Origin of the sequence: Acinetobacter sp. YH12235 (genome assembly GCF_013417705.1) — a bacterium.
In the GTDB taxonomy this organism is placed as follows: domain Bacteria; phylum Pseudomonadota; class Gammaproteobacteria; order Pseudomonadales; family Moraxellaceae; genus Acinetobacter.
The window spans coordinates 1-57,671 of record NZ_VPDL01000018.1; the positions used below are offsets into that span (position 1 = coordinate 1).

General features: G+C 42.7%; 44 protein-coding genes and 8 tRNA genes (1 of these 52 running past the window's edge). 20 read left to right on the top strand and 32 right to left on the bottom strand.

Annotation, left to right across the window (positions count from 1 at the left end):
* Nucleotides 1-229: 229 nt before the first annotated feature.
* Both FTV13_RS10305 and FTV13_RS10310 read right to left on the bottom strand, forming a co-directional pair.
* On the bottom strand, nucleotides 230-406 hold the full coding sequence (locus FTV13_RS10305; protein ID WP_162835329.1) for a hypothetical protein: 177 nt from the start codon (nucleotides 404-406) through the stop codon (nucleotides 230-232).
* A gap of 333 nt (nucleotides 407-739) precedes the next feature.
* On the bottom strand, nucleotides 740-1,735 hold the full coding sequence (locus FTV13_RS10310) for a patatin-like phospholipase family protein (protein WP_159123384.1): 996 nt from the start codon (nucleotides 1,733-1,735) through the stop codon (nucleotides 740-742).
* A 121-nt stretch (nucleotides 1,736-1,856) separates the two neighbouring features.
* Between FTV13_RS10310 and chrA the strand changes: the two genes are divergently transcribed.
* Nucleotides 1,857-3,071, top strand: coding sequence for a chromate efflux transporter (gene chrA / locus FTV13_RS10315; protein WP_180011974.1), 1,215 nt, complete (start codon nucleotides 1,857-1,859; stop codon nucleotides 3,069-3,071).
* A 52-nt stretch (nucleotides 3,072-3,123) separates the two neighbouring features.
* On the opposite strand, the gene FTV13_RS10320 is transcribed toward chrA, so the two are convergent.
* Together FTV13_RS10320 and gltS are read right to left on the bottom strand one after the other, a co-directional pair.
* Nucleotides 3,124-4,599 (bottom strand): sodium:alanine symporter family protein, encoded by a 1,476-nt coding sequence (locus tag FTV13_RS10320; RefSeq protein ID WP_180011976.1) that lies wholly within the window; start codon nucleotides 4,597-4,599, stop codon nucleotides 3,124-3,126.
* Nucleotides 4,600-4,641: 42 nt separating this feature from the next.
* Nucleotides 4,642-5,880, bottom strand: coding sequence for a sodium/glutamate symporter (gene gltS / locus FTV13_RS10325; protein WP_004784955.1), 1,239 nt, complete (start codon nucleotides 5,878-5,880; stop codon nucleotides 4,642-4,644).
* A gap of 926 nt (nucleotides 5,881-6,806) precedes the next feature.
* On the opposite strand from gltS, the gene FTV13_RS10330 reads away from it, so the two are divergent.
* Complete coding sequence (locus FTV13_RS10330; protein WP_180011978.1) at nucleotides 6,807-7,514, top strand: nitroreductase; 708 nt, start codon at nucleotides 6,807-6,809, stop codon at nucleotides 7,512-7,514.
* A gap of 79 nt (nucleotides 7,515-7,593) precedes the next feature.
* Here the strand turns inward: FTV13_RS10330 and FTV13_RS10335 are convergent, their stop codons facing one another.
* Nucleotides 7,594-8,805, bottom strand: coding sequence for a multidrug effflux MFS transporter (locus tag FTV13_RS10335; protein WP_159123380.1), 1,212 nt, complete (start codon nucleotides 8,803-8,805; stop codon nucleotides 7,594-7,596).
* Nucleotides 8,806-8,950: 145 nt separating this feature from the next.
* Between FTV13_RS10335 and yccS the strand changes: the two genes are divergently transcribed.
* The 4 genes from yccS (at nucleotide 8,951) to FTV13_RS10355 (ending at nucleotide 15,550) form a co-directional block, all read left to right on the top strand.
* A complete protein-coding gene (gene yccS / locus FTV13_RS10340; RefSeq protein WP_180011980.1) occupies nucleotides 8,951-11,125 on the top strand; it encodes a YccS family putative transporter in 2,175 nt (724 codons plus the stop codon).
* 85 nt (nucleotides 11,126-11,210) lie between these two features.
* Nucleotides 11,211-11,771, top strand: coding sequence for a YcxB family protein (locus FTV13_RS10345; RefSeq protein ID WP_004784963.1), 561 nt, complete (start codon nucleotides 11,211-11,213; stop codon nucleotides 11,769-11,771).
* Nucleotides 11,772-11,955: 184 nt separating this feature from the next.
* Entirely contained in the window at nucleotides 11,956-14,658 is a 2,703-nt protein-coding gene (locus tag FTV13_RS10350; RefSeq protein ID WP_180011982.1) for a sulfite reductase flavoprotein subunit alpha, read from the top strand.
* 97 nt (nucleotides 14,659-14,755) lie between these two features.
* The gene (locus FTV13_RS10355; protein WP_180012021.1) at nucleotides 14,756-15,550 is read left to right on the top strand and encodes a YdcF family protein; all 795 of its coding nucleotides are present in this window, start codon (nucleotides 14,756-14,758) and stop codon (nucleotides 15,548-15,550) included.
* Between the two features lie 17 nt (nucleotides 15,551-15,567).
* Here FTV13_RS10355 and FTV13_RS10360 read toward each other — a convergent pair whose 3' ends face one another.
* The 11 genes from FTV13_RS10360 to FTV13_RS10410 form a co-directional block, all read right to left on the bottom strand.
* Nucleotides 15,568-16,029 carry a DUF2750 domain-containing protein gene (locus FTV13_RS10360; protein ID WP_004784968.1) on the bottom strand — a complete coding sequence of 154 codons (462 nt, stop codon included), beginning with the start codon at nucleotides 16,027-16,029 and terminating at the stop codon, nucleotides 15,568-15,570.
* A 70-nt stretch (nucleotides 16,030-16,099) separates the two neighbouring features.
* Nucleotides 16,100-16,175 (bottom strand) — tRNA-Val (locus FTV13_RS10365).
* Nucleotides 16,176-16,272: 97 nt separating this feature from the next.
* Nucleotides 16,273-16,349: transfer RNA gene (locus tag FTV13_RS10370), tRNA-Asp, on the bottom strand.
* A gap of 23 nt (nucleotides 16,350-16,372) precedes the next feature.
* Nucleotides 16,373-16,448, bottom strand: a tRNA-Val gene (locus FTV13_RS10375).
* 30 nt (nucleotides 16,449-16,478) lie between these two features.
* Nucleotides 16,479-16,555: transfer RNA gene (locus tag FTV13_RS10380), tRNA-Asp, on the bottom strand.
* Between the two features lie 13 nt (nucleotides 16,556-16,568).
* Nucleotides 16,569-16,644: transfer RNA gene (locus tag FTV13_RS10385), tRNA-Val, on the bottom strand.
* A gap of 21 nt (nucleotides 16,645-16,665) precedes the next feature.
* Nucleotides 16,666-16,742 (bottom strand) — tRNA-Asp (locus tag FTV13_RS10390).
* A gap of 49 nt (nucleotides 16,743-16,791) precedes the next feature.
* Nucleotides 16,792-16,868, bottom strand: a tRNA-Asp gene (locus tag FTV13_RS10395).
* Nucleotides 16,869-16,898: 30 nt separating this feature from the next.
* Nucleotides 16,899-16,974 (bottom strand) — tRNA-Val (locus tag FTV13_RS10400).
* Nucleotides 16,975-17,484: 510 nt separating this feature from the next.
* Nucleotides 17,485-17,997 carry a cell wall-recycling L,D-carboxypeptidase ElsL gene (gene elsL / locus FTV13_RS10405; protein ID WP_159123377.1) on the bottom strand — a complete coding sequence of 171 codons (513 nt, stop codon included), beginning with the start codon at nucleotides 17,995-17,997 and terminating at the stop codon, nucleotides 17,485-17,487.
* A complete protein-coding gene (locus tag FTV13_RS10410) occupies nucleotides 17,994-18,431 on the bottom strand; it encodes a YbaN family protein (protein WP_125278257.1) in 438 nt (145 codons plus the stop codon). Before FTV13_RS10410 ends, elsL begins: the two co-directional genes overlap by 4 nt.
* An 88-nt stretch (nucleotides 18,432-18,519) precedes the next feature.
* Here FTV13_RS10410 and FTV13_RS10415 point away from each other — a divergent pair, with 88 nt between their 5' ends.
* The 3 genes from FTV13_RS10415 (at nucleotide 18,520) to dapE (ending at nucleotide 20,920) form a co-directional block, all read left to right on the top strand.
* A complete protein-coding gene (locus FTV13_RS10415; RefSeq protein WP_004784973.1) occupies nucleotides 18,520-19,395 on the top strand; it encodes a DUF1853 family protein in 876 nt (291 codons plus the stop codon).
* A 115-nt stretch (nucleotides 19,396-19,510) separates the two neighbouring features.
* Nucleotides 19,511-19,660, top strand: coding sequence for an entericidin A/B family lipoprotein (locus tag FTV13_RS10420; RefSeq protein ID WP_004784975.1), 150 nt, complete (start codon nucleotides 19,511-19,513; stop codon nucleotides 19,658-19,660).
* A 123-nt stretch (nucleotides 19,661-19,783) separates the two neighbouring features.
* A complete protein-coding gene (dapE, locus tag FTV13_RS10425) occupies nucleotides 19,784-20,920 on the top strand; it encodes a succinyl-diaminopimelate desuccinylase (protein WP_004784977.1) in 1,137 nt (378 codons plus the stop codon).
* 60 nt (nucleotides 20,921-20,980) lie between these two features.
* Here the strand turns inward: dapE and FTV13_RS10430 are convergent, their stop codons facing one another.
* The 6 genes from FTV13_RS10430 to pilG form a co-directional block, all read right to left on the bottom strand.
* Nucleotides 20,981-21,439 (bottom strand): hypothetical protein, encoded by a 459-nt coding sequence (locus tag FTV13_RS10430; RefSeq protein WP_004784978.1) that lies wholly within the window; start codon nucleotides 21,437-21,439, stop codon nucleotides 20,981-20,983.
* On the bottom strand, nucleotides 21,440-25,957 hold the full coding sequence (locus FTV13_RS10435; RefSeq protein WP_180011984.1) for an Hpt domain-containing protein: 4,518 nt from the start codon (nucleotides 25,955-25,957) through the stop codon (nucleotides 21,440-21,442).
* Between the two features lie 168 nt (nucleotides 25,958-26,125).
* Nucleotides 26,126-28,195 (bottom strand): methyl-accepting chemotaxis protein, encoded by a 2,070-nt coding sequence (locus tag FTV13_RS10440; RefSeq protein ID WP_004784982.1) that lies wholly within the window; start codon nucleotides 28,193-28,195, stop codon nucleotides 26,126-26,128.
* A gap of 46 nt (nucleotides 28,196-28,241) precedes the next feature.
* Nucleotides 28,242-28,778, bottom strand: coding sequence for a chemotaxis protein CheW (locus FTV13_RS10445; protein WP_159123371.1), 537 nt, complete (start codon nucleotides 28,776-28,778; stop codon nucleotides 28,242-28,244).
* 5 nt (nucleotides 28,779-28,783) lie between these two features.
* On the bottom strand, nucleotides 28,784-29,152 hold the full coding sequence (locus FTV13_RS10450; protein WP_004784985.1) for a response regulator: 369 nt from the start codon (nucleotides 29,150-29,152) through the stop codon (nucleotides 28,784-28,786).
* A 25-nt stretch (nucleotides 29,153-29,177) separates the two neighbouring features.
* Nucleotides 29,178-29,561 (bottom strand): twitching motility response regulator PilG, encoded by a 384-nt coding sequence (gene pilG / locus FTV13_RS10455; RefSeq protein WP_180011986.1) that lies wholly within the window; start codon nucleotides 29,559-29,561, stop codon nucleotides 29,178-29,180.
* A gap of 283 nt (nucleotides 29,562-29,844) precedes the next feature.
* Between pilG and FTV13_RS10460 the strand changes: the two genes are divergently transcribed.
* The 4 genes from FTV13_RS10460 to FTV13_RS10475 all read left to right on the top strand — a co-directional run bounded on the left by FTV13_RS10460 (nucleotide 29,845) and on the right by FTV13_RS10475 (nucleotide 36,610).
* Complete coding sequence (locus FTV13_RS10460) at nucleotides 29,845-30,489, top strand: hypothetical protein (RefSeq protein ID WP_159123370.1); 645 nt, start codon at nucleotides 29,845-29,847, stop codon at nucleotides 30,487-30,489.
* A gap of 51 nt (nucleotides 30,490-30,540) precedes the next feature.
* A complete protein-coding gene (locus tag FTV13_RS10465; RefSeq protein WP_166139290.1) occupies nucleotides 30,541-31,668 on the top strand; it encodes an efflux RND transporter periplasmic adaptor subunit in 1,128 nt (375 codons plus the stop codon).
* Nucleotides 31,669-31,686: 18 nt separating this feature from the next.
* Nucleotides 31,687-34,794, top strand: coding sequence for an efflux RND transporter permease subunit (locus tag FTV13_RS10470; protein ID WP_180011988.1), 3,108 nt, complete (start codon nucleotides 31,687-31,689; stop codon nucleotides 34,792-34,794).
* Between the two features lie 97 nt (nucleotides 34,795-34,891).
* Complete coding sequence (locus tag FTV13_RS10475) at nucleotides 34,892-36,610, top strand: proline--tRNA ligase (protein ID WP_180011990.1); 1,719 nt, start codon at nucleotides 34,892-34,894, stop codon at nucleotides 36,608-36,610.
* Nucleotides 36,611-36,667: 57 nt separating this feature from the next.
* On the opposite strand, the gene FTV13_RS10480 is transcribed toward FTV13_RS10475, so the two are convergent.
* The 6 genes from FTV13_RS10480 to FTV13_RS10505 form a co-directional block, all read right to left on the bottom strand.
* Nucleotides 36,668-38,083, bottom strand: a complete 1,416-nt coding sequence (locus FTV13_RS10480; protein WP_166139297.1) for a hypothetical protein — start codon at nucleotides 38,081-38,083, stop codon at nucleotides 36,668-36,670.
* A gap of 16 nt (nucleotides 38,084-38,099) precedes the next feature.
* A complete protein-coding gene (locus tag FTV13_RS10485; RefSeq protein WP_159123365.1) occupies nucleotides 38,100-40,274 on the bottom strand; it encodes a DUF6160 family protein in 2,175 nt (724 codons plus the stop codon).
* Nucleotides 40,275-40,303: 29 nt separating this feature from the next.
* Nucleotides 40,304-41,020, bottom strand: coding sequence for a hypothetical protein (locus tag FTV13_RS10490; protein WP_166139299.1), 717 nt, complete (start codon nucleotides 41,018-41,020; stop codon nucleotides 40,304-40,306).
* Between the two features lie 12 nt (nucleotides 41,021-41,032).
* Nucleotides 41,033-43,042, bottom strand: coding sequence for a hypothetical protein (locus FTV13_RS10495; RefSeq protein ID WP_180011992.1), 2,010 nt, complete (start codon nucleotides 43,040-43,042; stop codon nucleotides 41,033-41,035).
* Between the two features lie 233 nt (nucleotides 43,043-43,275).
* Nucleotides 43,276-43,845 carry a dCTP deaminase gene (gene dcd / locus FTV13_RS10500; RefSeq protein ID WP_004785008.1) on the bottom strand — a complete coding sequence of 190 codons (570 nt, stop codon included), beginning with the start codon at nucleotides 43,843-43,845 and terminating at the stop codon, nucleotides 43,276-43,278.
* A 122-nt stretch (nucleotides 43,846-43,967) separates the two neighbouring features.
* Nucleotides 43,968-44,561 (bottom strand): LysE family translocator, encoded by a 594-nt coding sequence (locus FTV13_RS10505; protein ID WP_034701986.1) that lies wholly within the window; start codon nucleotides 44,559-44,561, stop codon nucleotides 43,968-43,970.
* A gap of 648 nt (nucleotides 44,562-45,209) precedes the next feature.
* On the opposite strand from FTV13_RS10505, the gene FTV13_RS10510 reads away from it, so the two are divergent.
* From FTV13_RS10510 to FTV13_RS10520, 3 genes are read left to right on the top strand one after another with little or no spacing between them, the layout of a single operon-like run.
* Nucleotides 45,210-46,214 (top strand): TAXI family TRAP transporter solute-binding subunit, encoded by a 1,005-nt coding sequence (locus FTV13_RS10510; RefSeq protein ID WP_159124389.1) that lies wholly within the window; start codon nucleotides 45,210-45,212, stop codon nucleotides 46,212-46,214.
* Complete coding sequence (locus tag FTV13_RS10515) at nucleotides 46,214-46,699, top strand: DUF1850 domain-containing protein (RefSeq protein ID WP_180011994.1); 486 nt, start codon at nucleotides 46,214-46,216, stop codon at nucleotides 46,697-46,699. The genes FTV13_RS10510 and FTV13_RS10515 overlap by 1 nt, the downstream gene beginning before the upstream one ends.
* A complete protein-coding gene (locus FTV13_RS10520; protein ID WP_166139308.1) occupies nucleotides 46,696-48,711 on the top strand; it encodes a TRAP transporter permease in 2,016 nt (671 codons plus the stop codon). Before FTV13_RS10515 ends, FTV13_RS10520 begins: the two co-directional genes overlap by 4 nt.
* 40 nt (nucleotides 48,712-48,751) lie before the next feature.
* Here FTV13_RS10520 and apbC read toward each other — a convergent pair whose 3' ends face one another.
* Nucleotides 48,752-50,011, bottom strand: a complete 1,260-nt coding sequence (apbC, locus tag FTV13_RS10525; RefSeq protein ID WP_180011996.1) for an iron-sulfur cluster carrier protein ApbC — start codon at nucleotides 50,009-50,011, stop codon at nucleotides 48,752-48,754.
* 289 nt (nucleotides 50,012-50,300) lie between these two features.
* Nucleotides 50,301-51,104, bottom strand: coding sequence for a hypothetical protein (locus FTV13_RS10530; RefSeq protein WP_180011998.1), 804 nt, complete (start codon nucleotides 51,102-51,104; stop codon nucleotides 50,301-50,303).
* 314 nt (nucleotides 51,105-51,418) lie between these two features.
* Here FTV13_RS10530 and metG point away from each other — a divergent pair, with 314 nt between their 5' ends.
* A complete protein-coding gene (gene metG / locus FTV13_RS10535) occupies nucleotides 51,419-53,479 on the top strand; it encodes a methionine--tRNA ligase (RefSeq protein WP_166139312.1) in 2,061 nt (686 codons plus the stop codon).
* 196 nt (nucleotides 53,480-53,675) lie between these two features.
* Nucleotides 53,676-54,032, top strand: coding sequence for a hypothetical protein (locus FTV13_RS10540; protein WP_034581100.1), 357 nt, complete (start codon nucleotides 53,676-53,678; stop codon nucleotides 54,030-54,032).
* A gap of 65 nt (nucleotides 54,033-54,097) precedes the next feature.
* Here the strand turns inward: FTV13_RS10540 and FTV13_RS15875 are convergent, their stop codons facing one another.
* A complete protein-coding gene (locus FTV13_RS15875; RefSeq protein ID WP_373683639.1) occupies nucleotides 54,098-54,214 on the bottom strand; it encodes a hypothetical protein in 117 nt (38 codons plus the stop codon).
* A gap of 265 nt (nucleotides 54,215-54,479) precedes the next feature.
* Between FTV13_RS15875 and FTV13_RS10545 the strand changes: the two genes are divergently transcribed.
* Nucleotides 54,480-55,460, top strand: a complete 981-nt coding sequence (locus FTV13_RS10545; protein WP_180012001.1) for an MBL fold metallo-hydrolase — start codon at nucleotides 54,480-54,482, stop codon at nucleotides 55,458-55,460.
* A gap of 449 nt (nucleotides 55,461-55,909) precedes the next feature.
* Nucleotides 55,910-57,097 carry an ammonium transporter gene (locus FTV13_RS10550; RefSeq protein WP_180012003.1) on the top strand — a complete coding sequence of 396 codons (1,188 nt, stop codon included), beginning with the start codon at nucleotides 55,910-55,912 and terminating at the stop codon, nucleotides 57,095-57,097.
* A 63-nt stretch (nucleotides 57,098-57,160) separates the two neighbouring features.
* On the opposite strand, the gene FTV13_RS10555 is transcribed toward FTV13_RS10550, so the two are convergent.
* Nucleotides 57,161-57,671, bottom strand: partial view of a LysE family translocator gene (locus FTV13_RS10555; protein ID WP_004785033.1) — the 3' portion only. It continues 113 nt past the right edge of the window; the window shows 511 of its 624 coding nt (coding positions 114-624); its start codon lies beyond the right edge, outside the window; the stop codon is at nucleotides 57,161-57,163.

A 57,671-nucleotide genomic window follows, 5' to 3' on the forward strand; every position in this document is an offset into this window, starting at 1 on the left:
ATTTCTGTAAGTTAAAAGAATTTAAACGTATAGCGATGCGTAGTTGTAAAACAGATACGAGTTTTGAAGCCATGATTCAATTGTGCGCGAGTTTAATTAACTCTCGGTAATTCTCAACAGACCCTAAAGTATTTTCTTGAATCAATGCACTGCAATGAAGAAATTTTCTATTAAGCATGCAGAACTCGGTTTAAGAAAACTGCATGTATTAACAAAAAATAACCTCGAATTAAGCAGGCACCTGCCTCAACATTTCTCGCGCCACATTCTCATAACTTAAAGTCTGCTGGCCATGCAATATAGTTTCAACGGTAAAAGAACCATCGGGATGAACTTTAGTTACAGTAAAAATCGTATTTTCAAACTGAGCTAATGTGACTTGCTGGCCAATTTCGATGTGATTCATATGGCTTTTACATTTATTAATCTGTCGATTTTTATTCTGTCATGATCTTCTAAGCTTTTGAACAGTTGTTTAACTTAAGTCTGTGAATAATTTTGTTAAAATCAAAAAATAGCCTTAAAATATTTTCATAAAATCACTATATTTTTATAATTCAAAGATTTATTTCCCATTAAAACTTGGGCTTTAAGTGACTTTCAATAGGTAGAAAACATCAGCTCATCTCTAAAAACGATGAGCAAAAATGAGCCGCTTTTCACCTATATGAGGAAAGTGGTGAATATCTTTATACATCTATTTGAAAAATAAATACTTTATTCAAAATCTTAGAACAAACTATTGTTGCTGAGCCAAGAGCAATGGAATCTGATGACCTTGACTATAATTATGCTTCTGATAGACCTGAGCAATTTCTGGTAGCTTGAGTTTAGCCGCCTCAATCCCAGCATCCATGGTCAACTCCCTGCCACGCACGTCAAAGATATGACCTTTTTCGCGTAAGTCTGGTTGAATCACTACATCGGCGTATTGCAGTTCCTCAGAAGCTAGACGTTGCTGCATGATATTGATGTTCTGGTTGAATAGGCCCCAGACATTGGTGGTTTCGGTATGGATCGGCTGTGCCAGAATATCGACAGCAATCACAATATCAGCGCCCAACTCACGAGCCACTTTGACCGGCACCGGACTGACCAGCCCTCCATCCACATATTCCTTTTTCTGGATAACAGTCGGAATAAACATGCTTGGAATAGAAACGGATGCACGCACTGCCTGACCGGTATTACCATAATTAAAAACTACGCGCTTGCCCTCTTTCAAGGCTGTGGCTACCACAAACATCGGGATTTTCATGGCTTGCAGAGGCGTCTGATCAACCTGTAAATTCACATAATTTTCAACTTTTTTGCCATCAAAAAAGCCTTTGCGGTCTAGCTTGATGTCGCGAACATCAGTGGCTTTCATGCTTAATGCAATATTACGCAGTTCAATCGCTGGTTTACCACTGGCATAAATGGAACCTACGATACTGCCAGCACTGGTTCCCACAATAAAGTCAGGTTGTATGCCTGCCTGCTCCAATACTTCAATTGCACCGATATGCGCATAGCCACGCGCACCGCCACTGCCAAGAACGAGTGCAATCACCGGACGGTTTTCTGTTTGCTTGATCTTGCGGAAATTGATCTGGTTTGGACGTGCCTGGGCTTCTGCTACTGAACTGGCAGATTTGATATGACTAGAGTTAGATGGATTAAAACCGGATGTCGTTTGGCAGCCGCTCAAACCTACCATTGTCATCGCCAATATACTCAGTACATATTTCTGCATGCAGAGCACGTCCTCATTTTGTTAAAGCAGCATAGTGTATAAACACATGCTTAAATAATCTGTAGAATTTCGTAAAACTGTCATACAGTTGCACTAATGTCTTTCAATTTTCAGCCACTGTATGAATACACCTTCACTGTACCGGATCTTTCTCACTTTCCTGCAACTGGGCTGTATGGCATTCGGTGGACCGGCAGCGCATCTGGTGTTTTTTCACCGTAAATTTGTCGACCAGTTACAGTGGTTAAATGCGACACAATATGGTCAGCTGGTTGCATTAGCGCAGCTTTTGCCCGGCCCAAGCAGCAGCCAGGTAGGCCTTTCAATTGGCTATCTGCAAAGGGGTTATGCTGGAGCATTCATGGCCTGGCTTGGGTTTACCTTACCTTCAGCGCTTTTGATGAGCTTGATCGCCGTACTTGGTCAGTACTATTTCCATATTCTAAACTCAAACAGCTTTCATAGCATTCAATTGATCGTTTTTTCTGTAATCGTCTGGGCATTCTGGCAAATGCTCAATAGCTTCTGCAAGAGCATCTGGCAATATGTACTGGTCTTCATTTCCGTCCTGATTCTGAGCTTCATTAGTATCAGTTTGAACCAGCTACTGGTCATTATTTTAGGGGCAGTTTTTGGCCTCATAATGGCAAAATTTTCCAATTCTCCTCAGGAAAATAAGCCTGCTTCAAATTCATCTACCATTCACTCAAGCTATATTCGGCCACGTCATGCACCTTACTGGTTCATCGCATTTTTATTACCATTTTTTCTGATTCCTATACTAGTCAAATCTGGTTCTTGGCCTGAACTCGCATTTTTTGCTGATTTCTATCAAACTGGCTCATTGGTCTTTGGTGGCGGGCATGTCATTCTGCCTTTGCTGCATCAGGACTTTGTGGCGACCAATTTACTTTCGCCCCAATCTTTCGATCTAGGTTATGCATTTGCCCAATTGATGCCGGGTCCATTATTTAGTTTTTCCAGCTATGTCGGTGCTCTGTTGCCTTGGACAGGTTCATCCTGGATTAATGCACTGTTAGCAACCTGTGCCATTTTCCTGCCTTCGTTTTTTCTGATTTTTGCTACTTTGCCTTATTGGTCATGGTTAATGCAGCAACGTATTATTTTTCAGGCGGTAAGCGGGATTAATGCGGCAGTGGTCGGACTACTTTTATATTTGCTGATTGATCTCTCTCAGGCATATTTTCGTTTCTGGTCTGATCTGGTTTTTGTCATCGTGATGATTCTACTGTTACGCTCGAAATTACCAGTCTGGTTCAGCCTGATTGCCGGATTTATCCTATATCAAAGCTATCTTAATTTTGTGTCATTCTAACCATTTAAACCCATAAAAAAGCCCCGAACCAGTCGGGGCTTTTGCTCAAGTCTTACCAGATATCTGATTTAACTTTATCTTTAAATTTCGGATGATCATCGAGCTTAAACTCTGGTTGCTCGATGCCACGTTTCAGCTGACCGGTATAGTCCTTGAGCAGCATCAAAATAAATGGCATCAGCAGCACAATCGCAATCAGGTTAATACTGGCCATGACACCCATGAACAGGTCCGCCATATTCCAGATCAACGGCACACTAGCAATCGAGCCGAAATACACCATAAACAATACCAGCAACCGGAAAATAAACATGACCTTGCTGTTATTATTGATGAACTGAATATTTCCTTCTGCATAGGCATAGTTACCAATGATAGAAGAATAGGCAAACAGGAACAGAATCAAGGCCAGGAAGTCATCGCCCCAAGCACCAATCTGGCTTTCAAGCGCCATCTGGGTCAAGGTCACGCCTTCAAAACCGGCATTTTCATATAGGCCAGAAACCAGAATCACGATAGCGGTACATGAACACACAACGAAGGTATCTACAAATACGCCAAGCATTTGAACCAGACCCTGATTCACCGGATGTTTCACGTCAGAGGCAGCCGCCGCATTCGGTGCTGAACCCATCCCCGCTTCATTCGAAAATAAACCGCGCTTAATCCCCATCATCATGGCCATCGAGATCATGGCACCGAAGAAACCGCCTGCAGCTGCTTCAAACTCAAATGCTTTGCTAAAGATCAGCTGAAAAATAGACGGCAACATATCGTAATTGATGACGGCGATATATAAAGCTACACCCAGATAAAGAACTGCCATGAAAGGGACCACCCCTTCAGCAACTTTTGCAATCCGTTTGATCCCGCCAAAAATAATCATGGCCGTAATCAAGACCAAGACCAGACCAATCCAGGAAACTTCCAGATCGAAACCACCTAATGGCAACATCAGATTGGCTTCATTCCAGCCCCAGGCATGTGAGGTTGCACCAGTAATCGCATTGGCCTGCACGGCATTGAACACAAAGCCGTAAGTCGTAATCAGCGCAATTGCAAAGACAATTCCCAGCCATTTCTGTTTAAGACCCTGAGTGATGTAATAGGCAGGTCCACCGCGGAATTGCTGGTTCTTGTTATCACGAACTTTAAATAACTGTGCTAATGAGGATTCTACAAAAGCAGAACTCATTCCCAGAAATGCAGTAAACCACATCCAGAACACAGCACCTGGACCACCGACAGCAATCGCAATGGCGACGCCTGCAACATTACCCACACCGACCCGGCTGGCCAGGCCTGTAACAAAGGCCTGAAACGGCGTAATACCATGGTCATCATCGACCTTGCTACGGCTGCGTTTCATGACTTTGATACTGTGCCAGAATAAACGGATCTGTACTGCACCGGTCATGATCGTATAGCAAATACCAACAGCGACCAGGAACACCACTAAAAAGTCCCAGAGTGGACCATTTAAGGCATCAACCCAGCCCAGTAAGGTTTCATTTAGCTGATCATTCATGTCATATCCTTATGAGCTTATGACTCATTATCAAGCCTAAAATTAGACGAAAAATTTCAAGATCATCTGGATGATCGTGGCATTAATCAAGTCAACGAAGAAAGCACCACATAATGGAACGATCAGGAAAGCTTTATGCGATGCACCATACATATTGGTAATCGCCTGCATATTGGCGACTGCCGTTGGGGTTGCACCCATCCCGAAACCACAGTGACCTGCAGCCAGTACTGCGGCATCATAGTTTTTGCCCATTACCCGGAAAGTGACAAATGCTGCATATAAAGCCATGGTCAAGGTCTGTGCACCGAGAATCACCATCAATGGTCCTGCAAGATCCGCCAGTTGCCATAGTTTTAATGACAGCAACGCCATGGCCAGATAAAGCGACAATGAAGCATTACCAAACACATCAATCGCACGGTCGAAGATCTGGATTTTCAGGATACCTTCCAGCACGTTACGCAGAATCACGCCGCCTGCCAGTGCCCATACAAATGTTGGCAGTTCAAATACTGTATCTTTACTGAAGCCAGTCATCAGCTCCGCAAATGCTAGACAGCCTGCAAACAGACCAAGTGTGGTAATGGCATTATCGGCAGTGATCAGACGGACACGATGTGGATATTCAAATTGCACATATTCATCTGTCGTGCTGTCCATTGGCGTGTTGTCACGTTTTTCGATCTGCTGATCGGTACGTGCCACAGCAAGATTATGACGGTTAATCAACAGTTTCGCCAAAGGCCCACCGATAATTCCCCCAATAATCAGACCGAAGGTCGCACTTGCCATACCGAGCGCCAAAGCCCCCTGAATACCATGCTCAACTTCCATAATTTCACCCCAGGCGCCAGCAGTACCGTGTCCACCAGTCAAGGTAATCGAACCGGCAATCAGACCGATCAGAGGATCAATACCCAGTAAACTTGCCAAGCCCATACCCACTGCATTTTGTAGGGCAATAAATGTTGAGATGGCAACCAGGAAGATCACCAGTCCGATCCCGCCTTCGCGTAATTTAGCGAAGTTCGCACTCAGACCGATCGAAGCAAAGAAAATCAGCATAAAACTGGTTTGCAGTTCCGCGCTCGTGGTAATGCTGTAGCCCCAGAACGAATGAACCAGCAGAGAGATAACCGCTGCAACCAAACCACCTGCGACAGGTTCAGGAATGTTGTAACGTTTTAGAAAATCGATTTTATCTACCAGAAACCGGCCCAGTAATAGCACAATTACTGCAGCGATCAGGGTATAAAATGCGTTAAAAGTAAAATCCATAATTTTTTTGTCCAAGATGGTTCTGAATTTTTGTCATTCTAAAAGTCGTGTTGCGATTCATTTCCACAGAAGAAAACCTTACATTACCCCATGTAATTGTCATCTACTTCATTCATCCATCGCCTTTAGAATCAACAAAGCATTCCGCATCTGTTTCAAACTTATGAATATCATCGTGATGATCATATTCAGTGAGAGATTTATAAAAGCGAAAAACAGCCTTTTGCTGATTGCATAAGCTACGCCAGATGCATAAATTCATCTAAGCGTGCAACTCATAGCGATAACATCCAGCCTATATTTTTTACTTCTCAACCAGCATGAATTGCTGCATGAGTGCTTTTAACCTAACTGAGTTCATCAAGTCATTTGCAATAAGATATTTCAAATAGAGCTTGACCATGCAATCTTCATTATTTCTTCAAAATGCATGTATTCAACTGAAAAGTCGCACATTATGCTGTTTCTTTGTATAAAGTTTTATTGTTTTTTATTAACTATAGTTAGTGAATATATAAAAAATAATTATAACTTCTTATTTTTTATAGTTTACTACCCCCAAATTTTAATCGAAATAAAATATTAATTGAACGTAAAAACGGATATTTAATTTTATTTTTAAGATTGAATTTTAATCATTCTATTTTGTTCTTAACTTTCCTTTTAGTTCCAGCCATCGATGTTAATTGCTCAAGATATCAGCATCTAAAATATCGGTTGCATTTTTAGAAGGAGTTTTGTTTAAGCATTCAATAAATTTCTTAGGCTATTTATATAACTTCTATATCTCTTAAGTGCATTCTCATTCATGTGATTTTTATTAATCATCATAATTCACTGTGAAACTAAAATTCCCCCTGCCCGACAGAGTTTGTTTGGTTTATAGTCAGTTCACCATCATTAAGGATATGAGATTGGAAATTAGAATGGATCAAAACCTCGTTCATGCTGTAGATCAAACCATTACTTCCCGGCATTCGGTTCGTGCTTTTCTGGATACGCCGGTCAGTACCGGCATGCTCAAAGACATTTTGACTGTGGCCAGCCGCGCCCCTTCAGGGACCAATACCCAGCCATGGAAAGTATATGTGCTGACAGGGAAAAAGCGTGATGAGCTGGTGCAGCGTGTCTGTCAGGCGCAAATGGAGCTTTACCAGAATCCGGCACTGGCCGAGCAATATAAAGAAACCTTTGCCTATTATCCCGAACAATGGTTCTCTCCTTATATCGACCGACGCCGTGAAAATGGCTGGGGCTTATATGGTTTGCTGAATATCCAGAAAGGCGAAAAAGAAAAAATGGCGCGCCAGAACCTGCGTAATTTTGAACTGTTTAATGCACCAGTGGGGCTATTCTTCACCTTACATAAAGATTTGGGCGTAGGTTCAAAAATGGATATTTCCATGATGATTCAAAACGTGATGCTGGCTGCCAAGGCACGTGGTCTGGATACCTGTCCGCAGGCTGCCTGGAATCATTTTCATAGCATTGTGCTAGATGTACTGGGAGCAGGTGAAGATGAAGAGCTGGTCTGTGGCATGTCACTAGGCTATGCAGATCCAGACCATATCGTAAATACCTTTATCACCCCACGTGTCCCGGTAGAGGAATTTGCCGTTTTTGTAGATGAATAAGATTTGATAAGCCATGATCCAAGCATCAACTTTGAGCTGCTTGGATTGTCTGACAGAGATATAGAGTTCTTGCAGCTCCTTATTTCTGTTTAACTCTAGGCAGTTCTAATTTCAATACAGATCTAAAGGCTATAACTACAAAGATCGCCATTACCAAGGCCATATTGAATAAAGCATCCCACAGCATAAAGTTCAGCAAAACCCCACCCAACAAACCGCAGGCAAATTGCATACTGCCCATGATCGCACTGGCGGTTCCCGCACGCGCGCCCTGCTCTGCCATGGCCAGCGCCATCGCATTCGGTCCCACAAAACCAATCGAGGCCACAACGACAAATAAGGCCGCCATAACTAGGACAACAGATTCAATATTCAGATAGCCTAAAACCAGTAAAGCCAGGACACCGATTCCCTGTAAAGAAGCACCTAGTTTTAAACGACTTAATACTGAAAGATATTGAGCCAGATGCTTATTCAGGGTCGAGAACAGCATGATTCCAACGGCATTCCCCCCGAAAGCATAAGCAAACTGCTGTTCAGTGAGATGATAATGATCCATCAGAATGGCTGAAGAAGCGCTGATATAGCAGAACATCACCGCCCCAGAAAAACAGCCCACCAGCATCGGTCGTCTGAAACTTTCATCCTGAAAAATGGTTCGGTATAAACTCAATACCTGTTGCAAATTCAGTTTAAGACGGCGTTCCGGGGGCAAGGTTTCCTGAAAGAAAAAATGCACACAGACCAGACTAAACAAACCACAGCCCATCAGCACCAAGAAAATAATATTCCACTCAAAGAACATCAGTACCCATGCGCCGAGACTTGGCGCAATAATCGGTGCAATGGTCGTTACAATCATCATGCTGGCAAAGGCCTGGGCAGCCGCCTGCATATCCAGCCGATCACGAATGGTTGCTCGGGCAACCACGACTCCTACACATCCTCCTAAGGCTTGTAATACCCGTGCTGCAATCAGGCTCCATTCATTCTGTGCAAACATACATAACAGGCTGGCCAGAATATACAGACTCAATCCAAAATAAAGCGGTGGCTTACGTCCAATCCGGTCACTGATCGGGCCATATAGCAACTGCCCAACCGCCAGTCCAAGGAAATAAGCTGGCAGACTATTGGAGACCATCTGGGTACTGACACCAAAATCCGCTGCCATTTCTGGCAAGGCAGAGAGATACATATCAATGGATAAAGGACCAAGTGCAGTCAGTGAAGCCAGCAAAATAATCCAGGACATGGCATAAGGTCGTGGTGCTGTCGTATTGGAGTTCATGTAATTAAAGATTTTAATGCGCAGTAGGCAGACAAATTAACATAGCGCATAGTATGATTTACATGGAAATTAAAAGTTATAAATATACTTTTTCTCATATGTATATTCAGCTTTGCAGCAAAGACTGCAAGAGAAAGGATCACCGTTGAAATCTTGGCTCAATCGTCTTAAGCACGCGACTTATAACACGACCCTGATGTATAACCTGCGTATGCTGATCGCTTTTGCAGGCACTGCCTTTGTTCCCTATTTCATGGGACAGCAGTTAATGACTATTCCACTCACCCTTGGAGTGGTGGCCGCAGGTTTAAGCGATATTGATGACCGCTTTTCCGTACGTATCCTGAATCTGTTCTATACCTATTTAGGCTTCTTCATTACCGCAGTGGCAGTCTATCTGTTATTTCCTTATCCGCTGCTGTTTGCTTCTGCCCTCATTGTTTCTTGTATTGTCCTGATTCTGCTTGGCTCTCTCGGCCGGCGTTATGCCACGATTTCCTATGGCTGTCTGGTGATTTCTGTCTATTCCATGCTGGGGGTTGAACTTTTTGATGGATGGTATCAGCAGGCAAGCTTGCTGCTGATTGGTGCGGTCTGGTATGGCTTTTTGTCGACCCTGAGCTTTCTACTGTTTCCTGCGCGACGTGCACAGGATAATCTGGCCAAATGCTATGCCTCATTGGGTGATTTCCTGTATGCCAAATCGAATCTGTTCGATGTCGATATGACGGCAAAAAGTTATCAGCAAAGCATGATCGAGCTGTCACTGGAAAATGGCAAACTGATTTCAATTTTTAATGAAATGAAGACTGTCCTTCTGACCCGCCTGAAAGGTGACCGGGGTCAGAAAGATACTCGTCGTAGCCTGCAATACTATTTTGTAGCGCAAGATATTCACGAGCGTGCCGATTCTGCGCATATTGATTATCAGAAACTGGCCAAGATTTTTGAACACAGCGACGTTTTGTTCCGTTTTCAGCGCATCCTGTCGATTCAGGGCAAAGCCTGTAAAGACCTGAGTGAAAGCATTCAGCAGCGCAAAACCTATAAACATAATAAACGCTTCAAACATGCCTTTGAAAACCTGAGATTGTCCCTGGAAAAATTGCGTACAGAACAGCAGTATGATCAGGTCTGGATCAATGCCCTATTTGCTTTATTCCAGAATCTGAAATCCATTGATGCGCAGTTACGCAACCTGGAAACTGAACGTAATATCAAATTTGATCGTGCTAAACATATTGAAAACCAGCTCAAAGATGACGACCTGAAAGGCTGGGAAGATATCAAGATTCGGGTCAAGCAGCATTTGACGCCTGAATCCGTGTTGTTCCGTCATGCTATTCGCCTGTCGATTGTGCTGCTGATCAGTTATATCATTGTCCAGCTGACCGATATTCAATATGGCTACTGGATTCTACTAACTGCGCTTTTTGTCAGCCAACCTAACTTCAATGCCACCAAACGCCGCTTACGTTTACGCATCGTAGGAACATTGGCAGGTATTCTTTTGGGATATGCCATTTTGTACTTCATTCCTTCCGTTGAAGGGCAATTATTACTGTTAATTTTGAGTGGAATTCTGTTCTTTGAATTACGTAGTAAACAGTATGCACAGGCCACTGCCTTCATTACCATTCTGGCCCTGATCAACTTTAACTTGGACGGTATGGGCTTTGCCGCAGCTATCCCCCGTATGATTGATACCCTGATTGGCTGTGCGATTGCCTGGTTTGGCGTGAGCTTTATCTTCCCGGATTGGAAATTCCGTCGCTTGCCGCGCAGCATTAGCCGTAGCCTGCAGGCAGAATGTGACTACTTGAGTGAAGTGATTGAACAGTATAAATCTGGACGGAATAATGGTCTGACCTATCGCGTAGTACGTCGTGCAGCCCATAATACGGATGCTGAAGTGGCTTCCCTGATCTCGACTTTGGCCACCGAACCTGATTTTGATCCTGTGCAAAAATCACAGGCTTTCGAGTTCCTGTGCCTGAATCATACTTTTATCAGTTATATTGCCGCGCTGGGTGCGCATCGTGAAAAAATTCAGGATCAGGATGTGCTGGACTTGCTGGATCAAGCCCTAGAAAATATTCGTGGTGCCCTGCTCTATGATGAAGTCCCTGACCTAAGCACCCAGAATATGATCCAGAATATCCGTCAGCGTCTGTCACAACAGCAGGAAGAAGACCAGAAACCATTGATCATTTTGCAGCAACTGTCTTTAATGTTTAGTATCTTGAAGCAATTGAGTCAGTTAAAGCAAAGTTTAAGTCACGAACGTGATGAACAGGCCACTGAATTGGCTTCATTATAATTTGGCCGATTTTGGAACAATATACTCACTGAATCAGCACAATTAATGCTAAACTTTTTACAGTTTTAAATCTGTTAATTTCATTATGACCGCGAAAAATTTATACGCTTATACCTTACAGCCTGTGAACTATGAAATTTCAGAAGCTGAGCAGCGTCATGCTCAGCTGATGATCTGGCGTAGTACCAATAAAATTGGCATGAAAGCCTGGCTGATCATGGGTGCTATTGTTGCCTTATCTATTTTGGGAATTATCCTGATCAAGAACTACTCGACTGTCATCTGCTGGGTGGCGATTGTCTGTGTAGTATTGTATTACCTGATCCGTACTTTCGGTCTGGAATGGTATGTTAAACGCAAGATGAATGAATTTCCGGTACAGGAAATTAAAGGCATCCGTCTGGGCGTGCAACCGCATGGTATCGTGATGCGCCAAAAAATGGGCATGCAGGAAGGTGTAGGTGCTATTGGCTGGAAAGACATCTATGAATGGTATAACACGCCGGAATTCATGCTGATCAATTTTAAAGTCAAAGGTCAGCAAGGTGCTTATATCCTGCCTAAACGTTTAGACAGTAAAAACTTCTCTTTCGCGACCATTCGCAAGCATCTGCAAGAAGAAGTGGGCGCACCAAAAGAAATCTAAGATATATCCCGGTTTTGAAAGACCTCCTGTTTCGACATGGAGGTTTTTTTACGTCTACCTTTTATCCAACTCATCGACACAAATGATAATGAGAATAAATATTATCATCATAATCTATAATTTGTTCTAATTCTTCAGTTATAATTTGCCTACTTTTACACATACCACCATAAATCTGACCATCATGTTTAAAAAGACATTTTTCCAAATCCACTGGTTTCTGGGGATTACTGCAGGTTTGATTCTCTCAATTATGGGAGTCACGGGTGCTATTTATTCTTATGAGCCGCAAATCTTAAAATGGATGAATAGCGACAGTTATACTGTACAGGTTCAAGAGCGAGACAAGCTTAGCCCTGCCCAACTGTATCAACATTTCCAGACCCAAAACCCTGAAATGAAAATTAACAGTATTACCGTGGCACAGGATCCAAGTGCATCCAGTACGGTCAATATTGTAAAAGAGGGAGCACGTCGTGGTTATAACATGATGGTCAACCCCTATACGGCTGAAGTCTTACCTGAAATTAAAGGCCGTGAATTCTTCCAGTTTGTACAGCAACTACATCGTAATTTGACTGTAGGACCCGTCGGTAAGCAGATTACCGGTGCCTGTACCCTGATGCTGATCTTTTTCGTCTTGTCTGGCCTGTATTTACGCTGGCCAAAACGTCATTCGATCAAGCAATGGCTGGCAGTGAAGCCGCAACTGAAAGGCCGTAACTTTATCTGGGATCTGCATGCAGTGGTGGGTACCTGGGTGGTAATTTTCTACCTGATTCTGGCTTGTACCGGTCTTACCTGGTCTTATGGCTGGTGGCGTGATGGTATGTATAAAGTTCTGGGCGTAGAACGTCCACAACCAGAAATGCAGGCCAATGGCGGTCGCGGCGAAGGTGGGCCACGTGGTGAACGCGGACAACGTGGCGATGGTGAAATGCGAGGTGAAGGTCGCCAAGGTGGTGAACGTGGACCTCGCGGTGAAGGTGAAATGCGTGCCGAAGGTCGTCCAGATGGCGAACGTGGACCTCGTGGTGAACGCGGACAACGTGGTGAAAGCCTTGAAGAAGCTGGCATGAGTCCAGAAAGTATTTTACGTGCGCTGGATCAGAGCTGGACTGGCTTCAGAACTCAATTCGCAGGTAAATATTCGACTGTGACATTTAACCTGCCGAAAAAACCGGATGGTGAAATGCAGTTGAGTTTTGTTGACCCTGTGGCACAACATGAACGTGCCCGCAACAATGCGACTTATAATTATCGCAGTGCTGAATTTACCGAAGTCCAGCTCTATGAAGATAAAAAGCTCAATGAAAAAATCATGAGCAGTATGTTACCTGTGCACCGTGGCAGCTTTTTTGGTCCTATTTACCAGTTCCTGGTCATGATTGCTGCATTATTAATGCCATTGTTCTTCGTGACCGGCTGGATGCTCTATCTGAAACGTCGTAAGCAGAAAAAACTTACTCTGGCTGCACGCCAAGGGGCAACTGCCCTGCCTCTGGATCCAAATGCCAAGCCTTGGCTGATTGCGTATGCTTCACAAACGGGTGTCTCTGAACAACTGGCATGGCGCACAGCTACTGCCTTACAGGAAGCACGTCAACCTGTCAGCGTTAAAGCAGTACAGCAACTAAGCCTTGAAGATCTGCAACAGGCAGAACAGGTTCTATTTGTAGCCAGTACTTATGGCACAGGTGAAGCACCTGACCTAGCCTCCTCTTTTGAAAAGAAAATTTTGTCTGCCAAAGCGGATCTTAATCATCTCAATTATGCAGTTTTGGCTCTAGGCTCCCAGGAATATCCTGATACCTATTGCAGCTTTGGTCATCGGATCGACCAGTGGTTACAACAGAGTGGTGCCAAGCAGCTCTTCAAGACCATTGAAGTGGATAATGCCAATAATGAGCATATCCAGCAATGGACCAATGCCCTTGCCCATGTGACCCAGTTTGAATTGCAGGATATGGGTATCGATAAAACCTTCGATCAATGGACTTTGAGCAAACGTGAATTGCTGAATCCAGACAGTCTTGGTGCGCCTGCGTTCAATATTGAACTGGTTCCACAGCATGAAGCCGTCTGGCAGGCAGGTGATATTGCCGAAATCCAGCCAGGAAACAGCCCTGAACGTATCCGTGCATTTATAGAGAAATACCGTATTGCCGCGGGTACACAAGTGCCTTCTCTGAAGCAAAGTATCGAACAGGCACTTTGGAATCGTGATTTGACTCAGGTTGATCCTTTTGATTCAGTAGATGAGCTGTTACAGCAATTACCAACTCTTGCTACACGTGAATATTCAATCGCCAGTATTCCAAGTCAGCAAGTGCTACGTCTGGTCGTGCGTCAGCAATCTGATGCACAAGGCCAGTTAGGTCTGGGCTCAGGCTGGTTAACACAGCATACTGCCCTAAATTCACCGATTGCCCTGCGTATTCGCAAGAATCAATCTTTCCATCTGATTGCAGATAACCGTCCGATTATCTGTATTGGTAATGGTACGGGGATCGCAGGTTTGATGAGCTTGCTGAGTGCGCGTAACCGTCAGGACTATACTCAGAACTGGCTCATCTTTGGTGAACGTCAGCGTGCCCATGATTTCTTCTTTGAAGAAACCATTCAGGCCTGGCTGCAAATGGGTACATTAAAACGACTGGACCTTGCTTTCTCTCGTGACCAGCAGGAAAAAGTTTATGTGCATCATAAATTGCGTGAGCAAGCTGAAGAATTGAAACTCTGGGTCGCTCAAGGCGCCGTGATTTATGTGTGTGGTAGCATTAATGGCATGGCCAGCGATGTCGATCAGGCTCTGATTGAAATTCTCGGTGAAAGCACAGTGGATCAATTACGTCTGGATGGTCGTTATCGTCGTGATGTATATTAAGATCAGCTGATCTATAAAAGACCGGGCTTCATGCCCGGTTTTTTATTAATAAGATAGAAGAAAAGATAAAAAGATTAATAAAAATATGAGTATCCAAATATCCAGCCAACTTAAACGAAGTCTCAGCCTGATCTTTGGTTTGATCCTTGGCATAAACAGCCTCTGGTTAATAAGTCAGGGACAAAGACATTTCGGTGTTCTTTTGCCAATTTTCATTAGCGTAGCACTGATCCTGTATGCTCTGCTCTTTTCAGGCATTCAACGCTGGAAACAGCATTCCAGATTTAGAATCTGGTTCTGGAATAGCCTCTGGGCCGGATTTCTACTATGGATGATCAGTGTCGTAATCTTCTTTGCTTATATCCAGATGTCTATTCGTACAAATGAATCTACACAACCTCCTGCCGCTATTCTGGTTTTAGGCAGCGGGATTACGAATGGACAGCCCTCACCCATCTTAAAAAGCCGTCTGGATACCGCGGCAAAATATGCAGCACACTATCCAGATACTTTAGTGATTATGACAGGTGGGCGTAATTATCGGGAAAGGCAAAGTGAAGCTGAAGTCATGCAGCACTATATTAACACTACCTATCCAGAACTCATCAACCCCATTCAACTTGAAGATCGAAGCAGAAGTACTGCTCAAAACCTGATGTATTCTCAAGTAATATTGGAACAACAAAATATAAGTCAAAATGATCCGATTGCGATTGCAACCAGTGATTTTCATAGTCCCCGTGCACGCGCCATTGCCAGACACCAAGGTTATCCGCAAGTGATTAGTTTGAGTGCCAGCACTCCTCTTTATCTGCGCTATAACTCCTGGTTAAGAGAATATTTTGCCTTTTTGAGTGGCTGGTTGCTCAATGAATATTCACTATCTGAATAAGTGACTTAAGCATTAAATTAATTTAAACGGATATGCCTTGGCGAAGGAATCGCTGGATTTTTGAATAGTTCAGGTTTCTGTACATAGACCTGATACAGGTAATTTTTAAGATCCAGCAAAAGTTTTTCAGGCGCGACCAGAATATTCTGCCCTTCCGGTGTCAGATCCAATGACACAATAGTGCTTTCCTGACGTAAGAAAGGAATGACCTTTTCAACAAAATCTTTGAGGGTAATTTCCTGAATCTGGTAATTGGCCCAGTTATCTTTAATGAGTAGTCTGGCCAGACCTTTGCTTTGCCAGGTCGCGAAAGCACGCTGTCCTGTCGGCGTGGCACATAAAGCCCAGCCCTCTTGGTAAAGTGCAAAAATGCCACCTTGGGCAACAATAGCTTCAATAAAATTTTTATAAACTTGTAGCGGATCGTAGGCGGTATTTTGCGATTTGATCGCTGCCTTGCGCTGATATGGATTTCTCATAGTCTGAAATCTTCAAATTATTATAGACTTCGAATTCTATGAAATATTCAGGATTTAGGCAAGAAAGATATGGTGGGCGCTGACGGGATCGAACCGCCGACATTCTGCTTGTAAGGCAGACGCTCTACCAACTGAGCTAAGCGCCCTGAAGAATAAAATAGCAGTGCTATTTTATGATGCAAGACAAGCGAAGCGCGTAGTCTTGAATTTTGAAACACATTTTCCACATCAGGGAATGAAAAATGGCGCAGCGGACGGGACTCGAACCCGCGACCCCCGGCGTGACAGGCCGGTATTCTAACCAACTGAACTACCGCTGCATCGCGTATATCTTTAGAAGATATGGTGGGCGCTGACGGGATCGAACCGCCGACATTCTGCTTGTAAGGCAGACGCTCTACCAACTGAGCTAAGCGCCCTTAAAGGGTCAAACTGTTTGATTCTTAGGATGGCGCAGCGGACGGGACTCGAACCCGCGACCCCCGGCGTGACAGGCCGGTATTCTAACCAACTGAACTACCGCTGCATCACAAAAAATCTGGTGGGCGCTGACGGGATCGAACCGCCGACATTCTGCTTGTAAGGCAGACGCTCTACCAACTGAGCTAAGCGCCCTCAAAAGGTCTATCATGTAAATGGCGCAGCGGACGGGACTCGAACCCGCGACCCCCGGCGTGACAGGCCGGTATTCTAACCAACTGAACTACCGCTGCACTTACACAATGTCGCTATTGTGGCAAACGATTTATCAAGAACTTAAAGTGGCGCAGCGGACGGGACTCGAACCCGCGACCCCCGGCGTGACAGGCCGGTATTCTAACCAACTGAACTACCGCTGCACTATAAGTGTCTCAACTTTGAAAGAAGCTTGGTGGGCGCTGACGGGATCGAACCGCCGACATTCTGCTTGTAAGGCAGACGCTCTACCAACTGAGCTAAGCGCCCTTTCAAATCGACTTCATCGCTTGATGAGGTGCATTATAGAGAATCTTCACAGACTGTCAAACGCTTTTCTGACTGTTTTCTGCTTTTTCGGTGTGAGTGATTAAAAAATAGGTTGATTGTTAAAAAAAACAACACTTTTTGTTTATTTTTTAAGTCTATACCGATTTTTTAAAGATACTCTGTGAAACTAAAAGCCGGATTTTTACGGTTTTACTCATGAAAATTGAGACCAGAACATGCAACAGACTTCAGTATTGCTGAAAGATTATACAAAGCCCAACTCACTGCAACGTTGTGATCCTGTAATCTTTATTTTAAGAGCTTGCAGCCCTCTAAAAACAAATCGATGACTTTTATTGGCGGGCTATAAATCCTGTTTCTAACTCTATTTGTCTATAAAAGTAGAGTACATAGATGATCGATGACCTCATCTACTTTCCCTTATTTAAATAGAAGATATTTCAATTAATTTTAAATCATCCACAAATTTTCTTATGTCATTTAAGTCATTTAAACAGTCAGATTCAAAGGCTGTTCTGAAATATAGACCAGTGCATCTTCATTCACCAGTTCAAACAGCTCGGCCACATCCGTATTCCGCATGCGGATACAGCCATGTGACATTGCAATACCCATCGGCTCAGAATCAGGCGTACCATGAATATAGATATAACGTTGGTAAGTATCACAACCCTCGCCCTGGTTAAAACCTTCTTCAAGCCCACTTAGCCATAAGATCCGGCTGAGAATCCAGTCTCGCTGCGGGAATTGCTGTGCCAGTTCTGCATTATAAATTTCACCTGTCGCTTGACGGGCAATAAACACACTATTTAAAGGTGTCTGCTGGCCAAACTTTTCAGCGACTTTATGCCATCCACGAGGCGTCTTGCCACTATTTTCTGCTTCACCTATGCCATTCTTACCCGTAGAAATCAGGTACTGCTTATTATATTTTGGCAAATATAGTTTTTGTTGGGCGAGATCAATCAGGATTTCTGCCTGATCCAGCTGCAAATGGCTCATGACTTCTCTTTCTCTGTCTTGATAGTTTCTAGTTCTACTTTCTTTGTGGCCATGTGTTCTGGATGGATTATGTCCTGAACTGGTTCGGGTCGACGCCATAACCAGATCGCCACAATCAGCATGGTCACATCAGTAAAGATTTTGACTGCCAGCGGTGCTGTCGTAAATAACATGATAATGCCACTGATGAACATCATGATACTGGCCAGCCATTTGGCCTTGCGTGGCACAGTACCATTGGCACGCCAGGCTCTTAAAGTCGGACCATATTTTGGATGATTCAGCAGCCATGCATCCATCTGTGGCCAGCCTTTGGATGCCGCCCAAGCCGCCAGAATTAAAAATACTGTAGTTGGCATGCCGGGCAAGATTGCGCCGATAAAACCCAGTACGACAAATAGTACGACCAGGCTTCGCCAAAACAATATTTTCATAAATCGGTCCTACCCACAAAATTAGGGGTAGTATAAAGTGTTTTTAAAATCTGTCCGTTGTATTTGTGCACTTTTCACAGGATGTGCTATGCCCTTTTCCAGTCTAAATCATCATCTTGTAGAAGCATGGCAATATTATCAGCATCCTTTGGTGCGGCAACTGGCATTTGCTGTCGGTAGTCCAAACCTTCTGTCTCAAATTCCAGACGAACTTGAAGTCGTCCATGCTTTTGACTTACATGATTCTGAGACTTGGCAACATCACCTGCAAAATTATCATCCACGTCTGAAATATCTGGACCGGCATCCAGAAGAGCTGGAGCAATTCGTGCAGCAGCTTAAAAGCACCCGGCTGGGTTTGCGCTTTGAAATGCTTGTCTGGTTCTGGCTGCTGGATGATGCCTATCATCCTTATAAGCTTTTAGGTCATAGCATTCAGAAAATTGACGGCGCTAAAACACTGGGTGAACTGGATTTTCTGTTATTCAATACAGAGGCTGGTCTGACTGAACATTGGGAAGTGGCGCTGAAATACTACCTCGCAGAAGCCGATTTTAGCCTGCCAAACTGGTATGGCCTAAACCGCACCGATACTTTAATCCGTAAAATGAAGCATTTTACCCAGAAACAGTTTCAGTTTGATGAGGCTCTGGATCAGCAGATTGAGCAGCGTTTCTGCATGTTAAAAGGCCAGCTTTATCTTCCAGTACATCGTGCAGATCAGACCTTACCTGACTGGGTCAATACCCAACGTCGCATAGGCTTATGGGGTCAGCAGATTCCCGACCCAGCGGCTAACTTCTATCGTTTACAACGTCATGAATGGATTTATCCTAATGCGCAGATCAGCAGTTCAAGTCCCTATTGGTGGACAAATGGACTTTATAAAAAGGCTGATCAAGAGGATTTTTATATGTATCGCAGCCCGCTTCTACTACCCTTTCCTGCGCATAAACCCTTTTAAAACATTACATTTATTAACCGAAGCACTATGAAAACCACATATTTTTTATGTCGTATATTTTCTAATCTTAGTTCCACATCATAATAATTTTATTATCGATAATACGGAGATGATGATGAAAAAAATTCTTGCTGCTTCATTGGTAATGGCTTTTGTTTTAACTGGCTGTAACACTGTCAAAGGTGTGGGTAAAGACGTTTCTAAAGCAGGCGAAGCTGTAACAGGCACTGCAGAAAAAACTTCTGAAGAAATCCGTCAAAACTAAACTCTTTCTAGCTTCTCCACAAACCCTATCTCAGATAGGGTTTTTTTATGCAGAACATTCACATTACAGGCCATATTCGCCTATCATAGAGCCGACAAATTTATCGACTTATGAATCCATCGTATGACATCTTCCGCGACTCTTGATTTAAGCCTGCAATTATTACGTCAGCCTTCTGTGACCCCTATTGATCATGACTGCCAGAATATCATGGCAGAACGTTTGAAGAAGGTGGGTTTCAATATTGAATCAATGCGCTTTGAAGATGTTGATAATATTTGGGCGCGTAAAGGTACTGAAGGCCCGGTTTTCTGTTTTGCTGGCCATACCGATGTTGTGCCAACCGGCAACCTGGATGCCTGGAACTCTGACCCATTTGCGCCAGAAATTCGTGACGGCAAGCTATATGGCCGTGGTAGTGCCGACATGAAAACCGCCTTGGCTGCGATGGTTGTAGCCACTGAACGTTTTGTCGAAAAATATCCGAATCATAAAGGTTCAATTGCCTATCTGATCACTTCAGATGAAGAAGGTCCATCGATCAATGGTACGGTAAAAGTGATTGAAACTCTGGAAGCCCGTAACGAGAAAATTACCTGGTGTCTGGTAGGTGAACCATCAAGTACCAACAAACTGGGTGATATTGTCAAAAATGGCCGTCGTGGTTCATTGAATGCCAACTTGACTGTAAAAGGCAAACAAGGTCATGTAGCTTATCCGCATCTTGCAGTGAATCCAATTCATACAGCATCTAAAGCCATTGCCGAACTCTGCGAAACAGTCTGGGATAATGGCAATGAATACTTCCCTGCGACGTCTTTCCAGATTTCAAATATCAATGCCGGTACCGGTGCAACCAACGTTGTTCCAGGTACGATGAACCTGCTCTGCAACTGGCGTTATTCAACTGAAGTGACTGCTGAAGAACTAAAAGCACGTATGCTTGAAATTCTGGATCGTCATGGTGTGGACTATGATATTTCATGGACTTTATCTGGCCTGCCATTCCTGACACCAGTAGGTGAGCTGGTGAATGCCGCTAAAGATGCCATTTTAACTGTGACTGGTACTGAAACTGAATTATCAACTTCAGGCGGCACCTCAGATGGTCGTTTTATTGCGCCTACCGGTGCACAAGTCCTAGAACTCGGTGTACTGAATGCCACAATCCATCAAATTAATGAGCATGTCGATATTGCAGACCTTGAACCACTGGCTGAAATTTATGAGCAGATTCTGGTGAACCTGTTAGCCAATTAATCACCAGATGTAAAAAAAGGAACTCAGAAGAGTTCCTTTTTTTATGTGCTTTGTAATGAATTACAAGCCAATTGAAGACTGAATATAACCCATTTGCGGGATGTGAAATAACTGATCCCCCATACGCACATACTGGAATACTGCGGGGTCAGTCACTTGCTGATCAGCATCGACGACTTCAGAAATACGCAGACGAATGGTTTTCGGCATTTCATTACACATCAGGGCAAAACGCTGATGCACCTCATCTCCTTCAATCACCAGCGCCACACCACTTTTACGTGTAGGATCATTAACTGCATAAACCGGTAATTGCGCATCATGCCACTCAACCACTTTAACCTGGGTATCACTATCCAGTGCAGACAGGACAATATTTTGTGGTAACAGCATTGGATCTTTGCCGTGACAGTCAATAATATAAGCATCAATAAATCCGGTAGATACCGTAATTAAATGCTGAAGTTCCTGCTGACTTATCTGATCAGCCATTTTGGCATTAGTCGTATTCTGACTCATTTATGACCCCTGTTTTTCAGCAATTAACTGTTGAATATTCGCCAGTAATTCAGCTTCCTGGAACGGTTTGCCCATGTAGTGGGTTACGCCCAGACTGAAAGCACGTTCACGGTGTTTTTCACCAGTACGTGAAGTAATCATGATGATTGGCAGTTCACGGTGAATATCGTGGTGACGAACCAGGTTCGTGACCTCAAAACCATCCATACGCGGCATTTCAATATCCAGCAGCATCAGATCCGGACGGACATTTTCAAGCTGCTCAATCGCATCTACACCATCTTTGGCGGTGACTATATCATAGCCCTGACGCTCAAGTAGACGCGAGGTCACCTTACGTACAGTCACCGAGTCATCCACGATCATTACCAGACGGCGAGCATTGCCAGAACGTGAACCATCGCGTTGATCCTGCATGTGTTTCACACGCTGCGTACCATGGATCTGACGGGCAATATTCTGACCATCCAGAATCAGACAAACCTGACCATCACCAAGAATCGTCGCACCAGTGACTACACCAATATTGGCGAACTGATGGCCGATTGGTTTCACCACGATCTGTGCACGTGAACCTACTAACTGATCCACAAGTAAGGCAATGGTTTGACCACTGTTGCCTTTAATCAGCAATACTGGCAGTGAATGCGCTACGTTGTTCAGACGAGGAATTGGCTGATTCGATACGAACTCAGACAGGTAACGCAATTTGTAATTGACGCCATCAATCTTGAAGAAATCGTCTTTACTGTTGAAGTAAGTTTCCAGAGTAGATGGTGCAATACGTACAATACGGTCGATTTGCGCCAGAGAAACGGCGTATTGCTGATCGCCCACTTTTACCATCAAGGCATCGCTGACCGCTACAGTCGTCGGTACGCGAATGGTGAAGGTTGTGCCTTTGCCAACTTCAGAGCTGACAGATACGTGACCACCCAGAGACTTGATCTCGCTTTGTACTACATCCAGACCCACACCACGACCTGAAATCTGGGTTACAGATTTAGCAGTACTGAAGCCTGGGTGGAAAATGAATTGCAGTAGCTCTTCCGAATCCAGTGTCTGATCTTCTTTGATCAGGCCTTGGCTGAGTGCTTTTTCACGAATCTTCTCAGCATCAATACCTTTACCATCATCACTAAATGAGACGATGACATCTGTACCCTGACGGCTGATATTTAACAGGATTGAACCGACTTCCGGTTTGTTCAAGGCAATACGATCTGCTGTATCTTCCAAACCATGGTCAATCGCATTACGCAGCATATGCTCGAATGGCGTTACCAGACGCTCCAGAATATTACGGTCTAATTCACCTTCACTATTCTGAATAATCAGTTCGGCTGGACGGTTCAAGGTCGTAGAAGTCTGACGTACGATACGCTGTAAACGTGGCAACATCCGGTCAAACGGTACCAGACGGGTACGCATCAGGCTTTCCTGAATCTCGGCCTGAATCCGTGATTGTTGCAATAACAAACCTTCAGTTTCACGAATCTTGTCGGATAAGGTGCTCTTGAAGTCAACCAAGTCCGAAGCAGATTCCGCTAGCGACTTGGACAACTGGTTCAGGGACGAATATTGGTCCATTTCCAGCGGGTCAAAGTCTGCATAACGCGAGTTTTCTGAACCGTGTTTGGCAATAATCTGTGATTCCAGCTCACCTTCCATTCGGCGCAACTGGTCCGCCAGACGTTTGATTGCCAGTTCCATTTCGTTCAGGGTATTGCCAAGTTGGCCTAAGTCCATCTCGATACGCGAACGGTTAATTGCATTCTCGCCTGACAGGTCGATCATCTTCTCAACCAGATCAGCAGAGATACGGATCATCTCATGGCTGGTATCGGTATTACCGGTATCGATCCACTCACCCATCATACGTGGTGGCTCAGTACCATCACCTTCGACAAACTCGAAGCTATTTTCTGTGACCAGCGTTTCTGTTTTAGCCAGACGTTCTGGCAGCTGCGCAGTAACATCCACATACGCAATCTTTTTCAGGCTGCTTTGGATCTGTTCAAAATTGCTATAGTCACGCTGGAAGATCGCTTGTCTTAACCAGGCCAGTGTTTTTTGCAGCAAGCCATCATAAGCATTCGAGTTAAAGTGATATACCGCAAACTGCTCGAAAGTGGTTTCCAGTTCATACGCAATGCTGGCCACCTTTTCGTTTTCAACCATGCGCGCACCACCCTTGATACTGTGGGCAGCACGTTGTAATTGAAGCAATAAGCTACGGTCACTACGCTGATCAAACCATTGGTTCAGCAGTTTTTCAGTATTGTCGAGAATCTCTTCTGACTCTTCAAGGAAAGTCTCTTCAACAATTGACTTCAGTTCATCTTCTTCAGAGCGCTCTTCTGCTACAATTTCAACTGGCTCAGTCAAAGTTTCTGTTTCAGTCAGCTCAACTTGTTCATCTTCTAAGTTTAGGGCCGGTTCTAGATCTGAACTTGTATCTTCTAATGCAATCTCTTCCGATGCTTCATCCGCTGTTTGTTCGGAATCAGCACTAGCTTCTGCATATTCAAATTCGACAACAGGAATCGATGTTTCTACCGGAGCTGCAACAGCTTGACCAGCCACCAATGCCTGAATATTTTGCAGAATCGAAATTGCTTCAACAGCCGGATAATCGATACCTTCATCACGGATCGACTGGATACGGTCAGAAACGTTATCTTGCACCAGACGAATGATTTGAATCAGCGCTGGAGTAACAGCGATCTGCTGACGGATGATTCGCTCATAAATACTTTCTAGTTCGTGCGAAATCGAACCGATATGAGAAGCGGTAATCATGTTTGCACCACCTTTTAAGGTGTGCAAGTGACGCATCAGGTTATTCAGTGAAGTCGTATCATCCTGCTTTTTACTCCAGGTATTCAGATCTTCATCAATACCTACCAGTAATTCATCCGCTTCTTCCAGGAAGATATTCAGTAGATCCTCATCGAAATCACGCTGAGTTTCTGCGCTGTCGATGTATTGGCGGTCAGAGGCAATACGCTGGCTTAAAGCAGCGAAGTCAATGCTGGCTGTGGTTGCAGCTTCAGGAATAGAAATTTCTTCTGATACTTGTTCAGCAGGAACATTGTCTTCAGCAAAGATTTCCAGGTCCTGCTGTACAAATGCAGCCAGTTCACTCAAGGTTTTTTGCGTATCATCATTCAGAATGACACGCTGGCCTGCTGCCAGGGTATCGAATAAATGAATGAATTCCTGATGTGCCTGGGCAAACAGCTCATAAGCATAATCACTATTCAGCAGTACCGGTTTTTCCAGCAAGGCATCATAAGCAGATTTTAAATCTGTCGTAAACTCATGAATACCCAGTGCGGCACGGTTATCTGTATGTGCAAGCAGCTCGGCAGCCTGCTCGCTTAAAGCCTGAATATATTCCGGATAATCGACTTTAGCCCGTTTATCGAATTCAAATTCGGCATCCAGCAACAGGTCAATCTCCAGTTCAACCAGCTTGGTCACCAGACCTTGGGTTTCAACTGTTTCCGTTTCAGTGGCTGCGAAGCCATAATCATTCCAGACACGCTCAAAAGTCGCATACACTGCTGCCAGTTTGCTGCTATCACCCTGACGTAACAAATGCAGATAGTCGCTGACAAATTCAGCATACTGAATTAATACAGCAGTTTCTTTTGAGGTGGATGCAATTTCATCCTGAAGCAGTGTTTTAAACAGATGTTCTACTTTAGAGCTGGCCTCGAAGATTTCTTCGATCTGTGCCATGGACGAACTGCCGCGCAAAGTATGAATAGCACGAATCAATGCATTATAATCCTGCACTTTTTCATTTTCGCTACGCAGGAACTTGGCAATCGTTTCGAGATGCTCTTCCGCTTCCTCGATAAAGATCGCCACGGTTTCTTCTACATCACTACGTGCAGCATCTTCACTATCAGCTTCTTCAAGCTCAAATTCTGTTGTGCTTATTTCTATTGCTGCAGTTGTATCTTGATCTTCAGCCGAATCACCTAGCTCAAGACCTGTGATCTGACCCTCGGCAGTCAGACTGTCTGCTAGTTGCAAGAGTTCTTCTAAAGCCGGTTCAGGTGTTATTTGTTGTTGTAATTGCTGACCTAAAAGCACGACTGGGCGTAGGTCAACATCGAGTTCCTGCACCTGTTTGAATTTTGGATATAAAATAAACTGGTAAATATTCAGTACAGCTTTGGCATACTGTTGAATTGTAGGCGTTAACTGGATTGAGCCTGAAAGTACCCGATTTAAGGTATCTTCCACTGCCCAAGCAATTTCACCCGCAGATTTAGCCCCCACCATACGGCCTGAACCTTTCAGGGTATGAAAATGGCGGCGAATGGTTTTCAGGTTTTCCTGATGAGCCGGATCACTCAACCATTCTGGAAATAAAGCATTTAACTCAACGAAAATCTCTTCGATTTCCTCGACAAAAATTTCAAGAATTTCTGCATCTTGATCAAGATAACTGTCTTCAGGAAGCGTTGTCGTTTCAACTAAATTTTTTAATATTTCTTTCATAGCTAATGCTTCTTACGTTGTGCCGCCAAGAAGGGCGCTCAAACTTAATTGTGACCGTCACGCGAGACCTAACCTTATGTAGTCAAGTCCATCTTGTCGAGGCTTTATCTGTATTTCTGAATGTGCCTCAACCTAGGTTAAGGCACACTCCCCTCATACTTTCTGACTTTATTCTGGTAGTTTAAAGTCAGATACAGATTCACGTAATGCATCGGCCATGTTCGCCAATTCAGATACCGAACGTGCTGTATCGAAGGTTGCACTCGTAGTTTGTGAAGTAATTTCCTGTACGACATTCATCGTGGTCGCAATATGACCCGCAGATGCAGACTGAAGTTTCGCAGCATCGGAAATGTTCGCAATCAGTTTTGCCAGGTTATTCGATACCGTTTGAATCTCATCCAGTGCCACACCAGCGTCTTTAGACAGGTTCGCACCACGTACAACTTCGGCTGTGGTTTGTTCCATTGAAATTACGGCTTCGTTGGTATCCGTTTGAATGGTTTTTACCAAGCCTTCAATCTGTTTGGTTGCAGAGGCAGAACGTTCCGCAAGACGCTGGACCTCATCCGCTACCACGGCGAAACCACGACCAGCTTCACCCGCCATCGACGCCTGAATCGCTGCGTTCAATGCCAAGATGTTGGTTTGGTCGGCAATATCGTTAATCAGGGCTACGATGTTACCAATTTCTTGTGAAGATTCACCCAGACGTTTAATACGTTTAGAGGTTTCCTGAATCTGTTCACGAATCGTATCCATACCTTCAATAGAACGGTGTACAACGTCTGCACCATTTGCAGCAATTTGTACTGAACGTTCCGCAACGACTGCAGATTCTTCCGCGTTGGCAGATACCTGGTCAATGGACATTGCCATTTCGTTAATCGCAGCAGATGCACCCGCAATCTCTTGTGCCTGGTGTTCAGATGCTTCAGCTAACTGGTTGGTAATGCTTTGAGTTGTCGCTGTATATTGCGCAACTTCCTGAGAAGTTTCGGTAATACGAGATACCAAGTCACGCAACTGGTCGATCGCGAAGTTAATCGAGTCGGCGATCGCACCGGTAAAGTCTTCCGATACTGTTGCATATGAACGTAAGTCACCATCCGCAAGGTCGGCAATCTCGTCTAGTAAACGTAAAATCGCATTCTGGTTACGGTCATATTCTTCTTGAAGACGGGTTACACGCTGTTTATCCGATGCACCACGTAGGGTTAACAGGCGGAATACACAGAGTAGGAAGCCGATCAATAACAGAATTAACAGTACCGCTGGAACGATTGTTTTCAGACCAGAGTTACCAGACAGTTTGTTTAGGTTATCGAGCAGGGCATCCGATTGCGAGAAAATTGACGCAGATGCCTGACGTACTTTTACGATTTGCGCAGAGTTTTTCAGGATTGTCGCAGATGCTGATTCAAGTACATCATCATATTCTGCTTTAATGCCTTCAAGAGACTCGCGCAGGTTTGGATCAGTAATACGTTGTACACCCAGTTCAGCAGAACCGTTTAACTGTGCATTTAAGTATGAACCGAAAGTTTCGGTATCGGCACTGAAGTCGTCCGCTGATTCACGTGAACCGTCGTTACCGGTCAATACCAAGCTGATCGAACGTAAAATACGTTCCGCAATAAATACCTGGTTTTTCGCAATGACCACCTGGTTAGACGGCATGTCTTGACGCGCCATCTGGTCGACCATCAAGTTATATTCGGCCTGAATTCCCGGGATCGCTTCACCAATCGCAATGTTGGTGTCATATAACTGGTTAATGATTTTTTGTTGCGATGCAATCAGGTCAATACTAGAAGATACTTCTGTCCACTGTTTATCTACTGCTTGCAGCGCTTCATTATTGGAATGGATATTTTTTACAGTCTCAAGGTTTTCAGCAAAAGCTTTTTGAGAATCTGTCAGATTTTTCATCGCCTCAGGTGTACCAGAAGCCGTTGCTTCAGTTGCCTGACGTGAAATGGTTTGTGAAAGCAGACGTAAATCACCCAGACTTTGTGTCAGCTGGTTGGCACGTGGCACACTGTAGAAAAGATACAATAAAGTGATGGTTGCCGCTAACAGACAGCCGGCTGCACCATAAATAAACGGTTTAGACTTTTCACTATCACCAAATACACGTGACAACTGATCTGTTTGTGATTGAATCTTGGATAAAAAAGTATTGCCACTTTTGCGGCTACCTTCACCTGTATTTTTCTTTTTAAGTTTAAAGCCCATGCAGCCTCTCCCCGATTTACGTCTTTATTACTTTCGTGCGCGACGTTTAATTTATAAATTTTATAGATGCGTTCATAAATTTTGGATTTTGCAACAGACGACTGAATAAGAACACATGCCATTGCTGGTTATGCTGGTGGAAAAATCCCTGACAGTATTCTTGTAAGTTATTATCCAATTCAGTTGTTTTAGAAAAAAAACTTTTCTTATTAAAATGTTGTATACCCAAAACTTGATCAACAACCAAACCGACATATTGGTCATTATGGTGAATACATAATACTTTTTGAGTCGGTGAAAACTGGCTACTCTGTCCTGATACATATTGAGTCAAATCAGAAACTGATAATAACCTTCCCCGAATATTGGCCAACCCTAAAACCCATGATTGAGTATTAGGAACTGGCGTATATTTTGGAGGATAGATCACTTCGGATACTTCCCCCAGCGGGGCAACAAAATATTGCCCCATCATCTCAAAAGCAATGCCTGACCATCGGTTGACTTCATTTTCATTAGAAACGTAGTTTTTATTTCCCCGTTTCGCAATGCGAAGCAATTCGATAAATCCATTTGCTGCCATAGAGCTTATCCTGCGTTGAGGTGGTGCTTAATCACTTCAATCAACTGTTTTTCATCTACCGGTTTTGTAAGATAATCTGCGGCGCCCTGACGTTTACCCCAAACGCGGTCAGTGGCCTGATCTTTGGTACTTACAATCACAATCGGAATATGCTTGGTGGTTGCACCACGTGCAATTTGACGTGTTGCCTGGAAGCCATTCACGCCTGGCATGACCACATCCATCAATACCAGATCTGGCAACTCAGCCTGAGCCATGGTTACCCCATCTGCACCATTGGATGCTTCAATCACCTCAAAGCCATGTTTAGAAAGAATCTCTCTAAAACGGAATGTTTCTGTCGGTGAGTCATCTACGATTAAGATACGCGCCATGCCAATTCCCCTAAAAAATCAATTATTAAGCACTAATATGGTTACGGATTGCGTTAAGCAATTCATCTTTACTGAAAGGTTTAGTCAAGTATTCGTCCGAACCAACAACACGACCTTTGGCCTGATCAAATAAGCCATCTTTACTCGAAAGCATAATCACAGGAATATTCTGATAATTTTGAGAATTTTTAATCAATGCACAAGTTTGATAACCATCTAGACGAGGCATCATGATGTCTACAAATACGATATCCGGATTGGTTTCTGCGATTTTTGACAAAGCTTCAAAACCATCTACCGCAGTCACGACTTCATATCCTTCGCGCTGTAGAAGAGTTTCTGCTGTACGACGAATGGTCTTTGAGTCATCAATGACCATAACTTTTAGATTTTGGAATTTATCGTCCATTTTGACCCTTCCCATTTTAGAAACGATGCGCCATAAGGCTCATAGGATTATTTTATTACGATCGATAAACATTTTTAACACAAATCCACTTGTATTATCAATGAACATTTTCTACACAAGTGTGCATAAATGGCGGATTTTCATTAACCATTTCACATTTTTATTTTGTCATTGCTTTTTTTTTGACTGATGGTAGTTTTTAATTCGTGAATTTGAGTCTAATATAGCATTATTATTACTTTAAAATAAGTAATTTAGTCAACTTTCAATTGGGGAGCCAATGATGAGTCAGTTTTCAGAAAAACTTGCTTTCATTGATAAAAATAAAATGACTGGCCGATTCATATTTGCAGTGACACTTTTTCTTCAGGTCACCATTTCTTATGCCTCAACTAACCAGCCACCAAAAGCCACCTGGTACCGCTATTATGATAATAAAGGTGTGGCCAATATCAGCACTAACGTTACCCCCAACCATATCCGCTATGGATATGAGGCACTTGACCAGAATATGCAGGTCATTAAACGTGCACGTCCTTATAATGTCGATAAAGATATTAAACAGGCGCCGCAACGTGCCCAGCAGGCTCAGCGCATTGCAGAAGACCAGAAACTGAAACGTGCCTATACCAATAGCCATGTTGCTCTACAAAAAAAGAATGAAAGTCTGAGCCAACTTAAAAAACAGATTGCCTTTCAGCAAGAGCAGATGAAACAGTTGCAGCAAGACCGGGTTATGTTTTTACGCCAAGAACGTGAATATTTACGTAAAGGCAATAATCCCCCGGCATCTTTGAAAGCCAACCTTGAAAACAACCAGAAAAACCTGATTTCTCAAAAAGAAAATATTCAATCTTTACAAACTCGCTATCGAAATATGGAAGCGGAATACGACAGAATTATTGCCCGTTTAAAAGCACTTGAATAAACACAAATAACTTGTTGTTGCTTTAAACGACCACAAGTGAAAAGGATTAATATGCCATTTGCACAGCATTTTCATATTTCAAAGACCCCTTCTTCGCGCTCTGTATTGATGGTGAGTGCACTTTGCTTAAGTCTTTTTCTAAGCGGCTGCAATAAAAATGAATCTACACCGCAAGCCGAAAGTCCCAAAACAATTGAACTAATTCTTCAGGATCTGGTAGCTGTAAAAACAGGTACTTCAATCCAGAAATCCGCATTTACCGGCACTATTCGCGCAGTCAACCAAAGCAGTATTCAAGCGCAGGTTTCGGCCACTGCCACCAGTGTTAATGCTCAGGTCGGTGACAATGTAGCTAAAGGTCAGGTACTGGTTCGCTTAAATAATCAGGACAATGCCGCACGTCTGGCTCAGGCCCGTGCCAATCTGGCATCTACCCAGGCACAGGCCAATCAGGCGCGTAACATGATGCAGCGCAAAAAGCGCCTGCTCGACCAAGGCTTTATTTCTAAAGTTGAATATGAGCAAAGTCAGGTTGACTATCAGGCCCAGGTTGAAAATGTCCGCGCACAGCAAGCCAATGTCGATATTGCCGTAAAAGCCGATCGTGATGGCATTATCACCAGCCCGATTAGTGGCGTGATCACCCAGCGTCAGGTTGAGCCCGGTCAAACCGTGGCGATCGGACAAACCCTGTTTGAAATCGTAAATCCAAATCAACTGGAAATTCAGGCCCGTGTCCCGAGTGAGATGCAGTCCAGTCTGCGTTTAGGTAGCAAAATTGAATACCAGATTCAGGGCAATCCAAACACATTTACCGCTGCTATTAGCCGGGTATCTCCAATTGCTGATCAGGCTAGTCGCCAGATTGAATTCTTCGCCAGACCAAATGAAAGTATTCCCTCTTTAAGTATTGGCTCTTTTGTTGAAGGCAATATTCTGAGTTCTCAACAAGTTTCTGGTCAGATTATTCCCCTCGATACCATTCAGGATATCCAGAATAAACCTTATGTCTGGGTTATTCGCCAGAACAAAATTATTAAAGTGAATGTTCAGGTTCTGGAACAGCGCTATAACCAGAATACTGCAGTGATCCAGGGTCTGGAAACAGGTGATCAGGTCAGTCGCATTCCATTTACCGAGGCAGATCTCAACAAGCCAGTGACAGTGCGTTCCAACTAATCAGACAGGATCATTAATATGTGGTTTACCCGAATTAGTGTGAAGTATCCCGTCTTCACTATTATGATGATGTTCTGTTTGATGGTACTTGGACTGGCTTCCTGGCAGCGCATGGGTGTGGAAGAATTTCCGGATGTCGATTTCCCCTTTGTCGTAATTTATACGAATTATCCAGGTGCTTCTCCAGAAACTGTTGAATCGGAAATTACCAAAAAACTCGAAGACCAGATCAATACTATTTCCGGTTTAAAACAGGTGATTTCACAATCCAGTGAAGGCCTGTCGATGATTACGGCCGAATTCAATCTGGAAGTGCCTTCAACCACGGCAGCACAGGATGTCCGTGACAAAATTGCTTCAGTCACCGCTGAATTCCGTGATGAAATTCAGGAGCCAGTCGTCGAGCGTTATGATCCGACTGCCAATGCAATCATGTCGATCGTATTTGAATCTGACAATATGGGCTTAAAAGCACTAAGCTCCTATCTGGATCAGCGCATTGTTCCACAACTACGGACTGTTCCGGGTGTAGGTACAGTCAACCTGCTCGGTGATGCACAGCGCCAGATTCGTATTCAGGTTGAACCACAGAAACTGCAAGCTTTTGGCATTGGCGTGGATAGCGTCATTAATACTCTGAAATCTGAAAATATCGAAGTTCCGGGCGGTACATTAAAATCTGGCAACTCGGAACTGGTGATTGAGATCAATTCCAAAGTCCTGCATCCCCTCGCCTTTGGCGATCTGGTCATTGCCAATAAAAATGGTGCACCGATCTTTCTGAAACAGGTCGCAGAAATTGAAGATAGTCAGGCAGAACTTGAAACTGGTGCATTTCTGGATGGCAAGGCTGCAGTGGCTGTCGACATTCTGCGTAGCTCTGATTCTAATGTTATTGAAGTAGTAGACAGTACCTACAAAACTCTTGAAAGCATTAAAGCCCAATTGCCACAAGGAACCACCTTAAAAGTTGTGGTGGATTCTTCAAAAAGTATCCGCGGCACCATTGGTGATGTTGCGCGTACCATTATTGAGGGTGCGGTTCTTGCTGTGCTGATTGTTCTATTATTTTTAGGTTCTTTCCGCTCAACGGTCATTACTGGCCTCACTTTACCGATTGCATTGCTCGGAACTTTGACCTTTATCTGGGCTTTTGGTTTCAGCATCAATATGATGACCTTATTGGCCCTGTCTTTAAGTATCGGTTTGCTGATTGATGATGCAATTGTAGTACGGGAAAATATCGTACGGCATACCGATATGGGTAAAGACCATGTCACTGCCGCGCTGGACGGCACCAAAGAAATTGGCCTTGCCGTTCTGGCAACAACACTGACCATTGTCGCGGTATTCTTGCCTGTTGCCTTTATGGGCGGAATCATTGGCCGTTTCTTCTATCAGTTCGGTGTAACGGTGAGTACCGCCGTTCTGATTTCCATGTTTGTTAGCTTCACTCTAGATCCAATGCTATCTGCGCATTGGGCAGAAAAGATAAAAGATCCCAATAAAAAGCCAGGTCGAATTAAACGTTTCTTTAACTGGATTTCAGGCAAATTAGACAATTTAAGTCATGTCTATGAAAAGCTATTGAAACTAGCTTTACGCTTTAGATTCATTACTATTGTAATTGCAGTGGCGTCTTTGTTTGGCGCTCTAGCCCTGTCGAAACTGATTGGTACCGAGTTCGTACCTGTCCCGGATAAGGGTGAAATCCGGATCAAGTTTGAAACTCCAGTCGATGCTTCACTGGAATATTCACAAGCCAAACTGCAGCAGGTCGATAAAATTGTACGTCAGCATCCTGATGTACGTGCAACTTACGGCGTAATTAATGGTGTGACCGATCGCGGTAAAAACCATGTCAGCTTACGTGTCACTGTGACTCCGCGGACTGAACGCGAGAAAAGCTTGAATGATCTCAATAATGAATTCCGTCAACGTTTACAATCTGTGGGCGGCATTACCATTACCTCAGTCGCTTCCGCGGATGAAACCGTATCGGGTGGCCAAAAGCCGATTATGATTTCAATCAAAGGCCCTGATTTGAATGAACTACAGAAGATTTCCGATCGCTTTATGGTCGAGATGGCTAAAATTGATGGCATTGTCGATCTTGAATCCTCACTGAAAGAGCCAAAACCGACCTTAGGTGTACAGATCAATCGCGTTCTGGCCAGTGATCTTGGTTTGTCAGTCAATCAAATTGCCAATGTGGTTCGCCCACTGATTGCCGGCGATGATGTCACCACCTGGCAGGATGAAAAAGGTGAAACTTATGATGTTAACTTACGCCTGACCGAAGACCGACGTACCTTGCCAAGTGATCTGCAAAATATGTATATCACTTCATCTAAAATGGATGGCAATAATCAGCCGATTTTGATCCCGCTTTCTAGCGTCGCGAATTTTGAAGAAAAACTGGGAGCTTCTCAGATTAATCGTCGAGATCTGGCGCGTGAGGTGCTGGTTGAAGCAAATACCTCTGGACGCCCTGCAGGTGACATCGGTACTGACATTAGCAGACTTCAGGATAGTTTCGACATGCCGCCGGGTTATAGTTTTGATACCCAAGGCGCCAATGCAGACATGGCAGAATCCGCAGGTTATGCGCTCACTGCGATTACCCTGTCGATTGTATTTATTTATATCGTATTGGGTTCACAGTTCAACAGCTTTATTCACCCTGCTGCCATTATGGCTTCATTACCCTTGTCATTAATTGGTGTATTCCTGGCGCTATTCCTGTTTAATTCGACCATGAACCTGTTTTCAATTATCGGTATTATTATGCTGATGGGCCTGGTGACCAAAAATGCGATTCTGCTTATCGACTTCATCAAGAAAGCCATGGATCGGGGTGAAGCCCGTTATGATGCGATTCTGAATGCCGGCAAAACCCGTTTACGTCCAATTCTGATGACCACCAGTGCCATGGTCATGGGAATGGTGCCGCTCGCTCTGGGCTTAGGTGAAGGTGGTGAACAAAGTGCACCGATGGCACATGCCGTGATCGGCGGGGTAATTACCTCCACCCTGCTGACATTGGTCGTGGTTCCAGTGATTTTCACTTACCTGGATGACTTTAAGAATTTTATGCTGCGCCAAGCCCGTAAAATCATGGCATAATTTAAACCATCACAATGAGGTGACATTCACGAATGTTCACCTCATTTTTTATTGTATAATCTCTGCTTTAACGCTTAATTTTTTTAGGACAGTTTCCATGCGCGCGAGTCGCTTTTTATTTGCAACGTTGAGAGAAACCCCGAACGATGCTGAAGTTATTTCACATCAGCTGATGCTTCGTGCCGGTATGATTCGTAAGTTGGCTTCAGGTTTGTACACCTGGCTGCCGATGGGCGTTCGCGTATTAAATAAAGTTGCAGCGATCGTTCGCGAAGAGATGAATAACGCGGGTTCACTCGAAGTCTTGATGCCTGTGACCCAACCAGCTTCTCTTTGGGAAGAATCTGGTCGTTATGTGCAATACGGTCCTGAACTATTACGTTTTAAAGATCGTCATACCAATGACTTTGTGCTTGGCCCAACACATGAAGAAGTGATCACTGATCTGGCACGTAATGAGCTAAAAAGTTACAAACAACTGCCTGCAAACTTCTACCAGGTTCAAACCAAGTTCCGTGACGAAATTCGTCCTCGTTTTGGCGTAATGCGCTCACGTGAATTCATCATGAAAGATGCCTATTCTTTCCATGCGGATCAGGAATCTCTGCAAGAAACTTACGACAAAATGTACGAAGCGTACTGCAAGATCTTTACCCGTTTAGGTCTGGATTTCCGTCCAGTACAAGCGGATACCGGTTCAATTGGTGGCTCAGGTTCACACGAATTCCACGTCTTGGCTTCAAGTGGTGAAGATGATATCGCCTTCTCAACTGAATCTGATTATGCGGCTAACATCGAAATGGCTGAAGCGATTCTGGTGGGCGATCGTGCTGCTCCAACTCAAGAACTGAAAGTGGTTGATACCCCAAATCAAAAAACGATTGCTGATGTATCAAGCTTCCTTGGCACTGACCCTGCACATTCAGTGAAGGCATTACTGGTTCAAGGCGTTGCAGCTGAAGAAGGTAAAGCAGCTCCTGTCGTTGCCCTGTTCCTTCGTGGTGATCATGAACTGAATGAAATTAAAGCCGAAAAGCATCCAAAAATTGCTGCGCCTTTGGCTTTTGCTACTGAAGCTCAACTTGCTGAACTAGGTTTGACTGCTGGTTTTGTAGGTCCGCAAGGTTTAGTAGAGAAAGGCCTAACAGTGATTGTTGACCGTGCTGCTTCTGTACTTTCTGACTTTGTTGCAGGTGCAAACGAAGCAGACAAGCACTCAACTGGCGTGAACTGGGAACGTGATGCGCAGTTTAGCGAAGTTTATGACCTGCGTAATGTGGTTGAAGGCGATCCTTCTCCAGATGGTAAAGGTACACTTCAAATCAAACGTGGTATCGAAGTAGGTCATATCTTCCAGTTAGGCAAAAAATACTCTGAAGCTTTAGGCTGTAAAGTCTTAGGTGAAGATGGCAAACCATTCACTGTAACCATGGGTTGTTATGGTATCGGTGTGACACGTGTCGTAGCATCTGCAATTGAACAGAATTACGATGAAAAAGGTATCATCTGGCCGGCTGCGATCGCTCCATTTGAAGTGGCAATTGTGCCAATGAATGCGCATAAATCACCTCGCACTTTAGAAGCAGCTGAAAGCTTATATGCAGAACTGCAAGCTGCTGGTTTTGACGTATTGCTTGATGACCGTAACGAGCGTCCAGGTGTGAAATTCTCTGATCTTGAATTGACTGGTATTCCACATCGCATTGTGATTGGTGAAAAAGGTCTGGATGCAGGTACTTTTGAATATAAAGGTCGCCGTGATGCAGAATCAGTAAATCTTTCGAAAGAAGAACTACTGGCAAAAATTGCGAAATAATATTTTCTAACGAACACAAAAAATCCCGCCTAGAGCGGGATTTTTTATGTCTCTAACTTAGCAGAACTTATGCCCGCCAAAGCAGTTTGAGGTCACATTCTGGTTCTGTAGCAGCTTGTCCATTAAGGTTAAAGTTGCAGGAGTACCATCTACATAGTTAGTAAATTTACCTACATCAATATTCAATTTACGTACCACCGCGACATTCGCCAGAGACCCTAAAGCCTCGCCCACACTGACATCAATCAAGTTTTCAGGACGTAAAAGAAATTCAGAAATAGCAGTTGCTACCTGAGGTAACACGAATGAAATATCAACTTCATCTGTAGTTTTTAATACACCCAGTTGAATCGGGTCTTTAAAAGATAGCCACCAACCTGGTTTGGCAATATCAGCCGCGTCCGCACCTTGCCAATGCACATTCTGACTCTGTAAAGACAAATAACCGCCTGTACCATTTAATGGAATATTATGGATCATATTCAGAGCTTGGACAAAGGTGATGTCCATATTCAGGTTATCCAGACTTGAACCAGCACCCATTTGAAAGAAAGAATGTGTTCCTAAATTAAGAAATCCAATTAATGGATCAAACTCTACATACAGCTTATCTTTTGAAAAATCTGGTGTACCAATCACATCACTTGGCAAAGTTGAACCCGTTAAAGCCTTTGCTAATGGAATCGAAGCAATAGTAGAACGGATATTACTTACAGTCGCTGACTTTAAGCGTTGCCCAGTCACGACAGTTTCTGGCATAGTAAAGTCTACCCGCATGGAAGGCACTGTAATCCCGGTATGGCCATCAGCACCTGGCTTACTGGTAAAAGTACGTGTTTGTCCTAAAGCCTTTAGATTCCCTGAGATTTTTTCATCATTTGCAATACCAAAGGTTCCCGCTTTTGTAACAGACTCACCAGTGGTTTGCGCCATTTTCATATAACCACTAAAACTTTTGAGGCCATCATTCGGATTTTCGATGTTGTCAGTCCCCATGGTTAAGAGTCCGACAATTTTATCTGCACCTAGACGAAAACCGACCACTTCACGGGTAGAAGCACTTCCACCATTTTTAATTGCAAACTCAACAAAGGGATTACTCACACTGGCACTGGTATTAGCACGGTCACCTGAAAAGACAGGGTTACCCTTATCATCAAGACTGGTATTTAAGCCACTCAATGCCAAGTTAGAAATATCAATATCACAGCCATTAGTATTCCCAATACTGTTATTCGTTCCACCACAACCGAGCTGCAAAGTTTTGATATTAATGTTCAGTTCCATTAAAGCTTCAATACTTAGCTTATGGAAGTTAATCCCTTGTGATGAATCATAAGCATTTTCCAAATTTAATAAGGCCTGTGCATCAACTGCCGATAAAGCCTCATCGTCTAAGGCTGTCATTGCCATCGCCTGTTGACTAAGGCCCATTAAAGTGACAATCAAGCTATTCAATATTATTTTTTTCATGAAATCATCCCTTATTTCAGCGCGGTGTAATGCCAAGCGTACTGCGCATGGTTCCGCCTGTGAGTGCAATTGTTGCTATATTCTGCATATTGCCATTTGTGGTCATGGCCATGTTGGTTCTAAACGGCTCGATAATCTTCTGATCTTTATTAAATTTAATTTGATTATCTAAAGTAACAGTATCTTCACTCACGCCTATTTTGGTGATTAATCCTAAATTCCCTTCCATACGATTAAAGTTAATCGCAGAAGTATGAACTGCACCTGTGCTATCTACATCTTCATTAATCAGACTAAAATAACTACCAAGATTATTAACATCACCTTTTTCTGTAGAAGTTAATGTTCGGAACTTAAAGTTTGCATCCAACGATAAATAATTTTCGCCTGCTACATCCAGTCCCGGAATAATCATTAACTCACCACTACCATCAAGCATCATGGCAATTGTTGTTAATACATCATCGCGTTTAGAAAAGTTGTCATCAGGAACAAACTGATCACATTTATTGCCTGATACACAGTTATATTTAGATCCCGGTAATTGGCCAATTGCCACTTCAGCTTTAGCTGCGATCAGCAATTTATCAGCTTTTACATAGATGCCTTCATCTTCATAACCAATCACCCCTTTGGATTCAATAAAGGCATCAATATTTCGAAGGCCAGCATAATAGTTTCGCGCATGGCCATTCTCTACACCACCATCAATTAAAAGAATTGAAGTTGTACTTGGTGCTCCAGTTTTGGCATCCTTTCCATAACCTTCAGTTGATGCCATCACGTTATAGGCAATACCATTCTTGTCACCGTCATATTTTGTACCCGACAAAGCAACATTGGCATTCAGGTTGTAAATTGGAATACCAATTCCCCAAGAACCACTATTCCCGGAAATAATACCAGTATCATTAGAAATAAAATTTGCTTTGGCTGCAATCGACTGGAAATCCATACCCCGTATGGCGATTAGTGCAAAATCCTGATTAGCAGACGTACTGCTTAAAGTTTGCTGCAAAATCGGATTACTTTGTCTAAGTGTTGACTTAATATTGTCATTAACTAAAAATTCTAGGCTCTGCGCCTGAATTGTATTGATATAAATATCGCCAAAATCGATATATGCATTATTTTTTCCAGTTAATGAACGTAATTCATTAAACTGAACTGCATAGCTTCCTTTACCCGTATGACCAATTTCCAAAGTCGTTGGTTTTAAACCCTGTGCTGCTGCCACTTCCTGATTGGTAAAATCAGCTGATAAACCAAGATGCAAGCCGCCTTCACCTGCGTTATAGCTTGAAACACTGCGATCTTGTCGCGTCAGCACACCACCAACTTTATTACTTATATCAAAAGAGTTCAGTTTTGACTGATCAGCACCTAACGACAAACGTGCATTACTCACTGCACCCGAAATACCATAGCGCATGATATTTTTTAAATCGCCATCTCCATTCTGATAGCGTAAATCAAAGTTTAATCCAGCTGTTTGCGCACCAGTTGTTCCTACAGCCACTGGTTTTAAATTAATTAGATGGTCTTGTGTGCCACTTTTACTGGCGAGTACGACGCCTTGTATCGGGTCTATATACATATAGCCCGTACCAGCGAAGTTAAAATTAAAGTTATCTAGAACTAAGCTATTTGTACCTAAAGTATGTTTGATCGTGGCATCTTGCAAATTGAAATCGATAGTAGCTGTTTCATTCTTATTGAATAAACCTGCTGTCGTATGAAGCACCATTTTAAATGGACTATCAATCGCAAGACCTAATTTGCCCAAATTTTGATTGTTTTCGACACAGCTTGTTCCAACACAATCCTTACTCACAAGTTTAAAATCTGCATTGGCACTAAAGGGAGCTACGCTTGCTTCTAGACGGATCCCTGCACCAGCATCGGTCGCACCGACATCAAACTTAAGCTGGCTTAAAATCGCATTTTGATCTTTGCCTAAGATTTCTACTTTATGCAATCCCAGTCCCATCTTGGTATTTACATCAGCATTCGGGTCATACCAATTGAGCTGTTCAACTTCTACTTTTGATACCTCGTGTGTAATCGTAATACCGTCTTGACCAGTGATATGACCCAATTCTTGTTCTTCAATCAGCTCTAGTGCATAACTATGCTGTGCTAAACAGACACATGCCGTTAATAATTTAATTTGTGATTTTATTTTTTTCATTCTTTCATCCCTATACTGCATCCATGCAGTTAGCAACGGCTTTGTGCACTCCCAGCTGAGCAGTTAAAGCCAAATATTTTTAAGTTTCCTGACATGTGCATGTTGCCGTGCATATTGAGACCCATAAACCCCTTCTCACGCCCCCGGTCAAATTCCGGAACATCTGCTGAGGCAGTGGTATATGTACCGTCCGCTTTATAAACACGATTGGTGAAGGTCGTATACCTCTCTGAATTGGCATAGCCTTCTTTATCGCCCTCACCGGTTCCGGTTTCAATAGCCAAAGTATTAAAACCCAAGTTTCTGATTTTTAAAGGTTTATCATCATAAAAAGTGATTTTCATGGCTGTTTGAGGATCGCCTGCCACATTAGTAATTGTAGTGCCATCGATAGAAAACTTATCAATTTGCAGGGTGCCTTGTATGCCTTTAAATACCAGCCATTTTTTATTGCCTTGAGCATCAACATGATTGTTCGGAGAAATAGCCAAGCGACAAAACAAGGTGTTAATTCCACAATCTGTTGTTGGCTTGTAATACACCTCTAACTTATTAGCGACCGTTTCAGAAATTTGAGATTTCGTTAAATCAGTAGCGTATTGATGGTTGAGTGACAAGGTCCAGCTTAAATCTGCTCCGCCTTGACCCGTTTCCGCTGTCATTTGCTGCGGATCAAGACTGACCAAGCCGGCTTGTGTCGCAAAAGAAATCCCAAGAACTGTAGCAAGCATTAACTTTTTCAACATTGCCCTATTCCTTTATAGACCTGTAGTTTTTATTTTTAGATGTTGAATCAACACACCATCAATCACTGCTGAACCAAAATTCCTCATTGAGTTATCAGTAGCCCCCCTAAATACCACACCAGTAGCATTATTATCATCTTTTGCCTTCAGCATATTAGTATTGGCAATACGTTCAACAGAACCAATGGCGATACTACTGTGAGTTGCATCGCGTCCTTGATACAAGGCAATGCTATCTGAAGCTTGAGCTTTAATTTCAGTACCACACGTATATACATTACATGTAGAGCCTAAAAGTGCTTCTGATCCTAAAAAACCACCTTTTCCATCTGGATAACGCTGATAAATCCGGTTGTAAATATCTGGAATTTTAGGAATACGTGTCACTTCCAAAATAATATTATTTCCTTCCGAACCCACAACAAAAGGCTGATACATACTTCCTAGTACCAAATTGATATTCGGGCTATATAAATACAATCCCTCGGTATCATGAAATATAGGAGCTGCAGAGCCATTTAAAGCAGGAGTCGGACCATCTCCATCAAGATTATTCTCTTTTGCTGCACTACTAATACGAATCCCTTTACTGTTCAAATTGTTTGAATCACTGGTCAAAGTAGAGGGATCATCATTAGTATTGAGTCGGATCAGACTCGCCAGGCCCAAGGTTTGACTATATGCAAGATCAGGCGATGTAAGGGTTTGAAATAATCGGACTTGCGAACCGTTCATGCTCAAGCCATTAGCAATAAACTGTGCACGAAAACGTTCAGAAATATCTAAGCCTGAAGTAGGTGCTCCAGTAGCATAATCTACGGTATTACTTGAATTTAAAGAACGTGAGAAAATATCAGTCCAAAAACCAAGCTTAATATTATTATCTGCTTCATTTGCAGCAACTGTTGCAAGAGGTGCTTCTAAAGCTAGATAGCCCACTTCTTTTCCCGTATCCGTAAACTGTTTTACTGTTTCGGCTCCGGCATGAAATAACCAAGGATTGCTGGCTGTTCCCCAATTAAACCCCTGATTGCTATAGCGGCTACTGAGTGAATTATCACTTTTTGATAAAGCTAAACCATAGATAAATACATCAGCCTTCGTACGTAGCGTACTGACTGAGGCACCCATTGCAGCTTCTTTGGCCGCTGTTGTTGCGCTCGCTTTAACCGCCTGCTCCATAGCAGTCACTGCATTTTTTGCCTGAATCAGTGCATACCTATCAGCTTCAATTGCTAATTTTTCTTGTGTCGCATTCTCTACAACTGTAGTAACTCTTGAATCAATAGCATTGGTTCGGGTACCCGCTTGTTGAGTCCAAGTATTATTTAATGGAGTGGTTACCTTGTTTCCATATAACAATTCGATCATTTCATAGGTATTTTTTAATGCATATTCGACAGATTTATCTTTTTGCCATGCAGTTAAAGTATGAGATGTTGTTCCGTCACTTTTTAATCCTGTAATAATTGTACCGTCATAATAATCCTCATAACGCTGCTGATAATATTGCTGCATTAATGTCGAATTACGATATTCTTCCACAATACCACTACGCGCACTTGCACCAATTTCATTACGGATTGCAGTTAAAGTCGCATTATAGTTTTGAGTTTTATAGGTACTAACACTATTGTCATAAGTCGTTTGATAAAGATTGGCATTTGCACTGATACCATTTAAATAGCTACTTGCATACACTCGATCATAGACTTTGTTATAGGCACGCTCACCTAACTGAGCATAGTTCTCTCCAGTCGGAATAATACGAATAAAGCCAGTGTCTGCCTGACCTGGATTGGCAATACCTCGTGCATAGCTTGAACCACTGGAAGCATCATTCGGTGCCTGAAAAACCATTTTAAAGTCATCAAGTACCAGGGCAACACCTTCACCGGTAGTATCAGAAAGAGAAGAATCAGTTAATTCCTGCATTGCATGTGCAGATGGCAATAATCCTAAACCGATCATCATTGCCAAATAGCTTTTACGAAATTGAAATTTAGCTTTTATTTGAGCCATCTCGACCTATCCTTCTTATCTGATGCTCCGCATCTTTATCCTTCAGCTTCCCAGCCTTCAATTTTTGATTTTTATGATGCTTGGCACATCTTTTTTATATATTCATTCTTCATTATGCTTATTTTTAGCAGGATTACCAAAGCCAAAAGACTAAAAACCCCGAGTTTCCGATGAATGAAACAGCAAAAAAATAAGCGAGGCATTAGCCTCGCTTATTAAATGCTTTAAAACTATTAAGCTTTAGGCAAAGTAACGCCTGTCTGCCCTTGGTATTTACCACCACGATCTTTATAGGAGGTTTCACAAACTTCGTCTGATTCGAAGAACAGCATTTGAGCCACACCCTCACCCGCATAAATACGTGCAGGCAGGTTAGTTGTATTTGAAAACTCCAGCGTGACATGACCTTCCCACTCAGGTTCAAGTGGAGTCACATTCACGATAATGCCGCAACGTGCATAAGTCGATTTACCCAAGCAAACGGTCAGTACATTTCGTGGAATACGGAAGTATTCTACTGTACGCGCTAAAGCAAATGAGTTGGGTGGAATGATACAAACATCCGATTCAATATCGATAAAGCTTTTTTCGTCAAAGTTTTTCGGATCGACAATTGCAGAGTGAACATTGGTGAATACTTTAAACTCACGCGCACATCGCACGTCATAGCCATAGCTTGAAACACCATAAGAAATCAGCTTTTGACCATTTTCATCCAGACGAATCTGGTTTTCTGCATACGGTTCAATCATGCCGTGTTTTTCGCTCATTTCGCGAATCCAACGATCAGACTTAATTGCCATTGATATAATCCAAAAATCTTAAAAATAAGTAATTGCGACGTACTTTAACTGAAATTGACACCAATGAAAATAAGCGAAATTCTGACAGCTAAATTTCAGGAAATTTAGCTGCTTTTTCAGGTTTAAAGACTGAGGAGTGCTGAATAGGATAAAGGTACAGAAAAGCTCATTAAAATAATGGAAGCGGTCTTTTGTAAGTTCTTTTGATTCAGCCAGCGATTGTTTTTTCTGGCCAATAAGCTACCTAAAAAAGTCCAGAAAAATGCGATAGGAATAAGTAATGCCAAGAATGCCAGCATATAAGTCACATAATATTGACTGCTTTTCCACACAATGACCGGGAAAATAGCCGAAGCAAATAATAATGCCTTAGGATTCAGCAAAGTCGCCAAAAATAGTTCCCGTGCCCGAATCGAAATACATTGAAAATTTTCACCAAGTTCTGCGGTACGCCATAATTTTAAAGCTAAAAATAGAATGTAAGCAGCACTACAGAGTTTGAGGATATGAGGTAATTCCGGTAAATAGACCGAGATTTTACCAATCAAAAAGCCCCAGAATGTAATTGCGATGAGATAGCCGAAAGCTTCTGCGGGAATAAGGCGAAAAGTTTTTCTAAATCCAACTTGAATACCTGACGATGCCAATAAAGTATTGGTTGGGCCCGGTGTTAATAGAATGGCTGCCACTAAACCAATAAATAACCATGAAATCATAGTTTGACCTCGCTCTTAGGTATTAAGCATAAAATAATCCGGTCAAATCTGCCAAAAAATAATTGTAAGAGAACATATTAAAAATTTTTATATTTTCTTATTTTTTAATTAATTTCATATAATTAGATAGAAATACAAGAAATTTTCTTTTCAGTCAATTTTGTCAATTTATAAAGCTATAAGCTCATCATAAAATTGCTATAAAAGTAGAAGTTTCAATAGAGTATTCGGACTTAAAATTCCTGAAATACTAGTCTCTATACCATGAATGGAAAACTATCCAAAACTTTGAAATCATTATTTCCGGTAACCTTTGATTGAATTTTAACTAACTAAAATCCCTGCTCTTGCGTATGAACTTTGGACACCTCTCTAGAAAAATTTGGTGATGGGAGCAACTTTTACCTAACTCCTAATGATTAAATTTCCACTCTCCATTTAAGATGTCTATCTTGCTCAATTTGTTCAACATATTGATAAAGCAAAATTTCGAAAAAAATGTTATTAAAGGTATTCAGACAAAATAATTGCTGTTAAATTGTACAAGGACAACAATTGATAATTCACATTTTTTAACATCCAGACGGTTTAGTATATTGTTGTTTTAATTATATTTTAAGAACTACAGAATAATATCAGGAGTCATATATGAATAAATGGATCAAACTTTCAGTCATGAGTTTAGCGCTATCAGGTGTAGTTGCTTGCTCGAATGATAATGCACAAAATAAATCAGATAATCAGGCTGCATCTGGCGAGAGCGTAGCTGCAGATAAACTGCAAACCCGATTTGTCAATATTGCGACAGGCGGTGCCTCAGGCCCTTATAATGTCATCGGAACAGGATTGGCTGAAATCTATAACAAGACCTACGGCGTAAGTTCCAAAACCCAGACCACAGGGGCTTCTGTCGAAAATCTAAATTTATTAAAACAGAACAAAGTTGAAATGGCCTTTGTCATGAGCGACAGCTTAACTGAAGCAATTAATGGTCAAGGCAGTTTTAGTTCTAAAATTGACAACGTGCAGCAGATCGCTGCGCTTTATCCAAACTATGTACAGATTGTCACTTCAAAACGTTCTGGTATCAAAAATATTGAAGATCTCAAAGGCAAACGTATTGCAGTGGGCGCCCAGAATTCAGGTGTAGAAGTGAATGCCCGTACTCTATTGAACGGTTTTGGTATCACTTATAAGGATGTCAAAGTAGATTACTTAGGTTATGCCGAAGCAGCTGATGCCTTGAAAGGCGGTAAACTGGATGCAGCCTTCCTGACCAGTGGTCTTCCAAACTCTTCACTGATGGAGCTGCAACAGGGCTTTGATCTACAACTGGTGAGTATTAATCCAGATAAAGTGAAAGCGATTGCCAAAGATCAGGCGTATTTCCTGCCAATGACCATTCCTAAAGGGACCTATGGCAATGCTGAAGATATTCCTACAGCTGCGATCATGAATGCGCTGGTGGTTCGCTCAGATTTGTCTACCGATGATGTATATAAGCTAACCAAGACGTTCTTCTCCAGCTTGGATCAACTCGCCAATTCACATCAGGCTGCTAAAGAAATCACTTTAGAAGGTGCACAAAAAGGTCTGGTTGCTCAACTGCATCCGGGCGCGCAAAAATTCTATGATGAGAATAAAGCGAACTGATGAAATGGATACAAGGTGCAGCGATTGCTGCACTTTTTAGTTTGGCTGCTTTTTTTATTAGCTGTGTTTGGATGACATTTCCGTATATTTTTGTGGAAGTGAAAGAGCAAAATTTTCAGTGCAAAATTGACCAGAAATCCTTTCAGCTCAGCTGGATGCATTCGGTAGAAAGAACACAGTGGAAAGAACGTTATCTTCTAGACAAGGACCATTTCATTCTGACAGATACTCAGTTCATTTCATTTGGTGCGGGTACACCTGATCAAGGTACTATTACTCGACAGGATGATGGCAACATCCATATGCAAATCAACCGAGAGATGAAAGAACTCAACTGGGTCATTTCACGCAGAATGCAGGGACAAATTGAGAGTGCTGATCGGATCTGGAATATTTATCAGGATTTTCCCGACTACAGCACGGTACAACTTTCTATAAGAAAAGACAGCCTATGGAAAAAAAGAGGTTTAAATGATTGCCTATGAATCCACAAGAAACAAGAAATGTGACCGAAGCACTGGATGATCAACAGCAACAAGAATTATTAGAAAAATTTGACCGTGAATCTGTCACTCGCAATCCGATCAACAAATCGGTTCGCTGGTTTATTGCTGCCTTGGCAATATCCTATTCGTTATTTCATCTTTATATTACTTTTAATCCCTTACCCGAACTGATTCAACGTGCAGCCCATGTATCCATTGGTCTGGCGCTGATTTTCTTGTTGTATCCAGCACGTCAGGCCAGTAGCCGGCAAAAGGTAGCATGGACGGACTGGATTTGGGTGATCGCCTCTTTTGCTTCTTTCTTTTATTTATTTAAAGAGTATCAAGCGATTATGACCACTCGGGGAGGCATTCCCAATACGCTGGACATTGTCTTCTCGATTATGACAGTAGTATTGGTGGTTGAGGCTGCTCGAAGGGTAATGGGCTGGATGTTGCCGATCTTAGGACTGATTTTCTTAAGCTATCCATTTGTCAGTCATTTTGAATGGATGCCGGATCGCTTGCTCACTCGCCCCTATACATTCAGTGATATTTTCGGACAAATGTATCTGAAGACTGAAGGTTTATATTCTTCAGCCATTGGTGCTTCAGTCACCTTTATTTTCCTGTTTATCCTGTTTGGTGCCTTTCTGGCGAAATCAGGAATGGGAAAATTATTTAATGATCTCGCCATGGCACTTGCGGGACATAAGCAAGGTGGACCAGCCAAGGTCGCGGTGATTTCCAGCGGTTTTATGGGCAGTATCAACGGGACGGCGGTTGCCAATGTCGTAGGAACAGGTTCATTTACCATTCCTTTAATGAAGAAAATTGGCTATCACAAAAACTTTGCCGGTGCAGTGGAAGCCAGTGCTTCTGTCGGCGGGCAGATCTTGCCGCCAGTAATGGGTGCCAGTGCCTTCATCATGGCAGAAACCACGGGTGTCAGTTATGGCACGATTGCCTTAGCTGCGGTATTACCTGCCCTGCTGTATTATCTCGGTGTGATGGCACAAGTCCATTTCAGAGCTGGTCGGGATCATCTGAAAGGCGTTCCCAAAGCTGACCTACCACGAGTCAAAGAAGTCCTGAAAGAACGAGGACATTTATTATTTCCAATCGTTGCTTTGGTATTCTTTTTATTCCAGTCGATTCCAGTGAGTTATGCCGCTGTTTATACAATTTTGTTGACCATTGTGGTGGCAGCATTCAGAAAATCTACCCGTATGGGACCTAAGGAAATTCTGGAGGCTTTAGCTGATGGCGCCAAGCAGTCACTTTCAGTGATGGCTGCCTGTGCGGTCGTGGGTATCATTATTGGTGTGGTGAGTTTGACTAGCTTTGGTTCTGTCATGACTTCTTCAATCATGAGTATTGGTGCTGGCAGTCTGTTCCTCACCCTGTTCTTCACCATGATTGCATCGATGATTCTGGGCATGGGTCTACCATCGATTCCTGCCTATATCATTACCGCGACGATGGCAGCACCTGCTTTGGCCAACTTTGATATTCCAATCCTAGTCGCACATATGTTTGTGTTTTATTTTGGCCTGTTTGCCAATATTACCCCACCAGTTGCCTTAGCCGCCTTTGCTGGTGCCGGGATTGCAGGTGGTGACCCAATGCGGACTGGATTCCTGGCCTTGCGCCTATCCCTAGCCGGATTTATTGTGCCCTTCCTGTTTGTCTATAACCCGGCGATGCTGATGATTGATACAACAGATATTGCCGTGAATGCCAAAGAATTTGCCTTACCGGCATGGAATGTCATTTTAAGCATTACCGTAACATCCATTGTCGGCATTCTGGCACTTGGCGCTGCAGTAGAAGGCTACTTTAAAACCGCGATGAATTGGTTCTGGCGCATCTTCCTAGGGGTTGGCGCTCTCATGATGATTGTGCCTGAGACCATGACCGATATTATCGGCACCATCATGGTGATTATTGCAATTGGCTTTAATATCATTCAGGCAAGAAAAGAAAATACAGCTACGACTAAAACCTCATAAAAAAAAGAGAGCTTAAGCTCTCTTTTTTTATTATAGAATCTTAGAAAATACGAGTTTTATCTTTTTCTGCTTTTGGCAATTTTGCTGCAATTTTCTGAGCAATGGCCATATAACTTTCAGCAGCATCATCTCCAGCAATCACTGAAGGCTTACCGGCATCGGCATTTTCACGAATCACTGCATTCAAAGGCAAGCGGCCGAGCAATGGAATATTGTATTGCTCTGACAGTTTATCACCGCCGCCTGTACCAAAGATCTGTTCTTCATGACCGCAGTTCGAGCAGATATGGGTCGACATATTTTCGACTACACCCATCACTGGAATCTGCACACGGTTAAACAGTTCAATACCTTTAGTTGCATCCAGCAATGCCACATTTTGCGGTGTGGTCACAATCACTGCACCCGTTACCGGAATACGCTGAGCGAGCGTTAACTGGATATCACCTGTACCTGGTGGCATATCAATCATCAATACATCCAGATCTGGCCATAAAGTTTGATTGAATAGCTGCATCAAGGCACCTGTTGCTTTCGGACCGCGCCAAGCAACTGGCGTATTATTATCACCCGTTAGGTGGCCAATCGACAGCACTGCCATACCATAGGCATCGAGTGGGACAAACTGCTCGGCTTCGATCATCGGGGTTTTGCCGGCATTGCCGAGCATCGTCGGAATACTTGGACCATAAATATCCGCATCCAGTACACCCACTTTCAAACCTAATTTTTGCAAAGCCAAAGCCAGATTCACAGTTGTGGTTGATTTACCTACACCGCCCTTACCTGAAGAGACCAGAATGACATTCTGAATGCGTGGATGCTTCGGCACATCACGTTGCTGTGGAGCAGCTTTCTGGATCGGCGGATTATTTGGGTCAGCTTCTGCTTGAGCTGCATGACCTGAAGCATCAACCACAGGTGGCAGATTCGATTTTGGAGCAGCAGTTTGCGGCTGGCTGGAACAGCTCTCGCCTTCTGCATGATGATGTCCACAACCGCCTTCTTTTTTATGACCCGTCTTTTGCTGAATCACATGCAGGTTCAGTTCTTTAATACCGCATTTCTCTAGCGCATCCGCCAGTTCATCATGAATCTGCTGTAACTGCTCTTTTTCTTCCGGATAGGTATTAATGGTGATCTGTAGTATCTCACCTTGCACATTGACCTGAGTAATCCGGTCTTTCAGCGCATTGCTAGAATTTGGCAAGATATAGTTTTGCAGTACGTTCTGCACAGCTTCTTCGTTCACCTCCTTGGAAGGCGAAAAAACCGATTTAAGCGAAGAAAGCCAGGACATAGGTTACTCCAAAAATATAGATAGACATCTGAATAGCTTAGTTTAACGAGGTTTTAGTCTCAGGTTAAGCAATCTGTATTCAGAAGCCTGAAAGACAAATATAATTTCCAACTATTTTACTTGGTTTTAAAGAGTTACAGGGAAGAAAATTTATAAAGTCAGCATTACATCTTATTTATTGTTTTATATTATTGATATTTTAAAATTTTAAATAAAATTAACTAGATAGTATCCATTAAAAAGCCACTTCATTCAAAAATTAAATGAAGTGGCTTTCAACATGAAATGATTATTTATGATTTTTATCTTGATCGGTCTTGTTTTGCCCAGATTGATCAGCCTTATCCTGATCCTTTTTAGCATCATCTTTATTATTGGTCTGATCTGAATTTTGATCCTTATCCGTAGCATCCTTAGAAGAAGAATCCTGATCCTGCTTTTTAGAATCACCTGACTGAGGCTGGTCATCGCCTTTCATTTTAGTCATGGTTTCAGCCGCCATCTGTTTCAACTCATTCAGTTTCGTAGCAGCTTCATTCACCAACTCACTAATTTTGACCTTAGTATCTTCAAACTTGTGTAGCGCTTCATCTTTTAAATTTGCCATGCGATCCTGGTCAGCCTGATTTGCTGATTTATCTCCAGAACTTTGATCCTGTGCCTTTTTCGAATCATCTGAACCTTGCTCGCCGTTTTTCTGGCTGTCTGATTTGCCATTTTTTAACTCATTCAGAATCTTTTCGCCTTTTTGCAACAGCTCTTCACCAATTGCGATGGCTTTCGCTTTTAAGTCATCCATTTTGGTACTTTCAGCTTTTTTATCTGATTCATCACCATGATTAGATTGGTCATTTTTAGACGCATCTTTTTGCTCTGATTGCTGATTATCTGATGCTTTAGAGTCTTGCTGTTTATCAGAATTTTCATCAGCACCATTTTTTTGGGCTTCTAGGACTTCTTCATGCTTCTGCTTATGCTGTTTATCAATCTTGTTCTGCTTCTGCTCTTGTTCAATCTTGTCATGCAGTTCTCGTGCATGTTGTTCTTTATCTTGATTCTGTTTTGAAGTACTTGTCTGGTTATTCTGAGTCATGAGTACCCTCCTAAGGCGTCATAATAAAAATGATCAGCCAAATTTTTAGCACAAAGCATGCAATGACGTGGGTGAATTAAGCAAACTGCAACAAAGCCTGTACATGTTGTTGCTATTGCTTGCAGGAAGTAGCATCAACTTATCTCAATCGAATTTTTAAGGGTCAATTACCTGTCTATAGCCTGTTTTTGTATTCTGAATATTCGGCCTGATTTATTCCTTGTGCTTCTGTAAAAGCATTTCTTTGTAATCCCTTCTGCATCATGTAAAATTATGGCCCATTGCATAATGAATACGAATGAGAGAGTGAATCCGTGCGTAAAATCCTAGTCACCAATGCCCTTCCTTACGCCAATGGCCCGATTCATATGGGTCACTTACTCGGCTATATCCAGGCTGATATATGGGTACGTGCGATGCGCGCGATGGGTCATGACGTGACGTATGTCTGTGCGGATGATGCTCATGGTACAGCGATCATGCTGCGTGCTGAGGCAAATGGCATTTCACCTGAAGCACAGATTGCCAATGTGCAAAAAGAACATATTCGTGACTTTGACGGTTTCGGTGTGCATTTCGATCATTATGACTCTACCCACAGTGATACTAACCGCGCCCGTGCTTCAGAAATCTATATCAAAAACCGTGAAGCCGGTAATATTGCAGTTCGCCCTGTAACCCAGTTATTTGACCCTGAAAAAGGCATGTTCCTGTCAGACCGTTTCATTAAGGGTACATGCCCAAAATGTAAGGCGGAAGATCAATACGGCGATTCATGTGAAGTTTGCGGTACAACTTACAACGCGACTGAATTATTAAATCCAAAATCGACTTTAAGCGGCGCGACTCCTGTTGAGAAATCTTCGGACCATTACTTCTTTAAACTGCCAAATTTTGGTGAATACCTGCAAAAATGGACCCGTGACGAAGGCCGTCTACCCGTATCTATCGCCAACAAATTAGATGAATGGTTTGACAATGGCTTGAACGACTGGGACATCTCACGTGATGCACCGTATTTCGGCTTTGAAATTCCTGATGCGCCAAACAAATATTTCTATGTGTGGGTGGATGCGCCAATCGGCTATATGTCGAGCTTCGAGAATTACATCAAAACTAAACGTCCTGATTTAAGCTTCGATGATTTCTGGAAAAAAGATTCTAAAAATGAAGTCTATCACTTCATTGGTAAAGACATCGTTTACTTCCATGCCCTGTTCTGGCCTGCAATGCTGGAAGGTGCAGACTACCGTACACCAACCGGTTTATTCGTGAATGGCTTCCTGACTGTAAATGGTCAGAAGATGTCTAAATCTCGCGGTACCTTCATTAAAGCTGAAACTTATTTACAGCATTTGAACCCTGAATACCTGCGTTATTACTTTGCTTCTAAACTTTCTGACAAGGTTGAAGATTCTGACCTGAATCTGGATGACTTCGTTCAGAAAGTGAATTCGGACCTAGTGGGTAAAGTAGTGAATATCGCCAGCCGTTGTGCAAAATTCATCAATACCAAGTTTGACAACAAGCTAAGTGCAACTTGTGCCGAGCCTGAACTGGTTCAAAGCTTTATTGATGCTGGCGATTCAATTGCCAAAGCTTATGAAACCCGTGAATTCTCGGCAGCGATCCGTGAAATCATGGCACTTGCAGATAAAGCCAACCAATACATTGATGAGAAAAAACCTTGGGCTTTAGCGAAAATTGAAGGCGAAGAACAACAGGTTCACGATGTGTGTTCTGTCGGTATTAACCTATTCCGTCAATTGGCTGTGTATTTAGCTCCAGTGTTACCAACATTGGCTGCTCAGGTTCAGGCCTTCCTAAAACTAGCTTCTTTCGACTTTGCTTCACGTACAGAAATCTTAACAGGTCATGAAATTGCATTGTTCCAGCCATTGATGCAACGTGTTGATCCGAAAGCTGTGGCTGCGATGGTCGATGCATCTAAAGATTCTTTAGCTGCACCTGCTGCTGAACCAGCAAAAGCTGAGAAGAAAAAAGAGAAAGCCAAAGAGAAGAAAGCTGAGCCTAAAGTCGGTGAAGCTGAAATCATCACCATTGATGACTTCATCAAAGTTGACCTGCGTGTAGCGGAAGTTCTGGATGCTGCAACGGTTGAAGGTTCTGACAAGCTTTTACAACTCACGTTAAATGTCGGTGAAGCTGAACCACGTAATGTCTTCAGCGGTATCCGTGAGTTTTATAAACCGGAAGACCTGAAAGGTAAACTGGTGGTGATGGTTGCGAACCTTGCTCCACGTAAAATGCGTTTTGGTATTTCAAACGGTATGGTACTTGCGGCTGGTAATGGCGAAGGCGTTTGGGTGATTTCACCTGAATCTGGTGCTAAACCGGGTGATAAAGTTTCTTAAGATTTAGGTCTTAGATAGAAGAAAAGCCTCTACTGATGTAGGGGCTTTTTACTTAGTCTAATAAAATAATACTCAGCCAATAAAAGTTCTTCATCTTTAATTTTTTTACCATTTATACAATATATTTTCTTGTTTTTAAAAAATATATCTATAGAATTTAAACGCTTTTTTATTTTTAGAATTATTCGGGGTAAACATGAAAAAATTACTAGTTTCAGCTTTAGCAGCATCAACAATTGTATTCACAGGATGTTCAGTTCGTATGGCTGATATGACTGTAGCTTCAACGAAAAACTTCAACCTAAACTCAACTCAGTTCGTTAAAGGCGAACGCGTTAAAGGCGAAGATAAAGTTCCAGTAATTTTATTCCCTTTAGGTATTCCTAATTTCAAAACAGCAGTAGATCGTGCAATTGAAAAAGATCGTTGTGCAGTAGCACTTTCTGATGTAGTCATCACTCAACTAAATCAAGCATTTCTTGTAGGCCAAATTGGCTATCGCGTAGAAGGCACTCAAATTATTGACCGTTCTCAGCCTGAATGCAGTAAATAATTGCTTATTAAAAAAGCCTCTATCTTTAGAGGCTTTTTTAGGTCGATCTATAAATCAGATAGCACTTATTTATCAAGGAAAAATTCCCAGATGACATAGCCAATGCCGAAGCCCAGCAATGAATATAAGGTAATAATGAAAAATACAAATGCTGCATTATTTTTCTTTTTCCAAAAACTCATAGTGATACCCAAGGCTGTTTGCAATGCCCCATGTTAACGGGCTTTTTTATAAAAGTGAAATTTATCTAAGTAATTTATTTATAAAAATATTTTTAGAAAAAAACTTTTATTTTCTTAAAAAATCAATATACAGATTCAAACTGAATGCCTAGTACAGATATTCAATTCCTCTTCTCTCTTTTAAAAAAGGTAAATATTTTTATATTCTATTTTCATGCTTTACATGCTAATACATAGCATAAACTTCACAACCATAAGAATTGCCATGAATATTTTAAAGACCTCCCTCCTCACCTCTCTACTTTCATTTTCTGTTTTGGGTGTAAGTGTGAGTCAGGCTGCTGAACCTGCAACAATTGCTTTACAAAAACAAGTCGCCGGCTACTATCATCACCAAATTGGTAATACTCAGATTACTGCCCTGCTGGATGGCACAAACTACTTAAATCCATCGATGTTTAAAGGCCTAAATGATGCAGAAAAAACTGAGATTTTGAAGAAATATCATGCCGATCAAGCCAAAGGCATACAGACTTCAGTCAATGCTTTCCTGATTAATACAGGCAATCAACTGCTCATGGTGGATAGCGGTGCTGCAAGCTGCTTTGGTGCACACTTAGGGTCAATTTATAACAACCTCAAGGCATCAGGTTATCAGCCTGCTCAAGTGAGTGGTATTTTCCTGACTCATCTCCACCCTGATCATGTTTGTGGCATTTCAAATAACGGCGCAGCAAATTATCCAAATGCCACCTTACATATTTCTAAAACCGAATATGACTACTGGCTAAGTCCAAATACCGTTAAAAAACTACCGAAAGACCAGCAGGAGGGTTTCTTAGGCACCGTAGAGAAAATTAAAGCAGCCCTTGCACCCTATGAAAAAGCTAAAAAAGTGAAAGTCTTTTCTGATAAATCTTTAGCCTTTGGTGGAATCGAGTTTAAGCCATCCTTTGGTCATACCCCAGGGCATTACAGCTTTAAACTCAAAGCAGATGGTCAAGAAGTCGTATTTGTCGGTGACATCGTCCATTCACATACCTTGCAATTCGACAAACCTGAAACAGCCATAGAATTCGATGTTGATCCTAAAACTGCGGTGCAAACCCGTTTAAAGCATTTTGCTGAATATGCCAAGCAAGGCCAGACCATTGCAGCACCACATTTACCATTCCCAGGGATCGGTCATATTTACTCAAAAGATGGAAAGAGCTATCAATGGATTCCCGTACATTTTAAAGATTAATTGAATACTTCAGATTTTAGCTCCGGATGAAACCCTAATTTGTTAGGGTTTTATTTATTGGAAATATAGCTAATCAATAGCCTATATGACTTCTAAAATTTAAAACCATGATCTACTTTTGCAATTCAAAATCATCTTTCACTTATTTTTTTTAAATTTTTTCTTAAAAATCCTTTTACTTTTCATGTGCACCTTTAACACACATTTTTAACATGCCATTTTCCCGTGATAAAGCTAAATATCTAAAAAACAAAATATAAATTTAAATTTTATCTTTTCTTATGATGTCTTAGTTTGGTGCATAAAATTCTATTGTGCTTTATATCGAGTCTTGTCAGTTTCAAGAAATTCATTATCAAAATTTCCCTTGTTAGTAACTCTTTTCGAATCAGTTTGCCTCTATATACTGGATTTCTTTTGTGATTCTATGCACTAAATTGGAACGCACAATGCAAAATATAGACTTATTATTTCTCCTTCTCGGTGCAGTTCTAGTGCTCGCTATGCATGCAGGATTTGCGTTTTTAGAACTAGGGACAGTTCGCCATAAGAATCAGGTCAATGCCTTAAGTAAAATTCTCACTGACTTTTCCCTCTCCGCCATCGCTTACTTTCTGGTGGGCTACTATATTGCCTATGGTCAGCATTTTTTCCACGATGCTTCTACTCTAGCAGCCGATCATGGTTATAACCTGATGCGCTGTTTCTTCCTGCTAACCTTTGCCGCAGCTATTCCTGCGATTATCTCGGGAGGCATTGCTGAACGGGCCAAAATGCGTTCGCAGGCTTTAGCGACTTTATTTCTGGTGGCTCTGATTTATCCATTTTTTGAAGGGATGATCTGGAATGGCAACTTTGGTTTTCAGGACTGGTTGGCAGATACCTTTGGTGCCAGCTTCCACGATTTCGCCGGCTCTGTGGTCGTGCATGGCATGGGAGGCTGGATTGCTCTGGCCGCGGTCGTTTTACTTGGTGCACGTAATGGACGCTATAAAAATGATGGCCGGATTACTGCACATCCCCCTTCATCTATCCCTTTCCTTGCTTTAGGCTCATGGATTCTGATTGTCGGCTGGTTTGGCTTTAATGTGATGAGTGCACAGCGCCTGGACGCCATTTCCGGACTGGTTGCAATTAACTCTTTAATGGCAATGGTCGGTGGAACTATTGCGGCAAAAGTAGCCGGTAAAGATGACCCGGGCTTCTTGCATAATGGTCCATTAGCCGGACTAGTTGCCATCTGTGCAGGTTCTGATGTGGTACATCCACTGGGTGCATTATTTATCGGAATCAGCGCAGGCGTAATTTTTGTGAAACTCTTTACCTATACCCAAAATAAACTTAAAGTTGATGATGTATTAGGGGTCTGGCCTTTGCATGGCGTATGTGGTGCTTTCGGTGGAATTGCTGTCGGTGTATTCGGTCAGCAATGGCTAGGAGGTATGGGCGGTGTTTCTATCATTTCACAATTATTCGGTACCGTACTGGCGATTGTAGTGGCTCTGGCAGGTGGATTCCTGGTTTATGGTCTGCTGAAAGTGTTGATCGGTATTCGTCTGAGTCAGGAAGAAGAATTTACCGGTGCGGATTTATCTATTCACCGGATCTCGGCAAATTCGGAAGAAAATATTTTTTAAGAACCAAATTAAAAAAGCCCCGAATCATTGGGGCTTTTTTTATGGTCTGCGATAATTGGAAAATTACTTCATCCCAAAGATCAGCTTTAATCCCAGCACGGTCATGACCGCCCCTGCTGCACGGTCAAAACCGGCTTTAAACTTCAAATATACTCGACGTGGCTTTTCAGCAGAAAGTGCAACGGCCACCAGCGAGCACCAGCCTGCATCAATAAAGAAACATAAAACCGGTAATACAAAATAAAAGTAAGTTGGAATTTCTTTTGGCAAAAGCGCAGTAAAAATACTGGCCAATACAATGGCAATTTTTGGGTTAGATAATTGAGTAATCAAACCTGTCATATAAGCACGACGTAAGGACATCTGAGTTTGACTGTCATCGCCTGCATCGATTGGTTCTTTGGCATGCTTGATAATTTTAAAAGCCAACCAGAGCAGATATAAACCACCACAAATTTTAAGCGCCAGATAGGCAGATGGCACAGCCAGCAAAAATGCCTGCAAACCTAAAACTGCAAGCAGACCAAAAATCGCCGCCCCTGTTCCGGTACCTAAAGCTGTAAATAGGCCATGC

Excerpts from the sequence above, each read along its gene's own strand:
- elsL (WP_159123377.1), bottom strand. The coding sequence starts at position 17,997 with ATGAGCCATTTGCAGCTGGATCAGGCAGAAATCCTGATTGATCTCGCC.
- FTV13_RS10430 (WP_004784978.1), bottom strand. The coding sequence starts at position 21,439 with ATGAGTCAGAATACGACTAATGCCAAAATGGCTGATCAGATAAGTCAG.
- dapE (WP_004784977.1), top strand. The coding sequence starts at position 19,784 with ATGACATCTTCCGCGACTCTTGATTTAAGCCTGCAATTATTACGTCAG.
- FTV13_RS10320 (WP_180011976.1), bottom strand. The coding sequence starts at position 4,599 with ATGAATGATCAGCTAAATGAAACCTTACTGGGCTGGGTTGATGCCTTA.
- FTV13_RS10410 (WP_125278257.1), bottom strand. The coding sequence starts at position 18,431 with ATGAAAATATTGTTTTGGCGAAGCCTGGTCGTACTATTTGTCGTACTG.
- FTV13_RS10530 (WP_180011998.1), bottom strand. The coding sequence starts at position 51,104 with ATGACTCAGAATAACCAGACAAGTACTTCAAAACAGAATCAAGATAAA.
- FTV13_RS10550 (WP_180012003.1), top strand. The coding sequence starts at position 55,910 with ATGCAAAATATAGACTTATTATTTCTCCTTCTCGGTGCAGTTCTAGTG.
- FTV13_RS10335 (WP_159123380.1), bottom strand. The coding sequence starts at position 8,805 with ATGAACTCCAATACGACAGCACCACGACCTTATGCCATGTCCTGGATT.
- apbC (WP_180011996.1), bottom strand. The coding sequence starts at position 50,011 with ATGTCCTGGCTTTCTTCGCTTAAATCGGTTTTTTCGCCTTCCAAGGAG.
- FTV13_RS10435 (WP_180011984.1), bottom strand. The coding sequence starts at position 25,957 with ATGAAAGAAATATTAAAAAATTTAGTTGAAACGACAACGCTTCCTGAA.
- FTV13_RS10505 (WP_034701986.1), bottom strand. The coding sequence starts at position 44,561 with ATGATTTCATGGTTATTTATTGGTTTAGTGGCAGCCATTCTATTAACA.
- FTV13_RS10460 (WP_159123370.1), top strand. The coding sequence starts at position 29,845 with ATGAGTCAGTTTTCAGAAAAACTTGCTTTCATTGATAAAAATAAAATG.
- dcd (WP_004785008.1), bottom strand. The coding sequence starts at position 43,845 with ATGGCAATTAAGTCTGATCGTTGGATTCGCGAAATGAGCGAAAAACAC.
- FTV13_RS10470 (WP_180011988.1), top strand. The coding sequence starts at position 31,687 with ATGTGGTTTACCCGAATTAGTGTGAAGTATCCCGTCTTCACTATTATG.
- FTV13_RS10480 (WP_166139297.1), bottom strand. The coding sequence starts at position 38,083 with ATGAAAAAAATAATATTGAATAGCTTGATTGTCACTTTAATGGGCCTT.
- FTV13_RS10515 (WP_180011994.1), top strand. The coding sequence starts at position 46,214 with ATGAAATGGATACAAGGTGCAGCGATTGCTGCACTTTTTAGTTTGGCT.
- FTV13_RS10495 (WP_180011992.1), bottom strand. The coding sequence starts at position 43,042 with ATGGCTCAAATAAAAGCTAAATTTCAATTTCGTAAAAGCTATTTGGCA.
- FTV13_RS10450 (WP_004784985.1), bottom strand. The coding sequence starts at position 29,152 with ATGGCGCGTATCTTAATCGTAGATGACTCACCGACAGAAACATTCCGT.
- FTV13_RS10475 (WP_180011990.1), top strand. The coding sequence starts at position 34,892 with ATGCGCGCGAGTCGCTTTTTATTTGCAACGTTGAGAGAAACCCCGAAC.
- FTV13_RS10445 (WP_159123371.1), bottom strand. The coding sequence starts at position 28,778 with ATGGCAGCAAATGGATTTATCGAATTGCTTCGCATTGCGAAACGGGGA.
- FTV13_RS10440 (WP_004784982.1), bottom strand. The coding sequence starts at position 28,195 with ATGGGCTTTAAACTTAAAAAGAAAAATACAGGTGAAGGTAGCCGCAAA.
- FTV13_RS10540 (WP_034581100.1), top strand. The coding sequence starts at position 53,676 with ATGAAAAAATTACTAGTTTCAGCTTTAGCAGCATCAACAATTGTATTC.
- FTV13_RS10485 (WP_159123365.1), bottom strand. The coding sequence starts at position 40,274 with ATGAAAAAAATAAAATCACAAATTAAATTATTAACGGCATGTGTCTGT.
- FTV13_RS10490 (WP_166139299.1), bottom strand. The coding sequence starts at position 41,020 with ATGTTGAAAAAGTTAATGCTTGCTACAGTTCTTGGGATTTCTTTTGCG.
- FTV13_RS10415 (WP_004784973.1), top strand. The coding sequence starts at position 18,520 with ATGCCCTTTTCCAGTCTAAATCATCATCTTGTAGAAGCATGGCAATAT.
- FTV13_RS15875 (WP_373683639.1), bottom strand. The coding sequence starts at position 54,214 with ATGAGTTTTTGGAAAAAGAAAAATAATGCAGCATTTGTATTTTTCATT.
- FTV13_RS10545 (WP_180012001.1), top strand. The coding sequence starts at position 54,480 with ATGAATATTTTAAAGACCTCCCTCCTCACCTCTCTACTTTCATTTTCT.
- FTV13_RS10465 (WP_166139290.1), top strand. The coding sequence starts at position 30,541 with ATGCCATTTGCACAGCATTTTCATATTTCAAAGACCCCTTCTTCGCGC.
- FTV13_RS10305 (WP_162835329.1), bottom strand. The coding sequence starts at position 406 with ATGAATCACATCGAAATTGGCCAGCAAGTCACATTAGCTCAGTTTGAA.
- FTV13_RS10510 (WP_159124389.1), top strand. The coding sequence starts at position 45,210 with ATGAATAAATGGATCAAACTTTCAGTCATGAGTTTAGCGCTATCAGGT.
- chrA (WP_180011974.1), top strand. The coding sequence starts at position 1,857 with ATGAATACACCTTCACTGTACCGGATCTTTCTCACTTTCCTGCAACTG.
- FTV13_RS10420 (WP_004784975.1), top strand. The coding sequence starts at position 19,511 with ATGAAAAAAATTCTTGCTGCTTCATTGGTAATGGCTTTTGTTTTAACT.
- FTV13_RS10330 (WP_180011978.1), top strand. The coding sequence starts at position 6,807 with ATGGATCAAAACCTCGTTCATGCTGTAGATCAAACCATTACTTCCCGG.
- pilG (WP_180011986.1), bottom strand. The coding sequence starts at position 29,561 with ATGGACGATAAATTCCAAAATCTAAAAGTTATGGTCATTGATGACTCA.
- FTV13_RS10345 (WP_004784963.1), top strand. The coding sequence starts at position 11,211 with ATGACCGCGAAAAATTTATACGCTTATACCTTACAGCCTGTGAACTAT.
- FTV13_RS10360 (WP_004784968.1), bottom strand. The coding sequence starts at position 16,029 with ATGAGAAATCCATATCAGCGCAAGGCAGCGATCAAATCGCAAAATACC.
- gltS (WP_004784955.1), bottom strand. The coding sequence starts at position 5,880 with ATGGATTTTACTTTTAACGCATTTTATACCCTGATCGCTGCAGTAATT.
- FTV13_RS10350 (WP_180011982.1), top strand. The coding sequence starts at position 11,956 with ATGTTTAAAAAGACATTTTTCCAAATCCACTGGTTTCTGGGGATTACT.
- FTV13_RS10520 (WP_166139308.1), top strand. The coding sequence starts at position 46,696 with ATGAATCCACAAGAAACAAGAAATGTGACCGAAGCACTGGATGATCAA.
- FTV13_RS10310 (WP_159123384.1), bottom strand. The coding sequence starts at position 1,735 with ATGCAGAAATATGTACTGAGTATATTGGCGATGACAATGGTAGGTTTG.